Annotated in this window: 44 protein-coding genes and 1 tRNA gene; 19 read left to right on the top strand and 26 right to left on the bottom strand. The window is 60.9% G+C overall.

Annotated elements, in window-relative coordinates:
- On the top strand, positions 1 to 593 hold a 593-nt coding region (locus ACTHXA_RS13520; RefSeq protein WP_441673252.1), incomplete at its 5' end, for a DUF3387 domain-containing protein.
- Between the two features lie 160 nt (positions 594 to 753).
- On the opposite strand, the gene ACTHXA_RS13515 is transcribed toward ACTHXA_RS13520, so the two are convergent.
- A complete protein-coding gene (locus ACTHXA_RS13515; protein ID WP_441673250.1) occupies positions 754 to 1,677 on the bottom strand; it encodes a DUF4365 domain-containing protein in 924 nt (307 codons plus the stop codon).
- A gap of 149 nt (positions 1,678 to 1,826) precedes the next feature.
- Between ACTHXA_RS13515 and ACTHXA_RS13510 the strand changes: the two genes are divergently transcribed.
- The 4 genes from ACTHXA_RS13510 to ACTHXA_RS13495 all read left to right on the top strand — a co-directional run bounded on the left by ACTHXA_RS13510 (position 1,827) and on the right by ACTHXA_RS13495 (position 4,245).
- A complete protein-coding gene (locus ACTHXA_RS13510; protein WP_441673248.1) occupies positions 1,827 to 2,780 on the top strand; it encodes a DUF4062 domain-containing protein in 954 nt (317 codons plus the stop codon).
- Positions 2,781 to 2,948: 168 nt separating this feature from the next.
- On the top strand, positions 2,949 to 3,524 hold the full coding sequence (locus ACTHXA_RS13505) for a recombinase family protein (RefSeq protein WP_441673246.1): 576 nt from the start codon (positions 2,949 to 2,951) through the stop codon (positions 3,522 to 3,524).
- Positions 3,521 to 4,057, top strand: a complete 537-nt coding sequence (locus tag ACTHXA_RS13500) for a DUF1643 domain-containing protein (RefSeq protein WP_441673244.1) — start codon at positions 3,521 to 3,523, stop codon at positions 4,055 to 4,057. The genes ACTHXA_RS13505 and ACTHXA_RS13500 overlap by 4 nt, the downstream gene beginning before the upstream one ends.
- Positions 4,054 to 4,245: a hypothetical protein gene (locus ACTHXA_RS13495; RefSeq protein ID WP_441673242.1), complete on the top strand. Its 192-nt coding sequence runs from the start codon at positions 4,054 to 4,056 to the stop codon at positions 4,243 to 4,245. Before ACTHXA_RS13500 ends, ACTHXA_RS13495 begins: the two co-directional genes overlap by 4 nt.
- Before the next feature lie 143 nt (positions 4,246 to 4,388).
- On the opposite strand, the gene ACTHXA_RS13490 is transcribed toward ACTHXA_RS13495, so the two are convergent.
- The 4 genes from ACTHXA_RS13490 to ACTHXA_RS13475 are packed head-to-tail and all read right to left on the bottom strand — an operon-like array spanning position 4,389 to position 8,264.
- Positions 4,389 to 5,915 (bottom strand): recombinase family protein, encoded by a 1,527-nt coding sequence (locus ACTHXA_RS13490; RefSeq protein ID WP_441673241.1) that lies wholly within the window; start codon positions 5,913 to 5,915, stop codon positions 4,389 to 4,391.
- Positions 5,916 to 5,930: 15 nt separating this feature from the next.
- Positions 5,931 to 6,125, bottom strand: coding sequence for a hypothetical protein (locus ACTHXA_RS13485; protein WP_441673239.1), 195 nt, complete (start codon positions 6,123 to 6,125; stop codon positions 5,931 to 5,933).
- Between the two features lie 46 nt (positions 6,126 to 6,171).
- Positions 6,172 to 7,167 (bottom strand): type II secretion system F family protein, encoded by a 996-nt coding sequence (locus ACTHXA_RS13480; protein ID WP_441673237.1) that lies wholly within the window; start codon positions 7,165 to 7,167, stop codon positions 6,172 to 6,174.
- On the bottom strand, positions 7,164 to 8,264 hold the full coding sequence (locus ACTHXA_RS13475; protein WP_441673235.1) for a TadA family conjugal transfer-associated ATPase: 1,101 nt from the start codon (positions 8,262 to 8,264) through the stop codon (positions 7,164 to 7,166). The genes ACTHXA_RS13480 and ACTHXA_RS13475 overlap by 4 nt, the downstream gene beginning before the upstream one ends.
- Positions 8,265 to 8,587: 323 nt before the next feature.
- On the opposite strand from ACTHXA_RS13475, the gene ACTHXA_RS13470 reads away from it, so the two are divergent.
- Both ACTHXA_RS13470 and ACTHXA_RS13465 read left to right on the top strand, forming a co-directional pair.
- Positions 8,588 to 9,961 (top strand): flavin monoamine oxidase family protein, encoded by a 1,374-nt coding sequence (locus ACTHXA_RS13470; RefSeq protein ID WP_441673233.1) that lies wholly within the window; start codon positions 8,588 to 8,590, stop codon positions 9,959 to 9,961.
- Positions 9,962 to 9,969: 8 nt separating this feature from the next.
- Positions 9,970 to 11,583 carry an APC family permease gene (locus ACTHXA_RS13465; RefSeq protein WP_441673231.1) on the top strand — a complete coding sequence of 538 codons (1,614 nt, stop codon included), beginning with the start codon at positions 9,970 to 9,972 and terminating at the stop codon, positions 11,581 to 11,583.
- Positions 11,584 to 11,624: 41 nt separating this feature from the next.
- On the opposite strand, the gene ACTHXA_RS13460 is transcribed toward ACTHXA_RS13465, so the two are convergent.
- Positions 11,625 to 12,305, bottom strand: a complete 681-nt coding sequence (locus ACTHXA_RS13460) for a TetR/AcrR family transcriptional regulator (protein WP_441673229.1) — start codon at positions 12,303 to 12,305, stop codon at positions 11,625 to 11,627.
- 102 nt (positions 12,306 to 12,407) lie between these two features.
- Here ACTHXA_RS13460 and acs point away from each other — a divergent pair, with 102 nt between their 5' ends.
- Entirely contained in the window at positions 12,408 to 14,375 is a 1,968-nt protein-coding gene (acs, locus tag ACTHXA_RS13455) for an acetate--CoA ligase (protein ID WP_441673227.1), read from the top strand.
- 57 nt (positions 14,376 to 14,432) lie between these two features.
- Here acs and ACTHXA_RS13450 read toward each other — a convergent pair whose 3' ends face one another.
- Together ACTHXA_RS13450 and ACTHXA_RS13445 are read right to left on the bottom strand one after the other, a co-directional pair.
- Entirely contained in the window at positions 14,433 to 15,083 is a 651-nt protein-coding gene (locus ACTHXA_RS13450; RefSeq protein ID WP_441673225.1) for a hypothetical protein, read from the bottom strand.
- Between the two features lie 88 nt (positions 15,084 to 15,171).
- Complete coding sequence (locus tag ACTHXA_RS13445) at positions 15,172 to 15,633, bottom strand: RidA family protein (protein WP_441673223.1); 462 nt, start codon at positions 15,631 to 15,633, stop codon at positions 15,172 to 15,174.
- A gap of 275 nt (positions 15,634 to 15,908) precedes the next feature.
- On the opposite strand from ACTHXA_RS13445, the gene ACTHXA_RS13440 reads away from it, so the two are divergent.
- The 4 genes from ACTHXA_RS13440 (at position 15,909) to ACTHXA_RS13425 (ending at position 20,470) form a co-directional block, all read left to right on the top strand.
- Positions 15,909 to 18,422: a transglycosylase domain-containing protein gene (locus ACTHXA_RS13440; protein WP_441673221.1), complete on the top strand. Its 2,514-nt coding sequence runs from the start codon at positions 15,909 to 15,911 to the stop codon at positions 18,420 to 18,422.
- Positions 18,412 to 19,362 carry a metallophosphoesterase gene (locus ACTHXA_RS13435; RefSeq protein WP_441673219.1) on the top strand — a complete coding sequence of 317 codons (951 nt, stop codon included), beginning with the start codon at positions 18,412 to 18,414 and terminating at the stop codon, positions 19,360 to 19,362. Before ACTHXA_RS13440 ends, ACTHXA_RS13435 begins: the two co-directional genes overlap by 11 nt.
- A gap of 45 nt (positions 19,363 to 19,407) precedes the next feature.
- Positions 19,408 to 19,484, top strand: a tRNA-Pro gene (locus ACTHXA_RS13430).
- Positions 19,485 to 19,714: 230 nt separating this feature from the next.
- Entirely contained in the window at positions 19,715 to 20,470 is a 756-nt protein-coding gene (locus tag ACTHXA_RS13425; RefSeq protein ID WP_441673217.1) for a hypothetical protein, read from the top strand.
- A 200-nt stretch (positions 20,471 to 20,670) separates the two neighbouring features.
- On the opposite strand, the gene ACTHXA_RS13420 is transcribed toward ACTHXA_RS13425, so the two are convergent.
- Positions 20,671 to 20,934, bottom strand: coding sequence for a metal-sensitive transcriptional regulator (locus ACTHXA_RS13420; RefSeq protein WP_441673215.1), 264 nt, complete (start codon positions 20,932 to 20,934; stop codon positions 20,671 to 20,673).
- 177 nt (positions 20,935 to 21,111) lie between these two features.
- Here ACTHXA_RS13420 and ACTHXA_RS13415 point away from each other — a divergent pair, with 177 nt between their 5' ends.
- The 3 genes from ACTHXA_RS13415 (at position 21,112) to ACTHXA_RS13405 (ending at position 24,438) form a co-directional block, all read left to right on the top strand.
- On the top strand, positions 21,112 to 21,288 hold the full coding sequence (locus tag ACTHXA_RS13415) for a hypothetical protein (RefSeq protein WP_441673213.1): 177 nt from the start codon (positions 21,112 to 21,114) through the stop codon (positions 21,286 to 21,288).
- A 13-nt stretch (positions 21,289 to 21,301) separates the two neighbouring features.
- The gene (locus tag ACTHXA_RS13410; RefSeq protein WP_441673211.1) at positions 21,302 to 22,720 is read left to right on the top strand and encodes an MBL fold metallo-hydrolase; all 1,419 of its coding nucleotides are present in this window, start codon (positions 21,302 to 21,304) and stop codon (positions 22,718 to 22,720) included.
- A gap of 197 nt (positions 22,721 to 22,917) precedes the next feature.
- Entirely contained in the window at positions 22,918 to 24,438 is a 1,521-nt protein-coding gene (locus tag ACTHXA_RS13405) for a DEAD/DEAH box helicase (RefSeq protein ID WP_441673209.1), read from the top strand.
- A 395-nt stretch (positions 24,439 to 24,833) separates the two neighbouring features.
- Here ACTHXA_RS13405 and ACTHXA_RS13400 read toward each other — a convergent pair whose 3' ends face one another.
- From ACTHXA_RS13400 to ACTHXA_RS13380, 5 genes are read right to left on the bottom strand one after another with little or no spacing between them, the layout of a single operon-like run.
- Positions 24,834 to 25,583 (bottom strand): creatininase family protein, encoded by a 750-nt coding sequence (locus tag ACTHXA_RS13400; protein WP_441673207.1) that lies wholly within the window; start codon positions 25,581 to 25,583, stop codon positions 24,834 to 24,836.
- Positions 25,580 to 26,554 (bottom strand): aldo/keto reductase, encoded by a 975-nt coding sequence (locus ACTHXA_RS13395; protein WP_441673205.1) that lies wholly within the window; start codon positions 26,552 to 26,554, stop codon positions 25,580 to 25,582. Before ACTHXA_RS13395 ends, ACTHXA_RS13400 begins: the two co-directional genes overlap by 4 nt.
- Positions 26,555 to 26,583: 29 nt before the next feature.
- On the bottom strand, positions 26,584 to 27,042 hold the full coding sequence (locus ACTHXA_RS13390) for an HtaA domain-containing protein (protein WP_441673203.1): 459 nt from the start codon (positions 27,040 to 27,042) through the stop codon (positions 26,584 to 26,586).
- A complete protein-coding gene (locus tag ACTHXA_RS13385; RefSeq protein WP_441673201.1) occupies positions 27,039 to 30,092 on the bottom strand; it encodes a cytochrome P450 in 3,054 nt (1,017 codons plus the stop codon). Before ACTHXA_RS13385 ends, ACTHXA_RS13390 begins: the two co-directional genes overlap by 4 nt.
- A 34-nt stretch (positions 30,093 to 30,126) precedes the next feature.
- Positions 30,127 to 31,557: a sugar porter family MFS transporter gene (locus ACTHXA_RS13380; RefSeq protein WP_441673199.1), complete on the bottom strand. Its 1,431-nt coding sequence runs from the start codon at positions 31,555 to 31,557 to the stop codon at positions 30,127 to 30,129.
- A 290-nt stretch (positions 31,558 to 31,847) separates the two neighbouring features.
- Between ACTHXA_RS13380 and ACTHXA_RS13375 the strand changes: the two genes are divergently transcribed.
- Positions 31,848 to 32,867 carry a LacI family DNA-binding transcriptional regulator gene (locus ACTHXA_RS13375; RefSeq protein WP_441673197.1) on the top strand — a complete coding sequence of 340 codons (1,020 nt, stop codon included), beginning with the start codon at positions 31,848 to 31,850 and terminating at the stop codon, positions 32,865 to 32,867.
- A 180-nt stretch (positions 32,868 to 33,047) separates the two neighbouring features.
- Here ACTHXA_RS13375 and ACTHXA_RS13370 read toward each other — a convergent pair whose 3' ends face one another.
- Positions 33,048 to 33,584, bottom strand: a complete 537-nt coding sequence (locus tag ACTHXA_RS13370; RefSeq protein WP_441673195.1) for a polyketide cyclase — start codon at positions 33,582 to 33,584, stop codon at positions 33,048 to 33,050.
- Position 33,585: 1 nt separating this feature from the next.
- Complete coding sequence (locus ACTHXA_RS13365; protein WP_441673193.1) at positions 33,586 to 34,143, bottom strand: polyketide cyclase; 558 nt, start codon at positions 34,141 to 34,143, stop codon at positions 33,586 to 33,588.
- Positions 34,144 to 34,275: 132 nt separating this feature from the next.
- Between ACTHXA_RS13365 and ACTHXA_RS13360 the strand changes: the two genes are divergently transcribed.
- A complete protein-coding gene (locus ACTHXA_RS13360) occupies positions 34,276 to 34,689 on the top strand; it encodes a CoA-binding protein (RefSeq protein WP_441673191.1) in 414 nt (137 codons plus the stop codon).
- An 18-nt stretch (positions 34,690 to 34,707) separates the two neighbouring features.
- Here ACTHXA_RS13360 and ACTHXA_RS13355 read toward each other — a convergent pair whose 3' ends face one another.
- From ACTHXA_RS13355 to ACTHXA_RS13345, 3 genes are read right to left on the bottom strand one after another with little or no spacing between them, the layout of a single operon-like run.
- The gene (locus ACTHXA_RS13355; RefSeq protein ID WP_441673189.1) at positions 34,708 to 35,877 is read right to left on the bottom strand and encodes an acetyl-CoA C-acyltransferase; all 1,170 of its coding nucleotides are present in this window, start codon (positions 35,875 to 35,877) and stop codon (positions 34,708 to 34,710) included.
- Positions 35,874 to 36,521 (bottom strand): CoA transferase subunit B, encoded by a 648-nt coding sequence (locus ACTHXA_RS13350; protein WP_441673187.1) that lies wholly within the window; start codon positions 36,519 to 36,521, stop codon positions 35,874 to 35,876. The genes ACTHXA_RS13355 and ACTHXA_RS13350 overlap by 4 nt, the downstream gene beginning before the upstream one ends.
- A gap of 2 nt (positions 36,522 to 36,523) precedes the next feature.
- Complete coding sequence (locus ACTHXA_RS13345; RefSeq protein ID WP_441673185.1) at positions 36,524 to 37,243, bottom strand: CoA transferase subunit A; 720 nt, start codon at positions 37,241 to 37,243, stop codon at positions 36,524 to 36,526.
- Between the two features lie 142 nt (positions 37,244 to 37,385).
- Between ACTHXA_RS13345 and ACTHXA_RS13340 the strand changes: the two genes are divergently transcribed.
- Positions 37,386 to 38,171: an IclR family transcriptional regulator gene (locus tag ACTHXA_RS13340; protein WP_441673183.1), complete on the top strand. Its 786-nt coding sequence runs from the start codon at positions 37,386 to 37,388 to the stop codon at positions 38,169 to 38,171.
- Positions 38,172 to 38,207: 36 nt separating this feature from the next.
- Here the strand turns inward: ACTHXA_RS13340 and ACTHXA_RS13335 are convergent, their stop codons facing one another.
- The 5 genes from ACTHXA_RS13335 to ACTHXA_RS13315 all read right to left on the bottom strand — a co-directional run bounded on the left by ACTHXA_RS13335 (position 38,208) and on the right by ACTHXA_RS13315 (position 43,586).
- On the bottom strand, positions 38,208 to 38,813 hold the full coding sequence (locus tag ACTHXA_RS13335; RefSeq protein ID WP_441673181.1) for a thymidine kinase: 606 nt from the start codon (positions 38,811 to 38,813) through the stop codon (positions 38,208 to 38,210).
- Between the two features lie 17 nt (positions 38,814 to 38,830).
- Positions 38,831 to 39,463 (bottom strand): uridine kinase, encoded by a 633-nt coding sequence (udk, locus tag ACTHXA_RS13330; protein ID WP_441673179.1) that lies wholly within the window; start codon positions 39,461 to 39,463, stop codon positions 38,831 to 38,833.
- A 39-nt stretch (positions 39,464 to 39,502) separates the two neighbouring features.
- Positions 39,503 to 40,993 (bottom strand): malate dehydrogenase (quinone), encoded by a 1,491-nt coding sequence (gene mqo / locus ACTHXA_RS13325; protein WP_441673177.1) that lies wholly within the window; start codon positions 40,991 to 40,993, stop codon positions 39,503 to 39,505.
- Positions 40,994 to 41,106: 113 nt separating this feature from the next.
- Entirely contained in the window at positions 41,107 to 42,174 is a 1,068-nt protein-coding gene (locus tag ACTHXA_RS13320; RefSeq protein WP_441673175.1) for an aspartate-semialdehyde dehydrogenase, read from the bottom strand.
- A 140-nt stretch (positions 42,175 to 42,314) separates the two neighbouring features.
- On the bottom strand, positions 42,315 to 43,586 hold the full coding sequence (locus ACTHXA_RS13315; RefSeq protein WP_441673173.1) for an aspartate kinase: 1,272 nt from the start codon (positions 43,584 to 43,586) through the stop codon (positions 42,315 to 42,317).
- A 777-nt stretch (positions 43,587 to 44,363) separates the two neighbouring features.
- Here ACTHXA_RS13315 and ACTHXA_RS13310 point away from each other — a divergent pair.
- Entirely contained in the window at positions 44,364 to 45,278 is a 915-nt protein-coding gene (locus ACTHXA_RS13310; protein WP_441673171.1) for a DUF559 domain-containing protein, read from the top strand.
- Between the two features lie 412 nt (positions 45,279 to 45,690).
- Here ACTHXA_RS13310 and recR read toward each other — a convergent pair whose 3' ends face one another.
- Together recR and ACTHXA_RS13300 are read right to left on the bottom strand one after the other, a co-directional pair.
- Positions 45,691 to 46,290, bottom strand: coding sequence for a recombination mediator RecR (gene recR / locus ACTHXA_RS13305; protein WP_441673169.1), 600 nt, complete (start codon positions 46,288 to 46,290; stop codon positions 45,691 to 45,693).
- The coding region (locus ACTHXA_RS13300; RefSeq protein ID WP_441673167.1) for a hypothetical protein at positions 46,291 to 48,679 on the bottom strand (2,389 nt) is incomplete at its 5' end.

The following is a 48,679-nucleotide window of genomic DNA, read 5'->3' as shown; positions in this document are numbered from 1 at the left end:
TGGTCGATGTGTATCAGCTCGCCGGGGTCGAGACGCCTGAGATCTCGATCCTCAGCGATGAGTTCCTGGACTCCCTGGCCGAGAAGGAGAAGCCCAACCTCCAGATGGGCCTGCTGCGCCGACTGCTGAACGATCAGATCCGCACGGTGCAGCGCAAGAACATCGTGCAGGGACGCAAGTTCTCCGAGATGCTCGACGAGGCCGTCAATCGGTACACCAACCGTTCTTTGACCACCGCTGAGATCATCGCGGAGCTGGTAAAGCTCGCCAAGGAGATGCGCGACGCGCAGAAGCGCCACGAGGAACTGGGCCTGCGCGAGGACGAGGTCGCGTTCTACGACGCTGTCGTGCAGAACGACGCTGCGGTCTTGGAGCTCGGCGACGAGACGCTCAAGCAGATCGCGCAGGAGCTGGTGAAGTCGGTTCGCCAGTCGGCAACGATCGATTGGAACCTCAAGGAATCTGTGCTGGCAGCGATGCGATCGAAGGTGCGGCGCATCCTCGCCCGATATGACTACCCGCCCGATGCGGAGGATAAGGCCATTGAACTTGTGCTCGAACAGGCAGAGCTATTTGCGAGCGAGACAGCGTGAAACAGGAAACTTTCGACATTAAGGAGGGCGTCTAAGCGAATTATTCGTGTGCCGCGAAGGTGGCTGATTCGATCAGAAGGGGCCGGGTCAGATGGGCGCTATTGGAGCGTCAGTTAAGGTTCTGGTCCGCCAGGATCATCCCGGCTCGAAAATGCAACAGTTAAGGTAAACGCCACTTTCCGGCGACTGCCGAACCATAATCAAAACAGAGCTTCTCCAAGAATGACAGCGAATGATCTTCGTTAACCGTCGGTGAGACTGAGGCTAGAGGATCTACCCAGTCTGACCACCCGTGCTTTTCTGATGCTGCATCAGTGATCATGTCATGAGCGCGCATCTCCGTCTCTTCGAGCAAATTGGATCCTGTGTGGGTGAGAATCTCGTCCTGCCCGTTGTCTCTGACGCCGACACCGTCCAAAAATGATCGCATTAGAGTTCCTGCCTTTCCCATGTACGGCTGATTCTCAAGTGATATCTGGGGGTCTTGAAACGCCCTCTCGTGGATACGGGTCAAACTGCCTACCATCTCTAGAGCAGAATCCCATAATTCGGCCTTCAGGCGTGGCCACCTAAACCCGATGCCGTCAGCAAAGTAGAAACGGCTCTTTTCGACCCATTCATACGTATGCTGGAAGAGAGAGCCGGGGTCCACTTCCTGTCCACGGTTGACCGAAACTTTAAAAGTGTCAGCGGACGTAGTCTCAGCGTACGAGTTGATGACTAACGGATCGAAGAATCGGAATGCCGTCACGTCGGTGTCAGGATCGACCACTACGGCGACAACGAGCGTAGGTGTACCTGCCAAGGCCCCCACGCACCAAGCATGTGCGGTTTCGGTTGAAATGGCCGGGAGCTTGTCTGTTCTCGTGCTCTTCACCTGGATGTGCGCGGTCATTCCTGACATCGACCATGTGTTCTTTTCGCGCCCCGGAGGCTTGGGGCCTTTAGGGAGTTGGACGAGTAAGTCCAGTCCGACGTCCATGAAACTCAATAGGTTGACGACGCACCCGCTTTTCAGGAACGCTTCAGCAACGCGAAGTTCTCCGAGCTTTCCCTGTTGGTTGTTTCGATCATTTTTTGCCATCGCGCGCGACCTTTCTCTCCATCTTGTCGGTCAGTTTCCAGGCCTTGACCTAATACGAATATTCTCATGGTCAATCATCCGGAGTCTTGCACGATCGGATGGCTTCGACTGAAGTCGTTAAGGCCTAGTGGCTGCGGGCGCTGCTTGAGATGGACTGTATGCCTGCGGGGATGGAACTCTTTCCTGCAGGAAACGACGATCAGTGGACGTTGATCAAGGGTGTCATCGAGCAGAGCGACTATTACCTCGTAGTTCTCGGTGGTCGCTACGGCTCCGTCACAGAAGAGGGCGTCAGCTATACGGAGAAAGAGTACGAATATGCGGTCGAGCTCGGGATACCCGTGATGGGCTTCGTTCCGGCCGACATGGATGAGATCCCCGTCGGCAAGACCGACAAGAACGATGCTTCTGCGCAAAAGCTCGACGAGTTCCGCGTCAAGGTCCAGAAACGAATGACCAAGGAGTGGAAGAATGCTGAGGACCTCGGGTCGAAAGTGACTCGCGGACTGATGCACCTGATCAAGAACCATCCGCGGCCCGGCTGGGTGCGAGGCGATCAGGCCATGACATCTGAGACCAAGGTCCAGATCGCAGAGCTCGAATCGAAGATCGCCAAGCTGGAGAAGCAGGAAATCGAGACTGGCAAAAGCGCAGCTTCTGAGATTGACAGGAGCTTCGCTCACGGCGACGAAGAGGTTGAGGTCACCCTGGTGCGCAAGGGCTACGACATCGACTACGAAATGATCGAAGAGCACGGTGTCCTCAAGTACACATGGGACGAGATCATGGAAGCTCTTGGGCCGTCGATGATCGAAGAGGTCGACGAACCCTCTCTGCGGAAGACCTTCAACAGGCACATGCTTAGTGAGATCCAGGCTGACCCCGAAGGGTGGCGGTCCGGCATGACTGGAGAGTCCGCGGTGATCTCGGACAAGTCGTGGGGTTCGATCATCGTCCAGCTGAGGGCGCTGCGCCTCATCGCGACCGGCACGAAGAAGCGGACGGTGAGCGATAAGGCGGTGTACTGGAAGCTGACACCGGCGGGCGACGACTATCTGGTCGCCTTGAGGGCAGTGGCAAGCAGTGCTCGCGCTCACGATTGAAGTACCTTCTCTCCTTGCGCGCTCGTTCAATAAACGGTCGTTAGTCGAATCCGAACAAGTCCAGCCGCGGGGGGCGCGACACGAGCAAGATTCGTTCAGAAACCCGTTCAGATACCTGTAGTCTGGAAAGCAGAAGCTGAACAGGTTTATTGAACAGAAGGAGCCGTCATGGCGCTCGTCGGGCTCGTGCGGGTCAGCACGAAGGGTCAGGAGACCGCGCGCCAGCATGACGCCCTCGACCCGATCTGCGTGAAGGTGTTCGAAGAGAAAGTCAGCGGCAAGCTGGCGGTCAAGGACCGACCCGGGCTCACCGCTGCGCTGGACTACCTGCGCGACGGCGACATGCTCACCGTACAGGAGGTCGACCGCCTCGGTCGGAACCTGCTCGAGGGTTTGATCGTGCTCACGGAGTTGTTCGAGCGTGGCATCGCCGTGAAAGTGCTGGAGGGCATCGCCGCCGGCGAGCACACCGAACGGTCACTGATCCTCGACTTGGCGCTGGCGCTCGCCGAGGACCGCCGGCGGGACATCAGCCGCAAGACCAAGAACGGACTCGAAGCCGCCCGCAGGCGCGGCAAGGTCGGCGGGCGGCCTCGGGTGATTGACGACGACAAACGGGCGATCATCCTCGCGCGTCGAGAGAAGGGCGAGTCGATCCGGGTGATTGCTCGGGTGCTCGACGTGTCAGTGGGGAGCGTGCACGCGGTGCTCTCGGAGAAATCGGCGAAGGAGACGGTCTCGTGATCGCCTACCCCTCCGGCCAGGAGCCTGACTTCTGGCAGCCGAATCCGGCGGATGTCCGGCACCGTTTCGCCCTGGGCAGGATCGGTGACCGTACGCCGGGCTCGCCGCCGCTCGTCGTGATCGGCATGAACCCGTCCCACGCCCGCGAGACCGAGTCCGACAGGACCGTGAACCACGTGATCGACGTGTCGACGCGCGAGCACTCGGGCTGGCTCATGCTGAATCTCTACCCCGAGCGCTCGCCCAAGCCGAAAGCGCTCAAGCCGTTCGACGCGGGCCTCTCCGCTGCGAACTGCGAGGCCATCGAGCATGTGCTCGGGCTGGTGGGCGCTACCGAAGTGCTCGGAGCCTGGGGCAACATGGGGGGCTCCAAGACGCTGAAGAGGGCGCTGCCCGAGGTCAGGGCCCTGCTGAACCGGATGGGCGTGAGGGCGTACACGCTCGATCCGCTGCTCAAGACCGGGAACCCGTCTCACCCTCATCCACCGGGACGGCCGAAGCCGATGCTCGGGCCGAAGGCGTACCTCTCATGAGCGACCTGCCGGAGATCCGCATCGGCGACGGCTCGGGCAACGAGCAGTACCGCACCTGCGCAAGTTGCGGCGCAGACTGCGAGCCCGACCCGTTCGACGCGGGCGACGGTGGAGGCATCCGCATCGCATTCGTGTGCCCGGACTGTGGGCTGCACTCGGTGGTCGATCCGTTCGAGGGGTCGCGGTAGCAGAGTCGCTCGAGTATCTGGCAAGTCGCGTTGGTCAGATGCTTGCCGTCGCAGCGCGGGCACTCCCACCACGTCTTCTACGGGAGCATGCACGGAACCCGCATTGAGGGCACGGCCGAGCACTGTATGGGATGAGGGCTGCGTCAGGGGCGTTCAAGCTTCTCATGCCACTCGAAGCCAACGGTCGGCTCTACGGCGTCGAATGTTTCCTCACCCTCGCCTCTGGTGATCCGCTTGCCCTTGCCGACTGGTTTGATGATGACAGTCATGAGCGTTTCAACGACCGCACGACGACGCGCGAGCGATGCGTTCTCCCACCACGCCCGCGCATTGCCGGAGGCGACGACCTCTGCGAGGGGGTCAGTGCTGACGGTTCTGGCGATCTCGGCGGTGATGGTTCGTCTCTGCTCGGCGAGTTCGTCGAGAGCTTCCTCAGCGGCCTTCGCGCTCATCTTGCCCTTGACGATGAGCGAGCTGATCGTCGACTCGCGCCTATCGAGCGCGGCTCGTTGGCTGTTCAGCAGAGCGATGTCTATGCCTTCCTCTCTTGGCGCGAGGAGGTCGATTGCGTCTGATTCGCTGAGTCGAGCGATGCAGACCTCGGAGACGTACTCGTCGATGATGTCGCCGTTCCGCATGAAATGGCCGTTTGTGCACCGATAGGCGTGGTACCGCTTGCTCTCCGCCCTGCCGGAGCCGTCTACCCGTCTCGTCGGGTGGGTCTCCCCGCGAGCAGATTGCACCGGTGCACGACAGATCGCGCAGACGGCGATGCCGGGGAGTAGCCATCTGCGGGCGTTGCCCTGATGGTTCGGCTTCACACCGACAAGCCTGCCTCGGGTGGCGGCTATCGTCGCCTCGTCGATGATCGGCTCCCACGCGCCGGGGGAACACTCCGCCAGGTCGATGCTCGCGATATCGAACTTGCCGGTTTCCTGCGACGGTGCGAGGAGCGCCGCGTACTGGGGGTTCATCAAACACTTGCGCACAGTTGTGTTGAGCCAACGGGCACCGGCACGAGTGCGCCTACCGCTCGTGTTCAGGTCTCGCGCGATCTGGCCGAGCGATGCGCCGCCCAAGAACTCGCTGAACATGTACCGCACGTCCGCTGCCTCGTCGGGGTCGATCCTGTACCGGGTGCCGTGCTCGTCGCGGGCGATGTCAGGCACCCAGCGGTATCCGTGCGGGGTGCGGCCAGCGGTCGGGTGGCCTAACTTGCGGCGTTCTACCGAGTAACGCTGCGTTCGCTGCGCTTTCTGCTTCACCTCCCGCTCAGCCATGAGCACGAGCAGCTTTAGGGAGAAGTCGTGCGTTGGGTCGTCGGTGTCGATTCCGCCCCGCACGGTCAGCACGCGCATGTCGCGCTTCGGCGGACGGACTTCGAGCACGTCGGTGAGATTGCGGGTCAGGCGGTCAACGTCGTTGACGAGAACAGCGGAAAACAGGCCGTCGTCGAAGTCTTTGAGCAACTTCGCCCAGTTCGTGCCGGGGCCACGTTCTTTCGAGCCGCTGGTGCCGTCGTCGGGGTAAGTGCCGACAACCTGCCAGCCTCGGTAGCTTGCTTCCCGAAGACAGTCGTCGATCTGTTGCTTGATGCCCTGCTCCTCGTGCACCGACTGACGCGCATAGATAGCGACTTTCGGCTGTTCAGGAGCGGTTTTCTGGGCCATGTCATCCAGTCTATTTCAAATACGCTTTTTTAGCATCATCATGGCCATGATCACGATTGCGTACTCGGCTGTTTCGGCACCTTTCTCTTCGTGCTTGGTGCGGCTGATCAGGGCACGGCAGCGCGCGGCGAGCCCTTGACGCGGTGCCTGTGCCTCGCGTTCAGGCTGCGATGACGTGTCTTGGATTGGGAGTTCTTTTGTGGCGGTCAAGGGATTCCTTTCATCGGGTGGGCGCACGGCACGACTGATGCGAGGGCTAACCGAGAACTCGGCTGAGCACCGCGATAACTATTGGGGCGACTCCGAGGGCAAGAAACGCGGGCAGGATGCAGGCTCCGAGCGGCAGCATGAGCCGCACCTCGAGCTGGGCAGCGGCTCTGGCGGCGTCGGTTCGCGCGCGTCGACGCTCGAGCAGGGCTTCAGATCGCAGCAGTTCGGATGCCGGTACGCCCGCGCGCACCGCGAGGTCCACGACCGGTTTGGCTCGGTCAATTCCGGAAGCTTCGAGCTTCCAGCCGCGTAGCGCATCCCCGACCGCGGTGAGCACGCCGACGGCTGAATTGCCGCCAAGCATTCCCATGGCAACTAGGTCCAAGCCGAATCCCGGAGTGGTGGGGCGGTTTGTGGCGGCGTTCACGAGTCGACGATTCCACCACCATCCGACAAGCATCAACAGCCCGCCGATGGCGAGCAGTGCCCAGCCAATCGGGTCGCCAAACAGCACTCCAATCGGGTCGAATCCGAGCAGTGCACCAAGCAAGAGACCAACCAGCGGCAGCGCCATCACGATCCGACTCGTGGCTTGCGGCGCTGCCAGCGCGATCGCAACGTCACGTTCGGACTGTCCGATATCGCGGAACCCTGCTGCCAGATCGCGCAGCGCGGGGCCGAGTGGTGCACCCGTGGTTTCCGCGAGCCGCCAGGTCGCACCGAGCGCTCGCCAGGCCGGGTTCGCGTGCGTCCGCAGTAGCTCCGCAGGATCTGCGCCGGAACGCACCGCTCGGGCGACGAGGCTTTCCATCGGTTCACCGGGCGCAGCCTGACCGCGTTTCCACGGCAGCTTCGAGATGAGGTTCCGGAGGGATACCGCGGCGGTCGAGTTCGCGCGGTTCGCATTCGCCCCATTCGAGTTGGCGAATTCGGCGAGCTGATCCCAGGCATTGCTCGGTGCCCCTCCGCCCGCGAGCAGTGCCGCCAACCGCTCTACCACGGCAGCCGCGTCTTCTGCCGGATACGTTCTCGTCGCGCTCATGACCGCTCCAGCTTCGCTCCGGTCCGGACACTCGTGATTCGAAGTCGACCAAGGTCATCCAGCCAAAACTCGCCCATGTCGACCAATTGCCGCACTCCCTTTTGTCGTTCGACATGCATCACCAGGTCGATTGCCGAGACGGTTTGCCGGGCGATCGCTTCGGCGGACATATCGGCCAAGGCCCCAAGCGCCTCGAGTCGTGCGGGCACATCGTTCAGTGAATTCGCGTGCAGGGTGCCCGCACCGCCATCGTGACCCGTGTTGAGCGCCGCGAGCAGTTCTCGCAACTCGGCACCGCGACATTCGCCGAGCACGAGCCGATCTGGCCGCATCCGCAACGATTCCCGCACGAGCCGCGCGAGCGGCACTTCACCGGCACCCTCCACGTTGGCCTGCCGAGCTTCGAGGGACACCACGTGCGGATGGGTAATGCGCAGTTCCGCGACATCCTCAATCACCACGAGCCGCTCATCCTTTGCTGCCTCACCGAGCAGCGCACCGAGGAGAGTGGTTTTTCCGGAACCACCCGCACCCGTAATGAGCAGGTTCGCGCGATCCGCGAGCGCTCGCCGCACGAGCTCCTCCGCTTCGGGATAGAAGAATCCGGTGGCCCGAAGGTCATCAAAACTCGGACGCACCGTTCGCGGAGCTCGGATCGACAAGAGCGTGCCACTCGTTGAGACCGGCGGTAGTACCGCGTGCGCGCGGATTCCGTCGCCGATTCGCACGTCCATGGTCGGGGTCGCTTCATCAAGGTGTCTGCCACCGGCCGCAATGATCCGCACCGCAAGCTCCCGGAGCGCTCGCTCCCCCGGTGCCCGCCAAGATCGATCCTGCTCCAAACCGTTCCCACGATCTACCCACAGCCCAGCCATCCCGTTCACAAAAATGTCCGTGATCTCACCATCCGCGACAAACCCCGCGAGGGGACCAAACGCATCCGCCTCACCACGGGTGAGTCCGCGCCGCTCCCGCCGCGACTCATCGCGCCCGGGAACGGGCACGAGTTCAACCGCGGCCGGACGTTCGGACGCTCGGCGAACGACAAATCTGCCGCGCTCATCCGCGCCCACAGCAGCACTGGTTTCGGTGTTCATGACGGTCAGGCTAGGAGGAAGCGATCGCCTCACGCAGAGCCGAGCACCGCCGCTGTGGAAAACCACGCATCCACAGGCCTCACGCACGCCAGCAACATCGCCCAAATAGTGCAGCAATCTTGCGCGCAAACAACGGTCACCAGCCATCGTTCACGCCACAATAAGTGAACAGCAATACCCCCAATTACGGCCTAAATACTGGCCAATCGGGGCAGAAATGAATGCACCCGCGACAATTCCTGCAAAATCAGCCATTTCTCAAAGCACTTCGCGACCAAGCGGGCCTAGATTTACTTCATTCAATTTGGCAAGGAAGGCAAACCATGGATGAAATCACACGTGACGTTGTCGTTATCGGAGCTGGACCAGCGGGACTCACCGCGGCACGTCGGCTCGTCGAGGCAGGTAAGTCGGTAGCAGTCCTCGAGGCACGTGACCGCGTTGGCGGTCGCACCTGGTCGGACACCATTGACGGCGCCTTCTTCGAGATCGGCGGCCAGTGGGTCTCCCCCGACCAAACCGCGATCGCATCGCTCGCACAAGAGCTCGGACTCGAGCTCTTCGACCGCTATCGCGAAGGCGATTCGGTCTTCCTCACCGAAGACGGCGAGCGCACTGTCTACTCCAGCGATGATCTGCCTGTCGGCCCCAAATCGCACGAGGGCCTCGAAGCTGCCCGCAAGGAACTCAACCGCCTCGCCGCAGAAATCGAGCCGGCAGCGCCCTGGGATCACCCGCAGGCAGCAGAATTCGACGCGATCTCCTTCGAGAATTGGCTGCGCTCCATCTCCGATGACAAGGTCGCCCGCGACACCACCGCGCACTTCATTGCCGGCGGCATGCTCACGAAGCCATCGCACACCTTCTCACTGCTGCAGGCGCTACTCATGGCTTCCTCGGCGGGATCCTTTGACAACCTTCTCGACGAAGACTTCATCCTCGACAAGCGCGTGGTCGGCGGGATGCAGTCGGTTTCGATCCGCATGGCCGAAGAGCTCGGCGATGACGTCTTCCTGAGCAATCCGGTCCGTACGCTTCGCTGGTCGGATGCGGGCCCCGGCGCAGCCGCCGAGGTCACCGCGGTCGCCGATCACGTGACCGTCCGAGCCCGCCACGCGATTCTCGCGATTCCCCCGAACCTGTACTCGCGCATCCAGTACGAACCCGCACTGCCACGTACCCAGCAGATTGCCCACCAGCACCACTCGATGGGGCTCGTCATCAAGGTGCACGCTGCCTACGATCGCCCGTTCTGGCGAGACAAGGGCCTGTCGGGTACCGGCTTCGGTGTCGGCAATATCGTGCAGGAGGTTTACGACAACTCCAACCACGGCGAAGAGCGCGGCACGCTCGTCGGCTTCGTGGTGGATGTCACCGCCGAGCGGATGTGGAACCTCCCCGAAGAAGAACGCAAGACCACCATCCTGCGCTCACTTGCCGACTACCTCGGCGAAGAAGCGATGAATCCGGTCGCTTTCTACCTCTCCGATTGGGGAGCAGAAGAGTGGACCCGCGGTGCCTACGCCTGCAGTTACGACCTCGGCGGCCTCAGCCGTTGGGGTGCGGTGCAGAACCAGCCCGTTGGCCCCATCTTCTTCGCCAGCTCGGACATTCAGGGCATCGGCTACCAGCACGTTGACGGTGCCGTTCGCATCGGTGCTGACACCGCACAGCGCATTGTTGAGTCGGGTCGATAGCGGCAATCATGGCTAATACAGCGAACCGCGAATCGACGCCCACCACCAAGAGCCTCACGCTCAAGGGACTGTCGGCGGGCAAGATCGGCGCCTTCGCAGGCGCGATCATCGGTATTTCATGTATTGCTCCCGCATACACGATGACCTCGGGCCTCGGCCCCACCATCGCTGAAGCGGGGCTACAAACCCCCGTCATCCTGCTCATCGGATTCATCCCGATGCTGTTTGTTCTCATGGGCTATCGCGAACTGAATAACTCGATGCCCGACTCGGGGACGACCTTCACCTGGTCCGCGCGCGCCTTCGGCCCGTGGATCGGGTGGATGAGTGGCTGGGGTCTCGTGGCCGCGACGGCGCTCGTGCTTTCCAACCTGGCGGCGGTCGCCGTTGACTTCCTCTTCATTGGGCTCTCGCAGATCTTCGGGAATCCTGAGATCGCAGACCTGACCCGAAACCTGTGGATCAACATCCCGATCGTCGCGATCCTCACCGCGATCGCGGCATACATCGCCTACCGCGGTGCCGAAGAAACCAAGCGCCTGCAGTACGTGCTCGTCGGGCTGCAAGCCATCGCGATCGTCTGGTTCCTTGTCGCCGCGACGGTCAAGATCGCCCAGGGCCAGGCCTTCGACTACACGCCCGTGACGCTCGACTGGTTCAACCCGGCACTCCTCGGCGACGGCAGCGGATTCAGTTTCTCGACGCTCGCCGCCGGACTCTCGCTGTCGATCTTCATGTACTGGGGCTGGGATGTCGTCCTCACGATGAACGAGGAGACGAAAGATCCTCGTCGCACGCCGGGTCGCGCCGCCCTGCTCACCATCGGCATGATCGTGGTCACCTACCTGCTCGTGACCATCGCGGTGATCTCCTACGGAGGACTCGGCGAAACCGGCCCGGGCGCCGGTAACCCCGATAACCAGGAGTCGATCTTCGCGACCCTCTCGCCGGAGGTCATGGGGCCGTTCGCGCTTGTCATGTCGATCGCGATCTTCGCGAGTTCCTCGGCTTCCCTGCAGTCCACCCTCGTGTCGCCCGCACGGACACTGCAGGCAATGTCGCACTACGGTGCCGCACCGAAATCCTTCGGAAAGCTCTCGAAGCACAAGACCCCGGGTACGGCGACCTTCTGGGCCGCAGCAGCCTCGGTGATCTTCTACGTCATCATGCGCGTGGTGTCGGAGGATGCGCTCTGGGACACGATCACCGCGATGGGGATCATGGTGTGCTTCTACTACGGCATCACGGGCCTGGCGGCGTTCTGGTACTTCCGAGGCACGTGGTTCGATGGCGTCGGCAACTTCTTCCGCAGGTTCCTCCTGCCGCTACTCGGCGGGCTGTCGCTCCTCGCAATGTTCGTCAAGACTCTGATCGACTCGACCGACCCCGACTACGGTTCCGGAAACGCGGTGTTCAGCACCGTCCTAGCGGATGGCACGCACGAGGGCGGCGTCGGCGTAGTCTTCTTCGCCGGGATGCTCATCCTCGGCGCGGGTGCGATCCTCATGATTCTGCAGGCAATCAAGCACCGCGGATTCTTCCGCGGTGAAGAGATCGAAGTCGGTTCGGTGCTGCAGGAGACCGACATGGTGCCTTTTAAGGCAGAGGAGGTCGCTAAGTAGCGACTACCAATTGGATGCTTGCATCCTCGCCCACATGCCCGTCACTCATTCGCGATTGTCGCGTTCGAGTGGCGGGCATGTAGTCCATCCAGCATCGCGTGCAGGCCGAGTTCGAAGGTGATTTCCGAAGGGTCGCGATCGGTATCTTCCGCATTCCGATGCTGCGCGGCCACAATCGCATTGAGAATCGGTGCCTGTGCGCTCGACCCGGTGATGTAGATATCCGTTGGCGCCGCCGAGTCAAATGCGGCACCAAAGATAAAGGACTCCAGCGCCGAGATCGAAGGCAGCACATCCCGAACCGCCCAACCCTCAGAACGAAATCCATAGGCGATTCGCTCATACATTTGCGCCGAGGCATCCGCCTCTCGCAACGGCACCGTGGCGCCAATCTCGACCAGCTCGGTGTGCCGGCGCAGCATCCGGAAATAGCTCCAGGCCCAGCGCTCAATCGCTTGCCGCCACGGCAGCGTGCCAAACCCCGACGCATCCACCTCTGCAACGAGCCGTTCCTGGACCCAGGCGAAGACCGTCGCGCGGGAATCCGCGTGGTTGTAGATCGCGCTTGGCGACACCCCCAGACGGTCCGCAAGCGCGCGAATCGTGAGCCCCCGCATCCCCACCGTCTTGAGCAGTTTCATCGCCGCATCCGTAATACGCGCTCGATTGAGCACGATCTCTCGCGGTCGACCCGCCCCACGCTTCGGTGCCGGTGTGGCCAATTTCACCCTCTCGCGAACCTGACAAGGCTTTCATTCCTAGGCTACAGCTGAGGTCTTAGACTGTGACTCGCAACGACGCACAACAACGAAGTGAGGACACGGATGTCAGCTCCAGACGGCGACAAGATCGCGAAACTCGTCAACCCGATCGAGACCTACCCGCCGAGCCCCGAGTACATTGAGGGCACCCGGATTCCGGCTGATCTTCGGGAACAGGCCGAGGCGGATCCGCTCGAATTTTGGGCGAATCAGGCGCGGGAGTTGGAGTGGTCGAAGCCGTTCACGGAGATCCTTGACTGGTCGAATCCGCCGTTTGCAAAGTGGTTTGCAGACGGACAGCTCAACGTCGCGGTGAACTGCGTGGACCGACACGTGCACGCCGGCCGCGGCGAGAAGGTTGCGATCCACTGGATCGGTGAGCCGGGCGACACCCGCACGATTACCTATAACGACCTCTACCGCGAAGTGCAGCGCACCGCGAACATGCTCGAGTCGCTCGGAATTCGATCGGGCGATGTGGTGACGCTGTATTTGCCAATGATCCCGGAGACGATCTTCGCGATGCTCGCCTGTGCCCGCATCGGTGCAACCCACTCGGTCATCTTCGGCGGCTTCTCCTCAAGCGCGATCCGCTCGCGCATCGATAACTCGAGCGCCAAGCTCGTCATCACCGCAAACGGTTCGATTCGCAAGGGTCGCACGTTCCCGCTCAAGGAGACCGTGGATGAGGCGCTCACCGAGCCTGGCCACACCGTAGAAAAAGTGCTCGTCATCAACCGCGCGCAGCACGAGATCGACATGGTCGAAGGCCGCGATATCTGGTGGGAAGACACGATTGCGGGTGTCTCGGAGACCCACGAACCCCAGGGGTTCAACGCCGAGCATCCACTGTTCATCCTGCACACGTCTGGCACCACCGGTACCCCGAAGGGGCTGTGGCACTCCACCGGTGGATATTTGACCCAGACCGCGTTCACCTTCCGCACCTCTTTCGATTTGCGTGAGGACGACGTGTTCTGGTGCTCTGCCGACGTCGGCTGGGTCACCGGCCACAGCTACATTGCCTACGGTCCGCTCGCAAACGGTGCCACCCAGATCATGTACGAGGGCGCCCACGACTTCCCGAGTCTCGACCGCTGGTTTGAAATCATCGAGGAATACAAGGTCACGACCTTCTACACGGCACCCACCGCGATTCGCGGCTACATGAAGAGTGGCCGCGAGATTCCGTTGCGCCACGACCTGTCGAGCCTGCGATTGCTCGGCTCGGTCGGCGAGCCGATCAACCCCGAGGCATGGGAGTGGTTCCGCGAGGTCATCGGTTCGAACCGCACGCCGATCGTCGACACCTGGTGGCAGACCGAAACCGGTGCGCACATGATCGCGCCGATTGCACCGTTGGATGCGTTGAAGCCGGGATCGGGGCAGAAGCCAGTTCCCGGGGTGTCGGTGGAGGTCATCGACGAGTCCGGGAAGCGCGTTGACCCCGGCGAAATGGGGCTGCTGACGATCACCGAGCCGTGGCCTTCAATGGCTCGCGGCATCTGGGGTGACGAGCAGCGCTTCATCGAGACGTACTGGTCCCAGTATCCCGGCCGCTATTTCGCGGGCGACGGTGCCGGAGTCGATCTCGACGGCGACCTGTGGCTACTCGGTCGTGTGGACGACGTCATGAACGTCTCGGGCCACCGACTCTCCACCGCTGAAATCGAATCAGCACTCGTGGATCACGACCTCGTCGCCGAGTCTGCCGTGGTCGGCGCCGAAGACGAAACCACCGGCCAGGCAGTGGTGTCCTTCGTGGTCATCAAGGACTCGCAGCGAGAGTCCGCCGAGGGCACCGACGTAGAGGATGTACTGCGCAAGTTCGTGGCGAAGCGCATCGGCGCGATCGCCCGGCCGCGTGCGGTGTACGTGGTTGCCGAGCTGCCGAAGACGCGGTCCGGCAAGATCATGCGCCGTCTGCTCAAGAACGTGGCCGAAGGAAAGCCCGCCGGGGACACCTCGACCCTGACCGACGCATCCGTGATGGAGAAAATCGAGAAGCAGGTCCTCGAGCGGCAGGGCTAAGGCGGGCTGGGCGGTAGGGCGGCCGTCAGGCCGCCCTACCAGCCTCGCAGCCCAGGGCTAGACCGCGGTAGCGTCAATCTCCGCGTACTCGAAGAGCGTCACCGTCTCATCAATAAGCAGCTGAACCTGCTCGCGAGATCCACCGATGGCGGAATCATCCGTCAAGTTGCGCATGATTGAGGAAGTGACCAACACCAGCACTTCATCGTTCATTGCGTAAAGCGTGTACCCGAAGTTGCCGTCCTCGTGTTCCATGAGGCAGGCAATCGCGTCATAGCCCGCAATTGCGTACTCGTCCGTTTCGAGGCAGAGATCCTTATTGATCGTATCGAGCGACCATTCAACCGGCGTCTCGGACGCTTCCTCCGATGCCACCCGCGAGTTGCAGTACGCGTTCACGCGAGCTGCCCAAGCCACGCCATCTGGCGACTCGAGGTTGATTTGCTGACCACCCTCTGGCCACACGACCCAGTCCTCGTCGCTGTACATCGTGACTGAACCGGTGCAACCCGCTTCTTCCGTTTGGAATTCGCTCGTGTGCGCGGTATCAGGACGGTTGGCCAGGTCGGGTGCCTCGACTTCGCTGGCATCTTCCGAACCGGCGGATGCGTCGGTACCGCCCTCCGAGGCCCCACCGGAAGTCTCCGCAGCAGCCGCGTCGGAAGTCGACGCAGCCTCATCGTCGCCGCCACTAGCGCATCCGCTCAATAACAGCATCGTGAGCGCAATCGCGGCAACGGTGCCAGTGCCAAACGATGAACGTCTGCCGTCTCGTATCAACTCGCTACCTGTCCTCTTACTCGTACGCGACGGTGAGCTCGAGCTCGACCGGTGCGTTCATCGGCAAGACGGCAACGCCGACCGCCGAGCGCACGTGGGTGCCGAGCTCGCCAAATACTTCGCCGAGAATCTCGGAAGCACCGTTCGCAACCTTCGGCTGCTCGGTGAAGGATGCATCCGAGGACACAAATACGGTCACTTTCAGCACCCGAGTGATCCGGTCGAGATCGCCAATTACCTGCTTGATCGCGGCGAGTCCGTTCAACACCGCGATCGCGGCGAAGTCCTGTGCCTGCTCGACGGGAACTTCCGCGCCGACCTTGCCGGTTGCGGGAAGCTGGCCTTCAACGAAGGGCAGCTGCCCAGAGGTGTACACCAGGCCGTTGTGCTCGAGCGCCGGCAGGTACACGCCCGCGGGTGCCGCCACCGGCGGCAAGCTCAGACTCAGTTGACCGAGCTTTTCTTCAAAACGGCTCATGCGTTCGCCTCACCTTCGAGTGGGCGCTTCATGTACGCGACCGAACCACCCTGTTCGTTTGTAACAATCTGTACGAGTTCCCAACCCTGCTTGCCCCAATTGTTAAGAATTGCGCCGGGGGTGTGTATCGGCAACGGCGTAATAAAATACTCCCAATTTTGCACTGAGCGACCCTTTCGATGGGTACGGTTCCCGACTTCCCGCTCGGACGCCGACAGCGAACCGAATCTGGGAGTCAGTGACCTGACGGACGATTTCGAATTACCCTAGTTGTTATGTCTATGAACTCCTCGACTGCGCCGAAACGCAATGTGCTTGCCACAGTGCTCGGCATGCTCGGCATGAGCGGTATCGCTGGTGTCCTCGTTGCGGCGCTGATCACACCGGTAATCGCGGTGGCCGGTGTGGCTGCCAACTCGACGATCACGCTCTTCGAATCGCTCCCTTCGTACCTCGAGATTCAGCCGCTTCAGCAGAAGACTGAGCTGTATGCGACACGCGATGGTGAGCGCGAAAAGATTGCCGAGTTTTACTCGCAGAACCGCGTCGAAGTACCCCTCGACCAGATATCGCCGTATGTCGCAGACGCGGCGATCTCGACGGAGGACCCGCGCTTCTACGAGCACGGTGGTGTCGACGTGATTTCCGCCGCCCGCGCGCTCGTGGTCGGCATTATTGGTGACGACGGCGGTGGTGCTTCGACCATCACGATGCAGTACGTCCGTAACCAGCGAGTGCAGGCCGCGGAGGCCATCCTTGACCCGGTCGAGCGACAGGAAGCGTACGAGGAAGCGACCGAAGTGACGATGGGCCGCAAGCTGCAGGAGATGCGTCTCGCGATCGGTGTCGAGCAGCAGTACGAGGATAAGGACCAGATTCTCGAGGGCTACCTCAATATCGCGCTCTTTGGTGGCACGGTCTACGGCATCGAGTCCGCGTCACAGTACTACTTTGGTAAGCCAGCCGCCGATCTCACGCTCCCTGAGTCGGCGACGCTGGTCGGCATGGTGCAGAACCCGAATGCGTTCCGTATTGACTACGAGGACAATATTGACGCAAGTACCGACCGGCGTAACTACGTGCTGATGCGCATGGAGGATGAGGGCGCCATCACCACGGAGGAATACGAGGAGGCGGTCGCAACCGAGATCGTTCCGAATATCACGCCGACCCAGCACGGCTGCATGAATGCGGAAGAGAACTCGCAGTTCTTCTGTGACTACGTACAGAAGGTCATCCTCAACGACCCCGCATTTGGTGCGACGTACGAGGAGCGTCTCTTCAACTTCCAGACGCAGGGGTACCAGATCGACACCACGCTCGATCTAGACCTGCAGGCTGCAACCACCACATCCCTTGACGACGCTGTCCCGCAGTCACTCGACTACATGGACATCGGTGCCGCGGCTTCGGTGGTTGAACCGGGCACGGGTCACGTGCTCGCGATGCAGCAGAACAAGGAATTCGACGAGACGGATGCTGCTGCCGATAGTCCCGATAAGACTTCGGTGAATTACAACACCGACTATCAATACGGTGGTTCTACGGGCTTCCAGGTGGGCTCGACGTACAAGATATTTACGCTCGCAAACTGGTTGCAATCGGGCCACTCTCTGCGTGAACAGGTCAATGCGGCGCCAACCTCCTTCAATATGGCGAACTTCCAAGACTCCTGTAACGGCCCCTACGGGGGCACGTACACCCTGAAAAACTGGGGCAGCCTGAGCTACGGGTCGATGGATGCTGTGACGGCAACCAGGAACTCGATCAACACGGCCTACGTGGCCATGGGTGAGCAGCTTGACCAGTGTGTGACTCGCGACATCGCGATGGGCCTCGGTGCTCACCGTGCCGATGGCGCGCCGAACGAGTCGAACCCGGCATCCATTCTGGGTACGAACTACATCGCGCCGCTGTCCATGGCGACCGCCGTGGCGGCAATTGCGAACGAGGGTGTCTCTTGTTCACCGGTAGCAATCACCGCGATCACGCTACGTGACGGTACCGAAATCGCGCCGCCCGAAAGCAACTGCACGGAAGCGATTAGTCCGGAAGTCGCGGCAGGTGTCTCGTTCGCGATGGAATCGGTGATGAGCGGTGGCACCGGTGCCGCATCGAACCCGGGAATGGGTCCGATTATCGGTAAGACCGGTACCGCCGATAACGACGTACACACCTGGATGATCGCATCCACCACCGGCATCGCTTCGGCCGTGTGGGTGGGTAACGTGGTCGGTAACGTCTCGATCGGTAATGCGGGCTACTCCTCAGCTCGACACCACATCACTTCCTCCATCATGACCACGGGCATCCCGGAATACGGTGCGGAGGAATTCCCCGATCCACCCACTGAGGCGCTCGAAGTGGAAAACGTGATGGTTCCGGATGTTCGCGGCATGACGGTCTCCGAAGCCACCTCCACGCTTGAGGCGGCCGGGTTCACGGTGAATGTTGGCGACCAGGTCGATTCGGATGAGGCCGCGGGTACCGTGGCCACGACGAACCCTTCGCCGAACACGCGTGCCCCAGAGGGTTCGACCGTGACCATCCGCCCGTCCAACGGTGAGGGTGGTGACGGCGCTGCAGCAGACACCGACGGGCTGCCAATGCCCTCGCTTGCAGGCATGACATATGACGAGGCCGTGAGTGCGCTGCAAGAAGCGGGACTCGGTGATATCGGAGTCTCGTTCAAGTGGAACGGCCCGCAGGACGGCATCGTTTCTGCGACAACTCCGGCTGCTGGTGAAACAGTTGCCGCCGACTCGGATGTGACGATTATTGCTGACTAATCCACTACTCCGTTCAGTACTGGTCGGGGCCGCTGGCGTAATTGCCGGCGGCCTCGCCATTGGCGGGTGGTCAATCGGTGTCGAACGCCGTCGATTCACCCTCCGCCACGAGGAGCTCGCCGTGCTGCCCCAAGGCAGCGAGCCCATCAGCATCCTGCACCTCGCGGACTTCCACCTCGCGCCCGGTCAGCGCAAAAAGCAGCGGTTCGTCCAGTCGCTTGCCGAACTGCGTCCGGACCTCATTGTCGCCACCGGCGACAACTACGGGCACAAGGATGCACTGCCTCACCTCGCCGAGATGCTCGAACCTTTCCGAGGCATCCCCGCGCTGTCGGTATTCGGCTCGAATGACTATTTCGGACCGGTGCTCAAGAACCCGTTCACGTATCTGCTGCCGAAGCGCCCGCAACCTAAGCGCGAGCGCGACCTGGACGAGGCCGGACTGCGGCGGCTGCTCTTCGATGACCTCGGCTGGGTCGATCTGACCAACCGCGCCGATATTGTCTCGGCCGGTGGCCTGCGCATCCGTGCGATTGGGGTCGATGATCCACATATCAAGATGGATCGGCTTCCTACCGCGATCGAGTTCTTGGATGCGGTGTCGGAAGACGCCGAATGGGACCTCACCCTCGGTCTCGTACACGCGCCGTACCAGCGCATCCTGACGCCGTATGTCGCCAACCTCGACGTGGACGCTATTTTTGCCGGACACACCCACGGTGGCCAGGTGTGTCTGCCGGACGGCCGAGCGCTCGTCGCGAACTGCGATATTCCGCTCGAACAGGCTGGCGGTCTTTCGACATGGCCTGCCGGGGCAAATGAGGCACCGCTGCACGTCTCGCGCGGACTCGGCACCTCGATTTACTCGCCCGTGCGGCTGTTCTGTCCGCCCGAAGCGACGCTCTTGCGACTGGTGCCGCGAGCCGTGCCACATGCGTAGATTCGGGTTTTGCGCTAGTATCGTCTAGTTGTCATTTGACGACATCGGGATGTGGCGCAGTTTGGTAGCGCACGTCGTTCGGGACGACGGGGTCGCAGGTTCAAATCCTGTCATCCCGACCAATAAAGTCGCGGGAACCCAACGGTTTCCGCGACTTGTTAGGTTGTAGAACTTGACTCGGCCATGTAAAACTCACGACGAGTTCCCTCTTCCTGATGGTTCAAGCGAAGGCGCTTAACCCCCAAGCGAAGGCGAGGCGTCGCTTAACAGCGGAAAGAAAAGAACCCCGGAGGCTTCACCGCTCAAGTCGGGAGAGGCCAGATCCGGGGACTACAGACCTAGTGTAGATGCTATGTCCGATAATGACGACCTTCAGTTCGCGGCCCTCGAAGCCGCGATTTCTGTCGATCGTCTGGGCACTTACCTCAGCGAAGCCAATGGTGATCGAGCGCTCGCGCGTTACCTTTATGTCTGGGATCGCGATGTTGCCGCCGCCATGTTCGCAGATATCGCGATCATTGATTTGGCGCTCCGCAACTCAATCCACAACGTACTTACGGCACACTTCGGGGAACGCTGGTACGAACTCGGCGGCATGCCACTTGATTGGCGCGCCACGACGAACCTGCAGAAGGCACGGGAGCGGCTGCCCGCTCAAGACCGAGCGAGCCCCGAGAAGCCAAATGTGCCAGTCAAGCTCGTAGCTCGGCTTATGTTCGGATTCCGGCGTGACCTCTTCGACTCAGGCGGATATGTGGGTAAAGAACCTAGAAGGGTCAAGATCGACTACGAACAAAACTGGCGAACGGTGCTGTACCGCGCCTTTCCCCGAGAGCGCAGAACGGCCCAAAGTATGGGTGAGACCTATTCTCGCGACTGGGCGCTTCGGCAGATCGACGTCGTGCACGGTGCTCGCAATAGAGTCGCGCACCATGAACCATTGCTGCGAGGCTTTCCATTGACTGGTCAAGGGACTGAACGCATCAGTGCAGAAAATGGACATCTCGCCTGTGTCAGGTTGGCGAACATGATTGATTTCAACCTCGCCGACTGGCTCCGAGTCAACTCAAAGGTACCGAGCTTGCTGTCAAACAATCCCAGCGGGTAACGCACCATCAAATTCGACCTTACCTACGAGAACGTAATTTACCTACGCGCTTCAACCGTTCGTACCTACGAGAATGTGGTTTACCGGTCTCCAGAGATAGGTAAACCACATTCTCGTAGGTAGCGCATTGGAGTGGCGAGATGTAACGGGCGAGACGTCTCGCGGCGAGGCGTCTCGAGTGAGAGACGCCTCCATTTGCGCTACGCGAGCGAGAGGAAGAGCTTCTCGAGCTCCTCCGGATTGGTGCCGTCTTCGGCGTCCGGATCCTCGAGGCATTCGCGCAACGCAGTCGAGATGACGAGGAAACCGGCTCGATCCAGCGCCTTTGATACCGCTGAAAGTTGCTGCACGACATCGCGACAGTGCGCGTCCCCCTCAACCGCCGCAATGACTGCAGCGAGCTGCCCGTTCGCCCGCTTTAGACGGTTCACGACTTTGCGTTTCGACTCGTTGTCAACATCCATCGCAGTTCCTCCATATGTTTCTCTTGACAACGAGGATACCCCTATGGGTATATTGAAGGCGAGGCCAATATACCCATGGGGGTATTCCATTCCCTGACGAGCATGAGCTCAGCGAGAACTAGCTCAGAGCGAACTAGCCCATAGGGAACTAGCCCAAGAAAGTACGAGGAACCAACAATGTGCCGACCGACCAAATGCAAGACCTGCGGCAAGACGACCTGGGCCGGCTGCGGCCAGCACATCGACGCAGTCAAGGCGAACGTGCCCGCATCCGACTGGTGCCCCGGTAACCACCCGCAGTCCGAAACTACCCCCGCAAGTGGCGGCATTTTCGCGCGCCTCTTCGGACGCTGAACGGGAGCGAATCATGCTGCTTGAACGTATCTACGACAACGACCTCGCACAGGCGAGCTACCTCATCGGCTGCCAAGCCCAAGGCGAGGCCATCGTCGTCGACCCACGCCGAGACATTACGGTCTACCTCGAACTGGCGAGCCAACACGGCATGCGGATTGTCGGCGTCACTGAGACGCACATCCACGCCGACTATCTCTCCGGAACGCGTGAACTCGCCCAGCAAACCGGTGCAACGGTATACGTATCCGACGAGGGCGGCCCCGACTGGACTTATGGACCGCTCTTCGACGACGCCGTGCGGATGAAAGACGGGCACGAGATCCTCCTCGGCAACATCGTCATCGAGGCATCACATACACCGGGACACACCCCGGAACACATGGCTTTCCTCGTGACCGATGGCGCTCAGGCCTCTGAGCCGGGGTTTTATCTGTCGGGTGACTTCGTCTTTGTTGGCGACCTTGGCCGGCCAGACCTGCTCGACGCGGCCGCGGGCGGCATTGACACGCGGTTCCAGGGTGCCCGCGACCTGTTCGCGAGTCTCCGCGACCGCTTCCTCACACTTCCCGATTATGTCCAGGTGTATCCAGCGCACGGCGCCGGCAGCGCCTGCGGCAAGGCACTCGGTGCGATCCCGTCCACTACTGTGGGCTACGAGCGGGAATTTTCGTGGTGGGCGAAGTACCTGAATGACGACGATGAGCAGGGCTTCGTCGATGAACTGCTAAGTGGCCAACCGGATGCGCATGCCTACTTTGCGCGCATGAAGGTCGAGAATCGACGTGGGCCGGCACTGCTCGGCCCCCTGAGCTCCCTCGCGGAGCACGACGCCAAATCCCTCGCAGAAACACTCGACTCCGACTCGGCAATCTTCATCGATACCCGCCGCCACACGGAAATTGCCCAGGGAACCGTCCTCGGAGCGCTCATTATTCCGGGCATTGCGAAAGCTGCGAGCTATGGCGCGTGGGTCTACGACCCCGAAACCGAGACGCGCCCGCTCATCGTGCTCGCCACATCCGCAGCCGAGGCCCAGGAGTTTCGGGACCATCTCATCCGCGTCGGGATTGACACCCTGACCGGTTACGCAACGTCACTCGACGGCCTCACGCTGACGCCTCCGCAACAGGTCGCACCCGATCAACTGGATACGGTCGACGGGGCCCTGCTGCTCGATGTTCGCACGCGGAACGAGTACGAAGAAGGCCATATCCCGGGCGCGGATCAGCTTGCGGGCGGTCGAGTGCTCTGGCATCTCGATGAGCTGCCCACAGCGGGCACCATCGTCACGTACTGTCAGTCCGGAGTTCGCAATACCGTGATTTCAAGTGCGCTGCGACGCGCCGGATACGACGTGGTGCAGATCGAGGGCAGCTATGCCGCTTGGGCTGCGAGCCAGGATGCGCGAGAGCCCGGTCTGGTAGGCTAGGTTTTCTGCGCGGTCACTCCTGGCCGCCTGTCACTCGTAACGTCCCCCGCCTGCGATCCCATTGCATCGCCGAGGCGCGCTCTCATCAACAGTGCCGACGGGTAACTCCCTCTGGAGTCACCCACACCGTTGCCGCAGGGATCAGTCCACCGGACTGCATGTTCGTTGCGTGCACGATGAAGGGCATTTTCGCTTTTATGACGTCAACTATTGCAGCGTCCAAAACTACTTCTTTCGCCGATCTTGGCGTTCCATCGCACCTCGTCGAGGTGCTCCACTCACTCGACAAGACCAGCGCCTTTCCGATCCAACAGGCCACACTGCCCAGCACCCTCGCGGGCAAGGATGTGCTCGGCCGCGGTAAGACTGGTTCGGGCAAGACTCTGGCATTCTCAATTCCACTCGTTGCTCGAGTCGGGCAACTAACCCGTTCCAAGGCTTCCGGCCGTCGTCCTAAGGGCCTCGTGCTGCTCCCCACCCGTGAGCTCGCAACTCAGGTTGCGAACGTCATCACTCCGCTAGCGCAAGCCGAGGGGCTCAGTGTCACCACCGTTTTCGGCGGCGTGAAGCAGGGCCCGCAAGAGCGCGCTTTCCGCGAAGGCGTGGATATTGTCGTGGCCTGCCCCGGCCGACTCGATGACCTCATGAAGCAGGGCATCGCCGACCTTCACGACATCGAGGTCACCGTGCTCGACGAAGCCGACCACATGGCTGACCTGGGCTTCCTACCCGTCGTCACGCGCATCCTGAACGCGACCCCCGTGGGTCGTCAGCGTCTGCTGTTCTCGGCAACGCTCGACAACGGCGTGGACAAGCTCGTCAAGCGCTTCCTCAAGAACCCGATCGTGCACTCGGTCGACGAAGCGAACTCCCCCGTCGCAGCGATGACACACCATGTTTACGAGGCAGAGAGCGCTTCCGCGAAGACGAAGCTCGTTCGTACCCTTGCAAGTGGTACCGGCCGACGCATCCTGTTCATGCGCACGAAGCACCAGTCGAAGAAGCTCGCCCGACAGCTCACTGCGGCGGGAATTCCGGCAGTTGACCTGCACGGGAATCTCTCGCAGAACGCGCGTGACCGCAACCTCGCGGCGTTCTCGAGCGGGGATGTTCGGGTACTGGTAGCGACCGACGTTGCGGCGCGCGGTGTGCACGTTGACGGCATCGAGCTCGTGGTGCACGTGGACCCGCCCGCTGAGCACAAGGCGTACCTGCACCGTTCCGGCCGCACCGCTCGCGCGGGTGCAGAAGGTGATGTGGTGACGATCATGCTTCCCGAGCAGCGTCAGGACACGAAGCAGCTGCTGCGTCGCGCGCAGATCTCGGTATCGCCACGTCCCGCACATGCCGACTCGGACTTTGTGCTCGAGCTCGTTGGCGAACAGGCACCGCACGTGGCGCCGGTTCCAGGTGGGCCCTGTGTTGGCAACGAACCAGTGCAGCAGGCACCCGGTAAGTCGAACGGTGCGAATGCTCGTCGGAAGCGTGCTGCGCGCGGTCAGGGTGGCGGCGGACACGGCGGTGGTGCACAGGGTGGCGCGAACTCCGGTGGCCGAGCGGGCCAGCGTGGTCAGTCGACGCGACAGGGTGCAGGCTCTCGTCAAGGTGCAGCATCGCGTCAGGGTGCCCCGCGCCAGGGCGGCGGCCAAAGCACTTCGCAGGGCCAGCCTCGTAGCGCAAACCGCTCATCGCAGCGCACGCGTACCGGCAGCCGCTAAGCGCGCTCTAGCTCATTCATCCGGGTACCTCACGCACGCCTTTGCTCCTAAAGCAGCCCCGGCGCGTGCGGGGTACCCGGCTTTCGTGCTGCGTCGGGGATTGTTCGCTTTAGTTCAACCGCTCCCGCGATCGCCGCGCTCAACAGTCGCCGCAAGCGCTGCAACCAAGCCGGTAAACGTTTCAATCGGAAAGTGCGGGAACGTATTCTCTCTGAGCCACTCTTCCTCAGTAGTATCTTCCCAGTCGTAGACCAGCGTGACGGAGGTGGATGCAGCATCCACCTCCTCCAGGAGCCACGTCCGCTGCTGGCCGAGGAGTATATCCCGCGGTTTTGCGATAGGTGTGGTGCAAAGCCCTGCAAGAGGTGCGCGACAACCGGGATGACTTGGATGCGTCAGCGCGCCAGTGACTGCACTCCACCAGCAGCGATTTCCGCGAGCCATTCACCGAAGTGAGCGAGCAGATCGGATCCTTCCGACAGAACCGACTCACGCGGGTCCGGCCCGAAAACGCCCCAAATAGGGTGCCCCGGATCGTGACGATGGTCACCATATTCATCTCCCGCGGAGTCCTCTGCTGAAGCCTGTGCAAGAGCAGGTAGCCGGTCAATATGCACCAGATCGGGAGCGATTCCAGCAAGCATGGTCGTCTCAAACCGTCCAGCGTGATCGGGAGGCAACGGTGATGACGGGCACCGATTAATCGCAGTCGCCACCACTGTCAGCTCATGTGCGCCCTCACCATTCCACTCCGCTGCAAGCGCGTCGATCATCTCGAGCTGTTCGGGGGCAAAATGCCCGCTGAAAATAACTGCGACACGTACCCCGAACTCCTCTAACCTGATGAGGGTCGCGCGCAAGTGCGTTCGTATCCCCTCACCACCAGGCATCATGATCGTCCAGGGGTACCGTCCATGGCCACCACCAAAGCCTTGATAGACCGATGGCAATACGATTCCCCCACTACGCTGGGCTGCAGTGACACATACCCCGTGCCCGGTGAAGGCATCCAATCCGATCGGCAAATGCGGGCCATGGAACTCGAGGGTTCCCAGCGGCAAATAGGCGATCCCCGACTCGGCAACCCGTGTATCCAACTCATCAGGGCTAAGTAACTCCGCGCGCACTTCTTCAAATGGCGTCATTTGTAGTAGTTCCTGGTCCACTCGTGCTCAGCAAGCTGCTGCCGTAATTCCTCCGGGAAGAGCTCTCCATCGGAATACCCCACGTTGCGCGCGATATTACGCGAACGGCTCATACCCGCGATTACGGTCGACACTTCACGTGACGAGAGAACATATTTGATCGCAGCTTCGGCCAACGTCGCGTAGTACGGGGCGACAAGTTTTTTCAGCGCCTCGACCCGCTCCAGTGTTTCGGTAAACCGCTCACCTCGAAACATTTCTTTTTGCTGCGAGCCTTCTTCCCAAGAATTGTAGGTCTGCGGCGTCCACAGCCCAGAGAGCGATCCCGAGTCGAATGCGACCCGGTCAATGATGGCAGTCTTGGTCTTCCCCGCCGCGGGGAATAGCTCTTTAGCCGGCCTTTGCTCAAACATGTTGAAGATCACTTGAATCGAGTCGACAAGTCCGAGCTCCGCTAGTTGCACGCCTTCGTCGGGACGATAGTCGCGGATCGAGACTCCGATCTTGTCGATCTTGCCTTCGGTACGCAGCTCGTTCAAGGTCTCAAGCCAATCCAGATCACTCAGCCCCGACCGCAACCAGCAGTGCAGCTGCAGCAAATCCAACCTCTCAGCCCCGAGGCGTTTAAGCGAAGCATCCACATTCTCGCGCAGATACCAAGCAGGGTAGCGGCCACGCATCTGCGGAGCGTCGTCATCTGGCGAAGGCCACCGAATCGGCTGTGTCTTCGTCGCCACGTAGATCTTGTCCCCAGTCCATTGACGAAGGGACTCACCGATCACTTCTTCGCTGTGACCGGATCCATAGAGTTCAGCCGTGTCGACAAAATTGATCCCTCGTTCGTACGCTTCAAGAAGCGCTTGGATGGAGGCTTGATCGTCGACATGACCCCATTGACCACCGAGTTGCCAGGCCCCGAATGATATCTCGCTGACCTTCCAACCAGTTCTCCCAAAGTCGCGGTACTGCATGTTGTGCCTTCCTGTTTGTATTCAGATATTCAAGGTGCGGATGAAATGCGGATGGGAGCCGCCGGGGCTCCCGGGGCATACACGTCGCCAAGAATGGCTGCACCGTCATCAGTGAGCGAGACGTCCTCGGAATGCAGGATTTCGTCGAGATCAGAGTTGAAATCGGTGAAGCGGACTAGCGTGTATCGCGATCTCGCTACGGCTGCCGAGAGTTCCCCTCCGTCGACGGACCACTCGACGCAGAGATTACGCATTTCAACGTTCAGGATGCCGGAATACCCAGAGAAACGAAGTGTGCCGTCGAATTCGAAACGGTTTTCCCCTTCCCTGCGACCACAAAGCACGAAACCCGAACGCGTTCGCCGAGCACCGTCTTCCGCTCGAATGGAGCCATCTGGGAGCCTCTCAACATAGTTGAGGAAGCTTTGACGCACCGCCCAGTTGAGTCGGATGGAGCCATCCGCGACGGCGATTTTCGAAGGGATCATGATTTAAACCTCACGGGAAGCTTCGCGAACCCGCGAATGAGTTGTTTCGAGAACCGTTCGGGCAATCCGACAATGCGGACTTCGGGACCTTTTACGATTTCTTCGACGAGCACTCGCGCCGTAAGCCTGATAAACGGGGCTCCCATACAAGAGTGCGTGCCCTCTCCGAATGACATGATCCGATTTGCTGGAGTGATCTCCCGGGTGATATCGAACTCATCCGGATTGTCGTAGACCCGCTCGTCACGGTTCGCCGATCCTTGGAGCAGAGTCACGCGCGAATTCGCAGGAATCACGGTTCCGGCAATCTCCACGTCCTCGAGAGTCTGCCGGGAAGCGTTTTGAGCTGGTGTGTCGTACCGAAGGCTCTCTTCGACGAAGGCCGGGATCATGTCTGGGTTGTCATGAAGGAATGGCTGCAGGTTTGGGAATCGATCTAGCAACATGATGACTTGGCTCAGAAACGCGGCAGGCGCGTCGCTCGCTGCAGCGAGCACCAGATGTGCGAGACCGACTTGTTCCTCGGGCATCACCTTGCCAGCGTGCACCGCAAGAATAATCTGTGTCATGGCGTCAGTTCCCGTGGGGTTGATACCGGCGTCGATCTCGGCGTTGCGCTCCGCGAAACGCTCGGCAATCATTTCTTCGGTTTCGACGACGGCGACATTGGCGTCTTCGGGGACGCCAGGTGCACCTACGACTCGTACGAGTTCTCGCTCGATATGGTCCACGAATGCGGGTACATCGCTCAACGGTCGTCCCAGCAGCATGACCGCCATTCCGACGCCGGCTGGGAAACCAACTTCGGCGGTGAAATCCCCTCCACCTTGTTCCCAGAACGGTTCAAGCAACGAACGCACATATTCGCGCGTGCCATCTTCCTTCGCGAGAATCTCCTTGGCAGAAAATGTACGGCGAATCGCCGCCCGGAGTGCGGTATGACGGGGTGGATCCACGGTCACGAGGAACCCCTGCCCGATGGACTCGTGAGTGCCGTCGATGTCATTACCTCTGGCACTCGAGAACCGCTTGGTATCGGCAAAGCAGGCGCGAACGTCGCGGTAACGCGAGATAATGAAGATGTCTCGCTCTTCGTTGTAGTAGACCGGAGCCTCATCACGGAGTCGCTTGAACAGATCGTACGGATAGTCGTAGTCAGCGTACGAAAACGGATCGTAGTGCAACGTCAGATCGGCAGGGATCCGGCTGCTACCTGCACGCCCCACTGTTTTTGCGACGGAGGCCTTGACCTGTGTGGGGTGGGTCTGGTCGACAGGGTCGGCCACGGTTCGAGATGGTGCGACCGGATCAGCACCCGTTGTGTGTACGAGCACCTTTGCTTCTGCTTCTTTCAAGGTACCCGCCAGTTCCGCCTCGAGCACACCACGACCCCATCTGATCGCTTGGTCGTTCGGAAGTGTGCCGTCCACTGCATCATGTCGCCCGTACTCTCCCATCCTCGTCCCACCGAGGCGAGAAAGGCGATCGTCGATGTGCTCGCTACCGCGGCTGTAGAGCTCGTATGAGCTGTCCCCCATGCCAAACATGGCGTAGCGGACATTCGTAAGATCGGGCGCCTCAGCATCCAGAAGTTCGGTAAATGGAACCGCACTCGACGGCAGTGCCCCTTCGCCGTGAGTTGAGCAAATGACGAGTGCGAGGTGGTCTGGGCTCAGATCTGCGATCGTTGCGTCGGTCATGTCGACAGCCCGGATCATGAACTCATCCGAAAACTCCTCAACAAGGACATCAGCAACTGTCTCCGCGTTGCCTGATTCGGTTCCGTAGAGCAAGACGACTTCACGGGTTGGTCGAGTCTCACCGAGATACTCTTCTATTTCCGCTGTCAGCAAGTCCGTCGACGCAAGATCTTGCGGGAGCGCGAAATCGGATTCCTTGGTTCCGCTTGTGTCGACCCGAATTGCACCAGAGTCGACGTCTGCAATGATGCGATTCGCGACTGTCCGAGCATCGGCTCGGTTGGCAGGGATCGTCCCCACCGGACCTCGACGCAACCACCCGACACAGTAGAGTCCGTCGGCCAACACACCGGCGCTGATATCGGTGTCCTCGCCTTCGAACGAACGTCGTAGCAGTGCATCGGTCTTCACTTCAGTGAAGCCGACTGCAGTGCAAACAGAGTCAGCCTCGAGCGACAGTTCTCCACGTGTGCCACCCGTGTCGCGGAAAACTGCCCCCGCGAGACGCTCAGTTCCAAGCAATCGGTCAGGTGTCCAGCCGAAGCGGAAATGCACCTCTCGCGATCCCGCGCTGACTGGATTGGAAACCTCGTGCAGTACGTCTAGTTTTTCTTGGGAGTCGTCATTCGCAGATTCCTGTTCCAATTCGTCTTCGTGGATTACGAAACGCACGTCAGGGATATTGCTGAGTTCGCGTAACATCGCCACGTCGAACTTTACGTGCTGCGCGACTGAACGGCCGACGACATCGATTCGCTCAACCGGACCATCGGCGCTGAGTGCATCAATCGCGTCCCCTGGCACGCCCAACTCTGCGAGTTTCTCCGGAGGAAGAAGTATCAGCCGTACCAGGTCGATCGCGACGTTCCCGTTCCCGACAATTATCGTTTGCTTTCCGATACGGATGGATGCTGCGTCACGGTGCGGGTGTCCATTGATCATTCGAGTCAGCTCACCGGACCCGTATATTCCGGGCAGCTGCGGAGATCCGTTTTCGCGGTGGAAGCCGTCGACCAAGCGATCCCCCCACAAACCCGTGGCAAGTACAACTACGTCGTTCTGCGTTCGCAGTTCGTCCATGGATAAGTCTTGGCCTACCTCAGTACTACCAATGAACCGGACTCCTTCACGTTCAAATAGGCGGTCGAACTGCTTTGCGATGCCCTTAGTACCCAGGTGGTCCGGGGCAACCCCGTAGCGCATCAACCCATAGGGATGTTCATCGCGGTCATAGATTGTGATGCTCGCGTTATCCCAATGCTTACGAAGAAACTGTGCCATGTAGCATCCCGACGGACCGCTTCCAACGATCGCAATTCGAGGTGTTTGCTTCGACAGATTCTTGCTCACTGATACTCCTTAGTAATCTGTTCCCGGACGGGACTTACTCGCCCCACTGGGCTCGGAACTTTTCTTCAAGATGCTCGAGTGTGCGACCGCGGGTCTCTGGCACGCTGGTGACTATAAAGATCAACGACAGAACTCCGATGGCCGCGAAAACCCAGAAGGTGCCGAAGCCGAGTGCTTCGATCAAAATTGGGAAGAAATACGAGACGACGGCATTCGTTAGCCACAGCATGAGCACGGTTGCGCCGATCATGCGCCCACGCGCCTCGAGAGGGAAGAGCTCGGAGACCATCAGCCACGCCAGCGCACCAATCGACCCTGACATCATGAAGATGAACGCCAGGATACAGACGAGCAGCAGCCACGGCCGAGCGGGGTTGTCCTCCGGCATAAAGTTTCCAACAATGCCCGTAAGCAAGTGGGCAGTTATGAGCCCGCTGAAACCGACAATGAGCAGTGTGCGCCGATTGATGCGGTTGACGATTGCGATTGCGACGAGTGTCGCCGTCACGTTAATTACACCGTTCAGCACGTTGAAGGTCAGTGCCGAGTCGCGCGAGAAGCCCGCCTGTTCAAGCACCTGCGTGCCGTAGTACATCATGGAGTTAATACCTGTGAGCTGCTGTGCCATGCCCAACCCAACGCCGATGAACAGCAATCGTCGCAGCCAACGCGTCTTGAAGATTTCACTCCATGTGATGGTTTTCTGTTTCAGTTCGTTGTCAACGAGCACTTCGATCTCATCCAGTTCCGCTTCCGCGCGTTCCGGACTGCGCATAGTTTTCAAGACTGTAAGCGCTTCCTCACGTCGCCCCTGTGCCATGAGCCAGCGGGGACTTTCCGGCATTCGGAGCATGCCGAAGAAAAGCACGATCGCCGGCAGAATCGCAATAGCCAGCATGTAGCGCCACACCTCACCATGGGCACCCCAAATATTGCCAATGATTGCGTTGAAGAGAAAAGCTAAGAACTGGCCCCCGACGATCATCAACTCATTCAGTGACACGAGCGACCCACGACGCTCGAAAGGTGAGACTTCAGCGAGGAACACAGGGACGGTCACCGAAGCTCCACCAACCGCTAGACCGAGCACGACTCGGAACACGAGAAGCACTTCCAAGTTTGGAGCGATAACGCAGCCGACTGCCCCGACGAAGAACAGGATTGCGAGGACAAGAATGAATTTCCGTCGGCCAATAGCATCCGAAATTCGTCCGCCTACAAAGGCACCAATCGCGGCACCGATTAGGAGGGTGAATGTGATGAGCCCTTCTTGTGACGCGCTCAGACCGAAATAGTCGGACATGAACGAAAGCGCTCCATTGAGCACTCCGGTGTCATAACCGAATAGCAGGCCACCGAACGTTGCAATCACCGCAACCCATCCAAGCCTTCGGTTATAGGCGCCCTTTCCCAACGGCGGAAGAAGAATATTTGTAGTTGTTGAGATCGGTCGTTTATGGGACATGGACGCTCCTTTGCGTTCTTGCATGGTCGATGCAGTCAAGCGCGACGTCACATCGGATAGCAGCTCGACTGGGTCCATGATTGCACGTGCAAGTTGCACGTGCAAGTCATCTATTTGATGCGTTCGCATCACGATGCGAACGATTAGTGAGGAAAGCTCGGTGCGCACGTCCCCCTCACCAATTCGGCGCTCCCAAACGTCCTCGAATCAACGCTCCGAGCACGAAACGGATGCAAACAAGTGCGCGAAGATAGTCTCTTAGTACAAGAGCCCCCAGACAAAGGAAACCGATGGGTTTGGAGTCGACGAAACGTCGCGTCACTATGGCTGACGTGGCAGCAGCAGTCGGAGTATCCCGCGAAGCAGTCGGAATCGCCTTCCGTGGAAAATCCGGCATCAGCGATGAGACACGCCGCCGCATTTTTGAAGTCGCGGATCATTTGGGGTATCGACCCAACACGGCGGCGCAGACGCTTAGACGCGCTTCAACCAAGCTCATTGGAGTCGTTTTCAGCCCAGAACACCTTGCCGACCTCGACATCATCCAATGGATGCACGGCACCGCAAAGGACTCTGGGTTCACTGTCGTGACTACCACCGCCACTAAACAACATCCCGAACTCGCCGCGATCGATGAGCTCGCTGGGTATTCGTGCGAGGCAATCGTACTTATCGCTCCAGTTGCGAATCCAGCCGACATTGAGAGAGCTGCCCTCGGAATTCCAATCGTTGTCGTCGGCAGAGACTTCTCGGTATCCGGATTCGACACTGTGCGATCCCAAGGAGCTGAAGGCATTGCTCGGCTCGTCAAACATCTCGCTGAGCTGGGGCACAAAGAAATTGTGTACCTGCATGGCCCGCAAATGTTTGAAGCCAAACCGCGACTAGAAGGCTACCGCGCGGGCATGCGTTCTTCAGGGCTAACCCAACGGATTATCAACATGCTCGATGGGTACACGGAAACGGCCGGGGCCAAGGTGGCTCAGTCGCTACTCAATTCGCACGGTTCACTGCCCACTGCCCTTGTCTGCAGCAATGACCAAGCGGCGCACGGAGCAATGCAAGAGTTGCGCCGGCTCGGAATCCTTGTTCCCAATGAAGTCTCGATTACGGGGTATGACAATATCCGGTCATCGCAGCTTTCGTTCATCGACCTCACGACCGCTCATCAAGACCCATTAGCGCTCGCAGAAGCCGTCATTCGCACTGCAGTGACTCGGATTTCGGACAGCCCAAAACACCCCATTGAGTCTCTTATCGATTCCCCGGTCCTGGTGCGAGGCAGCACTGCCCGGCCGCGAATGTTGTGAGGTGACCCCATTTCGAATCAGAAAGCGGAGATTTGCGATCTGAAAGAGAGCTGATTCAGCTCAGTCAAACTGAGCAGTCGGTGGTTCACAGCCTTCCCGCCTTCGTTCTCTTCACCCAGTCGGGAAGCACGCTAGCGTCCACAATCATCTCTTTCACCGCTCTCGGCGCAATTGCGGACGCTAAGCGCGCTCAACAGCCGACGCGAGCGCCGCGACCGATTCCGTAAACGTCTCAATCGGGAAATGCGGGAACGTGTTATTCGCGAGCCACTCTTCCTCGGTGATGTCTTCCCAGTCATAGACCAGCGTCACCGAGGTTGAGGCGTCGTCGACGGCCTCAACCAGCCACGTCCACTGCTGGCCGAGCGGCATATCGCGCGGTTCGCTTTGCGGCTTCCAAGCAATCGCGGAGTCCCGCTCGTAGCGCGTGACGATGTTCTTCATCACGTAGTCGCCACCTTCGGACTCCGCGAACATATTCAGCGTGAACTCGTCACCCAAAGCCCCGATGAGGTCTGAGGAATCCGCTTGCGGAGCGCGGTTCATCCCCTTGGGGTCAAGTTCCGCGTGCCTTAAGGGGTTCCGTAATATAGCGAAGATCTCGGATGCAGGCGCCTGCACAAGCCGATTCACCGACAAGGTGAGCCCTTCGAGAGTCACTGACTGCGCATCCTTACCTTCTAAGTCGGGGTCGTCGTTGACATTGGCACTGGTCAACTCAGAATTCCTCAAATTCATCGTCATCGCCGTTCTCGTCTTCGACCAGCTCGGCTAGCGCCGCGACGGATGCTTTGAAGGAGTCGATCGGGAAGAGCGGGAACTTCTGAGTTGCAAGGAACTTTTCATTCGTGATGTCGTCCCAGTCGTAAGTCAGCGTGACATAAGTCGATTCGTCATCTTCGGGTTCGAGATCCCAGGTCCACTGGTGGCCGAATGGCTTGTCATAGCCTTCAGTTCGCGGCTGCCAACCGATCGTGACTTCCTCCTCGAATTTCGTCACGACATTGGTAATTCGATAGTCACCACCCTGCGATTCGGCGTACATATTGAGGGTAAATTCATCGCCAACACCGGTGATGGGGTCGGAGGAATCCGACTGCGGCGCGCGATTCATCTCCTTCGGGTCGAGCTCGGCGTGCTGGGTGGGGTCCTGCAAGATGGCAAAGATCACGGACGCCGGCGCATGCACGAGTCGCCCGACGGTCAGTGTCGTGCCCTCGATTTGGACGCTCTCGGCATCGACTCGTTCGAACTGTGGCTCGCCGTTTTCGGCCATGAGAATCCCCTTCACCTAGACACCCGCACTGGGCTTACCCGATCAGCCTATGCACGCATCCTGGTTCAAGGGATGGTAGTCAGCTGGGATTCTGTGGCGGCGTCTCTCGGGTGCGCTTGTTAGCGTGACGGGATGGCACATTCCAATGACCCTGAAGTCATCCGCAGGCTCCTGACCACTCCGGCCCGCTGGGCGGTGGTCGGCCTGTCGAATAACCCGGCGCGAGCTGCGGTGGGGGTCTCGAAGTTCCTGCGCGACGAGCTTGGGATGACCATTGTTCCGGTCAACCAGAAGGGCGAAACGGTGCACGGCGAGCCGGGCTTTCAACGACTCGCCGATATCCAGGAGCCGGTGGATGTGGTCGACTGCTTCGTGAATTCGCAACGAGTTGGTGCGATCGTCGACCAAGCCATCGAGGTTGGTGCGAAAGCGGTCTGGTTGCAGCTTGGGGTGATTGATGAGGCAGCCGCGGAGCGCGCCAAGGCGGCGGGTCTCGACGTGATTATGGATGCGTGCCCCGCGATTGAAGCGCCGCGGTTGCGTTAGGTCTGTGGCTCAGTAGCATCACAGCGCTCGAACCAACACAGCGCTCCCCTGCCCACCGCCGCCGCAGATTCCCACAGCGCCGAGCGATCCCGATCCGATTTCGGCGAGGTGGCGCGCGAGTGTTCCTACGATGCGTGCGCCCGAGGCACCGATGGGGTGGCCGAGCGCGATCGCACCACCGTGTGGGTTGACGATTTCCGGGTTGATCCCGAGCTCAGCAGCGGACTGCACGCCAACTGCCGCGAACGCCTCATTAATCTCCACCGCACTGAGCTCGTCGACGCCCGCGGAGACCTTCTTGAGCGCCGCCCGAATCGCATTCGAGGGCTGGCTCTGCAGCGACACATCCGGCCCCGCCACGAATGCGGTGGCTTCAATGCGCGCGAGGGCGCTGAGTCCGAGCCGCTCGACTGCGGCTTCGCTCGCGATCACGACCGCGGCCGCACCATCGGTGATCTGCGAGGCATTGCCTGCCGTGATCGTTCCCTGTGCCGCGAATGCCGGTCGAAGTTTCGCGAGCGATTCGGTCGTCGTATCCGCGCGGATGCCGTCATCGGCGCTCACGACGCTGTCGCCGCGGCGCGAGGTCACCGTGAACGGCTCGATTTCGCCCGCAAAAAACTCTTCGGATGCGGCGGCGCGCTCGTGTGACCGGGCCGCGAACGCATCCTGCTGCTCGCGGGTGAGCCCTAATGGGCCGTTCGAAGACTCGGTCAGTTCGCCCATAGCAATGCGTTCGAAGGCATCGGTGAGTCCGTCATGGTCCACGGAGTCGGTGAGTGTGGCCTCGCCGTATTTCGTGCCGGCCCGCATTGAGATCACATGCGGAGCGAGCGACATTGATTCCTGCCCAACCGCAACGACCACATCCGCCTCGGAGGCATTAATGAGTCGAACGGCCTGCGACACCGCTTCGACGCCGGATAAGCACACTGCATTGAGCGTGAACGCGGGCACGGTGAGAGGAATGCCTGCGCCGACCGCGGTTTGCCGCGCCGGGTTTTGCCCCGCACCGCCTTGCAAGACCTGCCCCGCGACGAGCTGATCTACTTGCTCTGGGGCAACGCCTGCCCTGCGCAAAGCCGCCGAGGCTGCGTGGGCGCCGAGCGTGGTTGCGGGCTGTGCCGCGAGTTGCCCGGTGAACTTGGTAAATGGGGTCCGTGCGTACCCCACGATCAATGCGGTCATAAGTTCTGTCCTTCCAGCTCGACACTGAATTCTGCACCCGTGCACGCGCGAAGCTCTGCCTCGTCGTGTCCCGGTGCGATACGTTTGAGCACCAGCTCCCCATCACTGATATCGAACACCGCGCGATCGGTGATGATGCGATCCACCACCTGAGCACCGGTGAGCGGCAGGTCGCACTCTGCGACAATCTTGGGAGTCCCGTTCTTGGCAACATGATCGGTCATCACGATCACTCGTGGAGTGCCGGCGACAAGATCCATCGCGCCGCCCATTCCTTTGACGAGTTTTCCGGGGATGGTCCAATTCGCAAGATCGCCATTGCCGGCCACCTGCAGTGCGCCGAGGATCGCGGTCTGCACGTGTCCGCCACGGATCATTCCGAACGAGGTCGCTGAATCGAAGATCGAAGCCCCCGGCACGAGCGTCACGGTTTGCTTCCCCGCGTTGATGAGGTCCGCATCCTCTTCTCCCTCGTACGGGAACTGGCCCATGCCGAGGATGCCGTTCTCACTCTGCAGTTTCACGCTTACACCCTCGGGGAGGTGATTTGCTACGAGGGTCGGCATCCCGATGCCGAGATTCACGTATTGTCCATCTGCCAGCTCACTCGCAGCGATGGCTGCCATTTCATCTCGAGTCCACATGGTCACACCGTTGCTTTCATCTCGTCACGGCCACGGACCGTGCGCTGTTCAATATCTTTCGTGCGATTGAGCACCGGCACGATGCGTTGCACGAACACGCCTGGAGTATCGATTCGCTCAGGGTCGAGAAAGTCCTCGCTGAGGTGTTCAGCCTCGACCAGAGTTGTGAGCCCAGACATTGCGACGAGCGGGTTGAAATTGCGGGCCGTGAGGCGATAGCGGAGATTGCCTTCCGCATCCGAGGTATGAGCACGCACGAGCGCGAGATCGGCAACGATTCCCCGCTCCAGAATGACTCGTTGGCCATCGAATTCGGCTTCCGGTTTGCCCTCGGCAATCGGTGTACCGACACCGGTCGGTGCGTAGAACGCGGGGATGCCGGCACCACCCGCCCGCAGCCGTTCGGCGAGTGTCCCCTGTGGGACAAACTCGACCTCGAGTTCGCCATCAAGGTACTGCTGCGCAAACAGCTTATTCTCGCCCACGTATGAGGACAGCACTTTCGAAACCTGCCGGTTTTCGAGGAGTAGACCGAGCCCTTTTCCGTCAACGCCCATGTTGTTGGACACGATCGTCAGGTCCTTCACGCCGGTGTCGCGCAGTGCGCTGATCAGATTGCTCGGGATGCCGCAGAGCCCAAAGCCACCCACCGCGATCGTCATACCGTCGTGCACGAGATCCGAGAGCGCTTCCGCCGCGCTGGCAAATTGTTTCGACTTCATTATCGCTCCATTGTCCGTCTAGTGGTCACCGCTCTTTTTCTCGACCACTTCCGGGCAAACCTAATGCCAAGGCTGCAGTACGGACAACGCGCAGCACACTATTGCTCGCTAGATGAGCAACCATTCGTGTAACGTCCATATTATGAACGCTTCGAAGGGTGCTTCCTCGACACCGGGAACTCAAGTGGTTGGCCGAATCACCGGTCTACTGCGAGCCCTCAGCACGACGATGCCCGAGGGCGCCGGCACGAGTGTGCTCGCCCGCATGGCAGGGCTTTCCCGACCGACCGCGCATCGGCTTCTGGCGTCACTCACCGAACAGGGGTTCGTCGACCGAGATCAGCGAACTGGGCTTTGGTTTCTCGGCCCAGAGATTTACCTGATCGGCTCGGTCGCCGCCGAACGCTACGACATCACCGAGTCCGCGCGCGAGCACGTGGATGCGTTGGCCTTCGCGACGGGTGAGAGCGCCTTTCTTTCCGCACGACGCGGGAACGAGACGGTCTGTCTGTTGCGAAGCGACGGCAGCTTCCCCATTCGCTCATTCGTGCTCTATGAAGGCAAGCGATTTCCGCTCGGAGTTGCTTCAGCGGGCATCGCAATCCTCTCGTTTATGAAGGACGGGTGGATCGACCGCTATCTTGAGACCGCGGCACTCGAAACCGAATACGGCGAGCAGCACGCGCCCGCTCGGATTCACGAAAAGATCGCCGAGACCCGGCAAACGGGATACGCGGTCAACCCCGGGCTCATTGTCGAAGGCAGCTGGGGTATGGGCGCCGCGATCTTCGACGCCGCTGGCCAACCGGCGTGGGCACTCAGTCTCACTGGGATCGAGCCCCGCTTCGCGGCAGAGCGTCGTCCCACGCTGGGACGCCTGCTACTCGAACATGCGCACCTGATTTCAGAGAGCATCCGGCGGCGCTAGGCACCGCCGGGACCCGAACCTCGCCTCCGAAACGCCCTAGCCGCGCACCACATCACTCGCGAGCCGCCCACCAGACTCTCGCAAATAGCATTGCCCACACAGGGACTCGTACGTGACATCCTGCCCGTCAATCGCGACTTGGTCACCGTCAAAAATAAACTTCCCGCCGACAACCCGACCGTTCATGATCGCTTTGCGTCCGCAGCGACAGATTGTTTTGAGTTCCTCGATCGAGTGCGCGATCTCAAGTAGGCGCCGAGAGCCGGGGAACGCGACCGTCTGAAAATCGGTCCGGATGCCGTAGCAGAGCACCGGAATCCCGTCGAGCACCGCGATCCGAAACAGGGCATCGACTTGCGCCGCACTCAAGAATTGCGCCTCATCCACAAGCAAACATGACAGCCGCGAATCGCCGATCAGTGCATGAAACTGCTCACGAGGGTCATCGTCTTCGCCAATCAAGAAGTCGACGAGTCGCTCCATCCCGAGACGGGAGGCAATTGAGTCGGCACCCTTAGTGTCGATCACGGGCTTCGCAAGCAGCACCCTGTGCCCGCGCTCTTCGTAATTGAACGCCGTCTGCAGCAGCACGGTGGATTTGCCCGAGTTCATCGCTCCATAGCGAAAGTACAGCTTGGCCACGTTCGGTTCCTTTTCAATTAGCCGCGCTTTGCGAGGTTCTCGACATTCGCGACGAGCCCGCCCGCGATCGTCTCGAGGGCGACTCGGTTGTAGCCACCCTCGGGAATGATCATGTCGGCCCAGGTTTTCGAGGACTCCACGTACCGCTCGTGCATCGGTTTCACCGTCGCGAGATACTGGGACTCCACCGATTCGATCGTGCGTCCCCGCTCGAGCACATCGCGTTTGATACGGCGCAGGATGCGCACATCGGCATCCGTTTCAACGAACAGTTTGAGATCGAAGCGGCTTCGCAAAGCTTCTTCGTGCAGCACGAGCACGCCTTCGATCAGGATGATCGGCCGCGACTCGGTGCGGATCGTCTCGTCGGAGCGATTGTGCTCGGCGTAGTTGTACACCGGCACGTCCACCGCATTGCCCGCGATCAACCGGTCAAGATGCTCGACAAGCAGCGCGGTCTCGAAGGCTGCGGGTTCGTCGTAGTTGATCCCCGCGCGCTCATCCCAGCTGAGTTCATCCCGACGACAGTAGTAATTGTCGTGAAAGATGAGCGCCGCATCCTCGCCAAACCGCTCCGCGAGGGAACGGGCAAGCGCAGTCTTGCCACTGCCCGAGCCACCCGCAATACCGACCACAAACGGAGTCGTCATGCCGCACTCCAGGTGAGGCCGAGCATCCTCAACATAGAGCTAAGGGACAAGCGTGAGACCAAGCACCTGCGCGGTCTCGTTCTGGACCTGCTTCGCCAACGACGCATCCTCGTTGAGCAGCTGCCCATACGTCGGGACAAGCTGCTTGATCTTTTCTTCCCACTCCGCTGACTTCTCGGGGAAGCAGCGCAGCGCGAGCTTGATCAGTACATCCGGTGCAATCGACGCGCCAGGGGACGCACCGAGCAGCCCCGCGATCGTACCGTCAGCCTTCGACACCACCTCGGTACCCATCTGCAACACGGCCTTGCCGTCCGGGCCCTTCTTCATCACCTGCACGCGCTGACCGGCGGTGATGAGGCGCCAGTCTTCCTTGTTCGCCTCGGGCATGAAGTCCGCGAGGTCCTCGAACTTCTTGTCATCGGATGCGGCGAGCTGCCCCGCGAGGTAGGTCACGAGATCCAGGTTGGTTGCGCCCACGCCGAGGTAGGTGGGGATGTTGTCGAGGCGCAGTGCCTTGAACATGTCGAGCAGGGAGCCCTGCTTGAGGTACTTCGTGTTGAAGCCCGCATAGGGGCCAAAGAGCAGTGACTTCTTGCCGTTGACGACTCGGGTGTCGAGGTGCGGCACCGACATCGGCGGGGCGCCCACCGCGGCCATCGCGTACACCTTGGCCTGGTGCTGTTCAACGATCGCTGGGTTGTCGGTGCGGAAGAACTGCCCGGAAATAGGGAAACCGCCGAAGCTCTTGACCTCGTCAATACCTGACTTCTGCAGCAGGTTGAGCGCGCCACCACCGGCACCGACGAACACGAACCGTGCGTGGGTGACGTTCCGCTGGCCCTTGTTGGCTCCGCTGCGCACCTGGGTGGCGACCTGCCAAATGCTGTCGGGGCGCTGGCGCAGGTCGATCACCTCGGTACCCAGACGAACCACGGCACCCTTGTTGATCGAGTTCTGGATGAGCTGACGAGTGAGCTCGCCAAAGTTGATGTCGGTACCCTGTGGCACATTGGTTGCGGCGACCACTTCGTCCTTCGCCCGGCCAACCATTAGAGAAGGTGCCCACTCAAAAATCTTTGCGGGGTCTTCCGAGTACTCCATCGTCGCGAAAAGCGGCTGGTCTTTGAGCAGCTCGTAGCGGCGACGGAGGAAGTCGACGTTCTTTTCACCGGTCACAAAGGTCATGTGCGGGACCGGGTTAATGAACTTCTTTGGCTCGGGCAGATCGCCACGCTCAACGAGCGTTGCCCAGAGCTGACGCGACACCTGGAACTGCTCATTAATGGTGAGCGCCTTGGTGATGTTGATTTTGCCGTCTTTTTCGGGCGTGTAGTTCAACTCGCACAGGGCTGCGTGGCCCGTTCCGGCGTTATTCCACGGGTCAGAAGACTCCTGCGCCACGTCGTCGAGGCGCTCGATGATCTTAATCGACCAATCGGGCTCGAATTCATTGAGGAGTGTGGCCAGCGTTGCCGACATCACACCGCCACCAATCAGGACAGCGTCATAAATCTTCGGATTCGTCACCCGAACAGTCTAGGACAACATTCCCTATGGTTTGTTCGGCGTGATGTCGGCGCGTGCGTTGGCCTTATGTAGACGCAGTGCCCGCACCGCTGCGGCACTGCGCCTACGCACGACTAAACCGCTACGGCGCTGAGTTCCTTCGCCACCAGCTCCGCAAGCTGGATGGTGTTGAGCGCGGCACCCTTGCGCAGATTGTCATTCGAGACAAACAGCACGAGCCCCTTGCCCTCTGGCGCGGACTGGTCGGTACGGATGCGGCCAACCAGGCTCGGGTCGGCACCGGCGGCCCGGAGCGGGCTCGGTACATCCACGAGTTCGACGCCGGGTGCGGCAGCGAGCACCTCGGTGGCCTGCTCCGGGGTGATGTCCTTCTCAAACTCGGCGTGAATCGTGAGCGAGTGGCCTGTGAACACGGGTACGCGCACACAGGTACCGGCGACGAGCAGGTCAGGCGCGTGCAGAATCTTGCGCGACTCGTTGCGGAGCTTCTGTTCCTCGTCAGTCTCGCCGCTGCCATCATCCACGAAGTCGCCAGCCTGGGCGACCACGTTGAAGGCAATGGGGTGGACGTATTTCTGCGGCTCGGGGAGCTCGACAGCCGAGCCATCCTCGACGAGCTCGAGCAGCGCATCCTCACCCTGGGCCGCGCCCGCAAGGATCTGACCCGAAAGCTCGCGGGCACCCGCGAGACCGGAACCCGAAGTCGCCTGGAAGGTCGAAACCACGAGGCGCTTGAGGCCCGCGGTGTCGTGCAACGGCTGCAGGACGGGCATCGCGGCCATCGTCGTGCAGTTCGGGTTCGCGATGATGCCCTTGGGGCGATTCGCGATGTCAGCGGGGTTCACTTCGGAGACCACGAGCGGCACCTCGGGGTCGAGTCGCCACGCGGAAGAGTTGTCGATGACCACCGCGCCAGCGGCGGCGAACCTCTCTGCCTGCGCGCGCGAGGTGGCGCCACCGGCGGAGAAGAGTGCAATGTCGATACCCTCGAGGTTTGCCGTCTCGGTGTCTTCCACCGTGATCTGCTCGCCCTTGAATTCGAGCTGCTTTCCGGCCGAACGGGCCGAGGCAAAGAACCGAATCTTCCCAATCGGGAACTCGCGCTCTGCCAGCAGACGGCGCATGACGCCACCTACCTGGCCGGTTGCACCAACAACAGCAACGGTGAACTGGGCAGTCATACTCGGGGAACTCCTTCGGGGCGGGATGCGGCCACCCTTCGACGGATCAGCGGTGGCTCGGATGCGCATTCGCGCGTGATGTTCAAGGGTACCGCGCCAGAGATGGCCGCGGATACCCTCGGTTCGCTTTGGGCGTGACGCTAGCGACCCGTGCCAGCGTAGACCACAGCTTCTGAGTCGCCATCAAGGCCGAATGCCGTGTGAATTGCGCGAGCGGCGCGCGGAACCAGGTCAGCGCGGGTGACAATCGAAATGCGGATCTCGGAGGTTGAAATCATGTCGATATTGATGCTCGCCTTAGAGAGCGCGTCGAAGAGCGTCTTCGACACACCAATGTTGGTGCGCATCCCGGAGCCGACGAGCGACACCTTGCCGATCTGGTCGTCGAACCGAATGGACTCGTAGTCGAGCTCTTCCTTCTGCGCTTCGAGCGCGCGCAATACCGTCTGTGCCGAAGTCTTGGGCAGCGTGAAGGAAATGTCGGTGACCCCGTCATTCTGCGTCTGCACGTTCTGCACGATCATGTCGATATTCGCGCCCTGCTGCGCCACGATGTTGAAGAGCGCCGCGGCCGAACCCGGAACATCCGGGACCCCCACCACGGTGATCTTCGCCTGGCTCAGGTCGTGGGCGACACCGGCAATGGTGGCTTCTTCCACTTGGTCCTCCTCTTTGGAATTTGGGTTGTAAACAACGGTGCCGGCCCCATTTGAAAACGACGAGCGGACGACCAGGGTGACGCCTTGCCGGCGAGCGTACTCAACGGCACGGATGTGCAGAATCTTGGAGCCGCTACCGGCAAGTTCGAGCATTTCTTCGCTCGAAATATAGTCGAGCTTTTTCGCCTGCGGAACGATGCGCGGGTCGGCGGTGAAGACGCCGTCGACATCGCTGTAGATTTCGCAGCGGTCTGCCTTGAGCGCCGCCGCGAGCGCCACGGCCGTGGTATCAGAGCCGCCGCGACCAAGCGTGGTGATGTCGCGAGTGTCGCGGTTGAAGCCCTGGAACCCGGCGACGATAGCGATGGCACCTTCGTCGAGTGCTTCGCGCACCCGGATCGGCGTCACATCAACGATGCGGGCATCACCGTGCTTGGCGTCGGTAATCATGCCGGCCTGGCTGCCGGTGTATGAACGGGCGTCGTAGCCAATGGACTTGATGGCCATTGCGAGCAGTGCCATCGAGATGCGCTCACCGGTGGTGACGAGCATGTCGAATTCGCGGGGGTCGGGAATCGGTGTGATCTGCTGCGCGAGGTCGACGAGATCGTCGGTGGTGTCCCCCATTGCGGACACCGTGACAACGACGTCGTGCCCCTCCCGCTTCGTATCAACAATTCTCTTTGCAACCCGCCGAATACTCTCGGCGTCGGCGACGGAAGAGCCGCCATACTTCTGCACGATGAGGCTCACAAACCCTCACTCCCGGTAGGTGGTCTGGGCACACGGATGCGGCCCTCGAGCAAGTCTAGTCGGCTCCCGGTTCGCAGTCACCGCCGCCCCGCCTGTCTGCCTCTGCCAGCACAGCTCTGCTTGCCCTGCTGGCCCCGCCGGCTTCACCGCTGCCAGCTTCACCCGCTTCGGCCGGCCACCTCGCCCGGCCACCGCTGCCAGGCCACCGCTGCCAGAATTGGCGTGCCGGCGCCGCCAAGGGGTATACGCACTTCATGGGGCCGCCACAGCCACCAAAAATCTCTGCGCACACCAAATCTGTCCTGCCTGGCGTCTGGCTTGTGTTTGCGAGGCTGCCAGATTTGGCGTGCCGGTATTCCCAGGGAGCATATGCACCTCAAGGGGCTTCCGGCACGTCAAAAAATTTCAGGGAACAAGACTCCGGCAGCACCCTGGAGCGGCGCTGACTTACTGGCCAGCCACGTCCAGCTGTTCAGGTCGGTCCGGGAGGAGCCAGCTCTGCCTGCCCCGCCGGCTTCGCCGCTGCCTAGCCACCGCTGCCAGAATTGGCGTGCCAGTGTTCCCAGGGAGTATATGCACCTCAAGGGGCTTCTGGCACGCCAAAAATTTCAGGGAACCGAGCCCAGCACGGCAAACACAGCCCAGCGCAGCTCACAGTGCCCACTCCTCTCCCACCACCCACCGAATGTCTGACGTCTCCCCTGTGAATATCCCCTTATCCACACCGCAAACTGCCGCCCGAGCATCCACCCCGCAGTCTGGTGTCCAATCCCGCATGTGGACAAACTCAACGAACTGCTTCGCGCCAATTTTGGCGTCGTCAGCTATGCGCAATTGCTCGAATCCTGCGCATCCCAAACACAGATCCGTCACCTGCTCAAGAACCAGGCGCTCACCCGGATCCGACACGGTTGGTACGCATCCGCTGGAGCCAATCAAGCGGTTTTGCGGGCCGTGAAATCCGGCGGCGTATTGTCTGGCCCCGCGGCACTACAGCTTCACAAAGTCTGGACTCCTCCTGAGCAACCGATTCACGTACGCACGCACCGACGAAACCGACTCAGGCTCATTCAAATTAACGGTGAGCCAGATCTTGTCGGTGTTGAGCTATCGAATATTCGAAACCTGCGAGTCAATAAAAGCGTTGACCCGGTTGAAACTGCGCTTTTGGTGTCGATGCTGATGTGTCCTCGCGATACTGCAATAGTGCTGGCCGATTCTGCGCTGAATAACGAGCTGTTATCCCTCCGGGCGCTGCGCCATGTGGCTGAGCATGCTGGCGCGAAAGGTGCTTCCGTATTGGGGATGGTGTCCGAACATTCCGAGTCGGGTACCGAAACAATTTTCAGACTGTGGCTCATGCGTAACCGCATCAAGTTTGTGCAGCAGGTCAGAATCGCGGGAGTGGGCCGTGTCGATTTTCTCATTGGCCAATCACTCGTCGTCGAGATCGATAGCTTTGCGCACCATGCCGGATGGGACGAGCAGCGGAAGGATCGTTTCCGTGACCGCAGACTTGCTGCGCTCGGATACATGCCCGTCCGGCTTACCTATTCGGATGTGATGTATTCAATGGATAAGGCGGGGCAGGACATTTTGACGATCATCCGTCGTGACGCGCACCGGCGTTTCACTGTGCGCGACCGCCAGGCAGCCAGGGCTCGGCGTGACCGAGCCCGGCGTGAGGGTTGAGAAGTTCTGGTCGGGATTCCGGGCAGTCCAAACTTGCGGGCGGGTCCGGCGATATGGGCAGACCACCCGTGCATACGGAGCAGGTTCAGTGCGCGCTCACATTTTTGGCGGATACGGCAACCCCATAAGGTGCATACACCCCCTGGCACCGCCGGCACGCCAATTCTGGCAGCATTCCCAGGACAAACCACACGCCAAGCAAAGCAGGTTCAGTGCGCGCTCACATTATTGGCGGATACGGCAACCCCATAAGGTGCATACACCCCCTGGCACCGCCGGCACGCCAATTCTGGCAGCCCAGCTCAGCCCGGCAGCCGGTGCGCAATCAACCGCCATCCAGCTCCCAGTCGGCAGCCGAACTACGGCCAAACGGCGGCCGCTCAACTGCCAACAGCTCCCAATCAGCTCCCAATCAGCTCCCAATCAACCGCCGACCGGCAAATGCCCGGCCGAGGGTAACCTCATCCGCATACTCCAAGTCGCCACCCACCGGCAGGCCAGACGCGAGCCGAGACACCGAGACGCCAACGGCAGCCAAGAGCCGAGAGAGGTAGCTCGCAGTGGCGTCGCCTTCCAGGTTCGGGTCAGTCGCAATAATTACTTCGGCAACCTCCCCGGTTTCTAGCCGCGGCATGAGCCCCCGAATATTGAGCTGATCAGGCCCGATCCCATCAATCGGCGAAATCGCGCCCCCGAGTACGTGGTACAGCCCCTCGTACGAGCGAGTGCGTTCAATCGCGGCGACGTCCTTGGGCTCCTCGACCACGCAGATCAGCGTCCGGTCACGTTCGGGGTCACTGCAAATATTGCAGACCTCAGACTCCGAAACGTTCCCGCAGTGCTCGCAGAACCGCACGCGTTCGCGCACTTCCAACAGCACCTTGGCCAGCCGCGATACGTCAAAGGTCTGCGTCTGCACAATGTGAAAAGCAATCCGCTGAGCCGACTTCGGCCCCACGCCAGGCAACCGACCGAGTTCGTCAATCAGTTCCTGGACCACTCCGTCATACATCTAGTACTCCTCCGGCGGTGCCTCAAAGTCGTCCGGCGGAATATCCGCAGGATCCATCGGCGCCTCCGCCATCACTTCTTCAATCAGTTCCTCGCCGACAAACCGCGCGCCAAGCCGTTCGCGAATCACCGATTCGCCGTATCGTGCCACTCCGCCCACGAGCGCAGGATGTCGCGGCGGCGGCACCGGTGCGAGCTTGGGTGTGGATGCTGCGGTCGAGTTCGCGGATGCTGTTTCTCCTGGCGCCTGGTTGAGCACCGCTGCTTCCTTCGCGGCAATCACTTCCGGGATGCGTTCCGGAGCTTGTGATTGCGGGGACGCTACTCGGGCCGTGCCGGCAGCGGAACCTTGGCTGGCAGAATCGCTGGATGACGCCACCGCGGGAACGGAATTAGTGCTGCGGTCGCCGCTGCTACCTGTTGTGCTCGTTGCCGAGTGGAGGTCGCCGTCTTGTGCCGTTCCAGGTCGGGTGATTCCAGACCTTGCCGTCCCAGGTTCAGTGGCTCCTGATACTGAGGCTCCAGGTTCGGCCACGCCCGACCGTGCCGGTCCGGGATCGGTCGCGCCACCCTGTGATGCGTTTGTTTCGGTCGCGTACTTGTCCCAACCGGATCCCGGCCCATCCTCCGAACCAGGAATAGCCACGACATCCCAAGTCGCGACCTTCGCGTCGGGTGCGGGGGATGTCGGTTCGGAAGGGGCGGGCGACGTGCGTTCGTCGGAGGCAGGTGACGCGGGACCGGAAGAGCCAGACGACGCAGGCTCGGAAGGTACCGGGGATGTGAGGTCGGGGGCTGCAGCAGCCGGCGTCGGTCCCGCGCCAGTCCCCCGTACCGGAGCAGCCGAAGCCGAATCAGGTGCCGAGGTGGCTGCAGCAGCAGCTGGGGGCGTCGGGCCGGATCCGGCTCGGTGGCGCTCCGGATCAGCGGGCGGTGCGCCCTGCTCGCTTGGTGCGGGCGAATCCGCTCGGCGCACTCGCGGATAGATCATGATCTCGAAACCGAAGACCTGCTGGAGCGCCGCCTTCAGGTGCTGACCCGGTGCGTTCTGTTGTTCGCTGCCGCGACGGAGTTGCTCTGAGGTTCCGCGATTTGGCAGTTCAACCCGCAATTTACCGTCCTCGTACTCAATCGGTTCGACCTGTTTGACCACGGCCGCGGCAGATGCCTGACCGATTCGAGCAACCTGCTCGATCACCTCAGGCCAAGCAGCCCGGATGCGACCGAGATCGACCGTCGCGGGGTCAACACCCGATGAGACCGGTGTGTCAGACCCGACGCTGTCCGCTGCGGAAGGCTGCTGGCCATCATCAGTCGTGGTCGACCGCCGAACAGGATCAGCTGGTGCCATGACTCGGTCATTGTTGTCACCAACCGAGCTACGCGCTGTTGACGAATTTGGACGACCAGCGGCGTCAGCCGAAACGGATGCGCGCTCCTGCGATTCCAACCCAGCCGGTGTCGGAGCAGTTGCACCGCCAGCCGGAGCAACCGCATCCCATGCAGCTGCGGCGTCTGCCGCGGGGTTAGCCGGCGATGCAGGCTGTGGCACGTCCGGGCTACCGGCCGCGGGGCCGGAAGGTGCGCTCGAAGGCGCAGGTTCAGGAGCGTTCGATGCCGTATTGGTCGGCGGTGTCGTTGCAGCACTCGGTGTCGTTGCAGTGCTCGGTGTCGTCGCTGCAGGAGGTGCGCCAGTTGCCCTGGTGTCTGCTCGAGAAGCCGTCGACCGCGGTGCAGCTTGCTCTGGCTGAGACGCCGGTCCTGAGGGCAACGCCGCCTCGCCCGAGCCAACCTCACTCGAGCCACCGCCAAACTCCGCGCGCATCGCCACCAGAATCCGCGCGACCATCAGCTCAAGCTGCACGCGTGGGGTGGTAACCCCGCTCATCTCAGTCAGGGTGTCGTTCACGGCATCGGCCATCTGGCTCAGTGCCTGCGGTGAAAAGCGACCGGCCGACCGCCGCATTTGCTCCAGGTCCTCGGGCGCCGCACCGCGCAGTACCGACCCCGAGGACTCGCCCAGTGCGCGCACAATAATAAAGTCCCGCACACGCTCCAGCAGGTCCTCCACGAACCGGCGAGGGTCCTGACCGGACTGGATCACCGCATCCACCGCACCATAAGCCTCGGCAGCATCACCGGAGGCGAATGCGCTGATCACGTCGTTGAGAAGCCCCGCCGAAGTGAAACCGAGCAGCTGCGTCGCGAGCTCATACTCCATCTGCGTGCCGTCGGTTCCGGCGATGAGCTGGTCGAGCAAGGAAAGTGTGTCGCGTGCCGAACCACCGCCAGCACGGACCACCATCGGCAGCACGCCCGGCTCCGCGTTGACCCCCTCCGAGCCACAAATGCCCTCAACGTATTCGAGCATCGGTGCAGGCGGAATCAGC

The sequence above is a fragment of the Gulosibacter sp. genome (genome assembly GCF_052090685.1).
Taxonomy (GTDB): domain Bacteria; phylum Actinomycetota; class Actinomycetes; order Actinomycetales; family Microbacteriaceae; genus Gulosibacter.
Note: the sequence above shows the minus strand (reverse complement) of the source record. Positions and strands in the feature narration are given on the sequence as shown.

What these genes read in the sequence shown, in the direction of transcription:
- ACTHXA_RS13515 (WP_441673250.1), bottom strand. Translation starts at nt 1,677, where the DNA reads ATGGCAAAAAATGATCGAAACAACCAACAGGGAAAGCTCGGAGAACTT.
- ACTHXA_RS13510 (WP_441673248.1), top strand. Translation starts at nt 1,827, where the DNA reads ATGGACTGTATGCCTGCGGGGATGGAACTCTTTCCTGCAGGAAACGAC.
- ACTHXA_RS13505 (WP_441673246.1), top strand. Translation starts at nt 2,949, where the DNA reads ATGGCGCTCGTCGGGCTCGTGCGGGTCAGCACGAAGGGTCAGGAGACC.
- ACTHXA_RS13495 (WP_441673242.1), top strand. Translation starts at nt 4,054, where the DNA reads ATGAGCGACCTGCCGGAGATCCGCATCGGCGACGGCTCGGGCAACGAG.
- ACTHXA_RS13490 (WP_441673241.1), bottom strand. Translation starts at nt 5,915, where the DNA reads ATGGCCCAGAAAACCGCTCCTGAACAGCCGAAAGTCGCTATCTATGCG.
- ACTHXA_RS13480 (WP_441673237.1), bottom strand. Translation starts at nt 7,167, where the DNA reads ATGAGCGCGACGAGAACGTATCCGGCAGAAGACGCGGCTGCCGTGGTA.
- ACTHXA_RS13475 (WP_441673235.1), bottom strand. Translation starts at nt 8,264, where the DNA reads ATGAACACCGAAACCAGTGCTGCTGTGGGCGCGGATGAGCGCGGCAGA.
- ACTHXA_RS13470 (WP_441673233.1), top strand. Translation starts at nt 8,588, where the DNA reads ATGGATGAAATCACACGTGACGTTGTCGTTATCGGAGCTGGACCAGCG.
- ACTHXA_RS13465 (WP_441673231.1), top strand. Translation starts at nt 9,970, where the DNA reads ATGGCTAATACAGCGAACCGCGAATCGACGCCCACCACCAAGAGCCTC.
- acs (WP_441673227.1), top strand. Translation starts at nt 12,408, where the DNA reads ATGTCAGCTCCAGACGGCGACAAGATCGCGAAACTCGTCAACCCGATC.
- ACTHXA_RS13445 (WP_441673223.1), bottom strand. Translation starts at nt 15,633, where the DNA reads ATGAGCCGTTTTGAAGAAAAGCTCGGTCAACTGAGTCTGAGCTTGCCG.
- ACTHXA_RS13440 (WP_441673221.1), top strand. Translation starts at nt 15,909, where the DNA reads ATGTCTATGAACTCCTCGACTGCGCCGAAACGCAATGTGCTTGCCACA.
- ACTHXA_RS13425 (WP_441673217.1), top strand. Translation starts at nt 19,715, where the DNA reads ATGTCCGATAATGACGACCTTCAGTTCGCGGCCCTCGAAGCCGCGATT.
- ACTHXA_RS13420 (WP_441673215.1), bottom strand. Translation starts at nt 20,934, where the DNA reads ATGGATGTTGACAACGAGTCGAAACGCAAAGTCGTGAACCGTCTAAAG.
- ACTHXA_RS13415 (WP_441673213.1), top strand. Translation starts at nt 21,112, where the DNA reads ATGTGCCGACCGACCAAATGCAAGACCTGCGGCAAGACGACCTGGGCC.
- ACTHXA_RS13410 (WP_441673211.1), top strand. Translation starts at nt 21,302, where the DNA reads ATGCTGCTTGAACGTATCTACGACAACGACCTCGCACAGGCGAGCTAC.
- ACTHXA_RS13405 (WP_441673209.1), top strand. Translation starts at nt 22,918, where the DNA reads ATGACGTCAACTATTGCAGCGTCCAAAACTACTTCTTTCGCCGATCTT.
- ACTHXA_RS13400 (WP_441673207.1), bottom strand. Translation starts at nt 25,583, where the DNA reads ATGACGCCATTTGAAGAAGTGCGCGCGGAGTTACTTAGCCCTGATGAG.
- ACTHXA_RS13395 (WP_441673205.1), bottom strand. Translation starts at nt 26,554, where the DNA reads ATGCAGTACCGCGACTTTGGGAGAACTGGTTGGAAGGTCAGCGAGATA.
- ACTHXA_RS13390 (WP_441673203.1), bottom strand. Translation starts at nt 27,042, where the DNA reads ATGATCCCTTCGAAAATCGCCGTCGCGGATGGCTCCATCCGACTCAAC.
- ACTHXA_RS13380 (WP_441673199.1), bottom strand. Translation starts at nt 31,557, where the DNA reads ATGTCCCATAAACGACCGATCTCAACAACTACAAATATTCTTCTTCCG.
- ACTHXA_RS13375 (WP_441673197.1), top strand. Translation starts at nt 31,848, where the DNA reads ATGGGTTTGGAGTCGACGAAACGTCGCGTCACTATGGCTGACGTGGCA.
- ACTHXA_RS13365 (WP_441673193.1), bottom strand. Translation starts at nt 34,143, where the DNA reads ATGGCCGAAAACGGCGAGCCACAGTTCGAACGAGTCGATGCCGAGAGC.
- ACTHXA_RS13360 (WP_441673191.1), top strand. Translation starts at nt 34,276, where the DNA reads ATGGCACATTCCAATGACCCTGAAGTCATCCGCAGGCTCCTGACCACT.
- ACTHXA_RS13355 (WP_441673189.1), bottom strand. Translation starts at nt 35,877, where the DNA reads ATGACCGCATTGATCGTGGGGTACGCACGGACCCCATTTACCAAGTTC.
- ACTHXA_RS13350 (WP_441673187.1), bottom strand. Translation starts at nt 36,521, where the DNA reads ATGTGGACTCGAGATGAAATGGCAGCCATCGCTGCGAGTGAGCTGGCA.
- ACTHXA_RS13345 (WP_441673185.1), bottom strand. Translation starts at nt 37,243, where the DNA reads ATGAAGTCGAAACAATTTGCCAGCGCGGCGGAAGCGCTCTCGGATCTC.
- ACTHXA_RS13340 (WP_441673183.1), top strand. Translation starts at nt 37,386, where the DNA reads ATGAACGCTTCGAAGGGTGCTTCCTCGACACCGGGAACTCAAGTGGTT.
- udk (WP_441673179.1), bottom strand. Translation starts at nt 39,463, where the DNA reads ATGACGACTCCGTTTGTGGTCGGTATTGCGGGTGGCTCGGGCAGTGGC.
- ACTHXA_RS13320 (WP_441673175.1), bottom strand. Translation starts at nt 42,174, where the DNA reads ATGACTGCCCAGTTCACCGTTGCTGTTGTTGGTGCAACCGGCCAGGTA.
- recR (WP_441673169.1), bottom strand. Translation starts at nt 46,290, where the DNA reads ATGTATGACGGAGTGGTCCAGGAACTGATTGACGAACTCGGTCGGTTG.